Here is a 56,056-nt window from a genome sequence, read left to right as displayed (position 1 = left end):
AGGAGTGGGTGTGCGCCGGGTTGTTGTCGTACTCGGCGGTGCCGGTCTTGCCGTACACCGGCTCGCCGGGGACGTCGGCGAGGGCCTTGGCCGTGCCGGCGGTGACCACCCCGCGCATCATCGTCTTCAGCGCCGCGACGGACTCCGCCTTGAGGGCCGCACCCCCCGGGGCCGGCTGCTGCGGCGCCGGGTCCAGCACCAGCTTCGGCTGCTCCCAGTGACCGCGGGCCACGGCGGCGGTGACACCGGCCATCGCGAGCGGGCTGACCACGGTGGTGCCCTGGCCGATCGCCGCGGCGGCCTGCTCGGTGGCGGAGCCACCGGTGGAGACCTTGCCGGTGAAGACGTCGGCGCCGAGGTCCCACTTCGCCTCGAGGCCGAGGGTACGGCCGGTGGTGGCGAGCCCGTCCGGGCCGAGGTTCGGGGCCAGCGAGGCGAAGGCGGTGTTGCAGGACTTCGCGAAGTCGGTGCTGAACGGCACCGCCCCCAGCTCGAAGTTGTCCGAGTTCTTGAACTGCCGGCCGTCCACCACGAACGTCTTCCGGCAGGCGACCGTCGCCTGCGGGGTCACCGCGCCCCGGTCCAGCAGGGCGAGCGCGCTGACCGTCTTGAACGTCGACCCGGGCGGCACCTGGGCGGTGAAGGCGAGGTTCTCCCCGGCCGGGCCGGGCCCGTTGGCGGCGGCGAGCACCGCGCCGTCGCTGATCCGGAGCGCCACCAGGGCGGACCGCCGTTTCTCCCCGCGCAGCGCCGCGTCGGCGGCGTTCTGGGTGGCCACGTCCAGGGTGGTCTTCAGCGGCTGGCCGGTCTTCGGCTCGCTGCGGAACACCTCGGCGCCGGTCGTCATCCCCGGCTCTCCGGGCTTGGGCCGCTCGATGACGACGGTGAGCCCGGGAACCCCGCGCAGGCGGTCGTCGTACCGGCCCTGGAGGCCGCCGTGGCCGACCAGGTCGCCGGCGACGTACCGGTCGGGGTGCGCCTGCAGGTCGTCGGCCTGCGCCGGGTCGACCGAGCCGAGCAGGGCCCGGGCGAACTCCCGCGTCGGTGCCAGATCGAGCGTGTCGGTCGGGAACTTGGTGCCCGGCAGGTCGTAGATCCGGGGCTTGATCTGCCGGTACGCCTCCTCGCGCAGGGTCACCACCTCGACCAGGGCGGTCGGCTCCGCCTCGGCGAGGCGTTTCGGCAGATCGGACAGGTCGACCGGCGGCACGAGCGCGGGCCGGATCGCCTTGAACGCGGCGTCGAGCTGCCGGACCAGCCCCCGCACGTCGGTGACCTCACTGGGCTGCACGCCGACCCGGACCACCCGGCGGGGCGCCACGATCGGGGCGCCCGCGCCGTCCAGCACCCCGGCCCGGCGCGAGGGGTCCCGGCGCAGCGCCAGCCGGTCGCCCTCCTCCAGTTGCTCCTGCACCAGCGTCGGCTCCCAGATCACCTGCCACTGGTCGTCGCTGCCGCGCTTGAGGCGGACCGGCCGGTCGTAGACCCAGCGGGTCTGCCCCGGCAGCGTCCAGGCGACCTCCACCTGGGCGGTCGCGGTGTCCGCGGTGACCTTGGCGTCGCCCTTGCGCCGCAGCGCGGGCGGGGTCTCCACCAGCTCCCCGGAGAGCCCCCGGATCTCCTTCGTCACGTCGGCCGCCGGCACCCGGGCGCCGGTCGCGTCGATGAAGCCGACCGTGTGCAGGTCGCCGGAGCGCCAGCCGGCCAGGAACGCGTCCACGCTCTGCTCGGGGCCGTCCTCGGTCGAGCATCCGACCAGCGCGCCGGCGGCGAGCACGGCGGCGGTCACCGCCGCGAAGATCGGCCGGAATGGGGATCGGCGGGGGCGAACGGGGTACGACACGAGCATGCAGCTGTCCCTCCGGTGCGAAACTGCCCTGCACGCTAGTACGGAGCGCGCTTTCCCACCGCCCCGTCACCGCTCCGACGTGCGGAAAGACGGCACTGTGGCAGTGTGATGAACATCGCGAGCCGGGGTACTCCGCGACCGGCCGACCACGTACCCGCAACGGGTGAAAGGACAGAGTCCCGATCCGGACGTCCGGCCGGTGGTCCGCCGACGAAGGGGCAGAGCGGCAGGGCCTAGGCTGGGCGGCAGAGTGACCCACAACGCGGTGGGTCGAGGGGAGTGGCACCGATGGACCGGCGTCCGGCGATCAAACCGGGACCCGACCTCCGGCAGGCTGACACCGGCCGGGACGACAGCTTCGATTCGGCGACCGACGGGGATGGTTTCGACCGCCTCGACACAGGAGTGACCGGGATGACCGGTTCGAGCATCGACACCCTCTACGACCTGGGCCTGCCAACGCAGGCGCTGGCCGACGACGTGGAGGACGCCGAGCTCGACGAGCCGGTACCGAACGCGGAGCGCCTGGTGGCCCAGGCGGTGGCGCTGGCCGGTGACGACCACGACGCGGCGACCCTGGTCGGCCGCTTCTGGCGGTTCGCGCCCGACGAGGAGCTGATCGGCTTCACCGCCGAGGAGATGCTCGACGCGGCCCGGGCGCACCGGGACCTGGCCCAGCAGCGGGTTCCCGGCGAGTTGAAGCTGCGCATCCACGAGCCGGACGCCGAGCAGCACCACACCGTCATCGAGATCGTCACCGACGACATGCCGTTCCTGGTCGACTCGGTGACCGCCCTGCTCAACTCACACCACCTCGACGTGCACCTGCTGGTCCACCCCCTGGTGGTGGTCCGCCGGGAGCCGCTGGGCCGGCTGACCGAGGTCTCGGCCGACGTCGAGCCGGACGACGCGATCGCCGGCGACCTGGTCGAGAGCTGGATGCGGATCGAGATCGACCCGGTGCGCGACGCGGCCGAGCGGGAGAAGCTCCGCCGGGAGCTGCAGCGGGTGCTCACCGACGTCCGGGAGGCCGTGGAGGACTGGCCCAAGATGCGGCAGCGGGCCCTCGCGCTCGCCGACGAGCTGGCCTCCGCACGGACCTCGGACAACCGGCCGCCGGTGCCGGAGAAGGACATCACCGACTCGGTCGAGCTGCTGCGCTGGCTGGCGCACGACCACTTCACCTTCCTCGGATACCGCGAGTACCGGCTGGTCGACACCGACGGCGGGCAGGGCACGCAGGCACTGGAGGCGGTGCTCGGGACCGGGCTGGGAATCCTCCGCTCCGACTCGCCGGAGGCCCGGGCGCTGTCGTCGATGACCCCCGAGGCGCACGAGAAGGTGCTGGAGAAGCGCCTGCTGATCATCACCAAGGCCAACTCGCGGGCCACCGTGCACCGCTCGGCCTACCTCGACTACATCGGCTTCAAGATCTTCAACGACGCCGGCGAGGTGGTCGGGGAGCGGCGCTTCCTGGGTCTCTTCTCCACGGCGGCGTACCGGACCAGCGTGCGCGAGCTGCCGGTGGTCCGCCGCAAGGTCGCCGAGGTGCTCGACCGCTCCGGGCTGAGCCAGCGCAGCCACTCCGGCAAGGACCTGCTGCAGATCCTGGAGACCTACCCGCGCGACGAGCTCTTCCAGATCAAGACCGACGACCTGTACCACGCGGTGATCGGCGTGCTGCGGATGGCGGGCCGCCGGCAGCTGCGGGTCTTCCTGCGCCGGGACGCGTACGGGCGGTTCATCTCCTGCCTGATCTACCTGCCCCGGGACCGGTTCACCACCCAGAACCGCCTCCGTATGCAGGACATCCTGCTCCGCGAGCTGAACGGCGTCGGGGTGGACTACACCACCCGGGTCACCGAGTCGATGCTGGCCCGGTTGCACTTCATCGTCCGGACCGACCCGACCAACCCGCCCGGCGAATTCGACGCCGACCTGCTCGCCGAGGAGCTGGCCGACGCGACCCGGCTCTGGGACGACGACTACCGGCTGGTGCTGGAGCGCAAGCTCGGCGACGAGCAGGCCAAGCACCTGTTCAGCCGGTACGCCGACGCGTTCCCGGAGGGCTACAAGGACGGGCACACGCCGTACGAGGCGATGAAGGACCTGGCCAAGCTGGAGCTGCTGGAGGAGCCCGGCCAGCTCGAGATGCACCTGTTCCGCAAGCAGCTGGCGCCGCGGCCGGGTCGGCCGGGCGCGGACGTCGACGAGACGATGGACGTCCGGTTCAAGGTCTACCGGTACGGCGAGCCGATGATGCTCTCCGCCGTGCTGCCGGTGCTGCACTCGCTCGGCGTCCGGGTGGTCGACGAGCACCCGTACGAGGTGGACCGGGTCGACGGCCGGGTCTTCCTCTACGACTTCGGGCTCCGCCTGCCCGAGGCGCACCAGGAGCTGGCCGAGGTCCGCCCGCACGTGGAGAACGCCTTCGCGGCGGCGTGGCGCGGCGAGGCCGAGGTGGACGGCTTCAACGAGCTGGTGCTCCGGGCCGGGCTCACCTGGCGGCAGGTGGTCGTGCTGCGGGCGTACGCGAAGTACCTGCGCCAGGCCGGCACCGTCTTCTCCCAGGAGTACATGGAGCAGACCTTCATCGCGTATCCGCGGATCACCGGGCTGCTGGTGGAGCTCTTCGAGGCCCGGTTCGCCCCGGGCGCGACCACCATGGACGAGCGGCGGCAGCGCAGCGACGAGCTGGTTACCGCGATCGGCGCGGCGCTGGACGACGTGGCCAGCCTGGACCAGGACCGGATCCTGCGGTCGTACCTGACGCTGATCCAGGCGACCCTGCGCACCAGCTTCTACCAGAGGCCGGTCGGCGGGCGGCCCAAGTCGTACGTGGCGTTCAAGCTGGACCCGCAGGCCATCCCGGACCTGCCGGCGCCGCGACCGAAGTTCGAGATCTTCGTCTACTCGCCGCGCTTCGAGGGCGTGCACCTGCGGTTCGGGCCGGTGGCCCGGGGCGGGCTGCGCTGGTCCGACCGGCGGGAGGACTTCCGCACCGAGGTGCTGGGCCTGGTCAAGGCGCAGATGGTGAAGAACACGGTGATCGTGCCGGTGGGCGCCAAGGGCGGCTTCGTGCTCAAGCAGAAGCCGGGCGACCGGGACGAGGCGGTGATCTGCTACAAGGAGTTCGTCGGCGCGATGCTGGACGTCACCGACAACATCGTCGGCGGCGAGATCGTCCCGCCCGGCGATGTGGTCCGGCACGACGCGGACGATCCGTACCTGGTGGTGGCGGCGGACAAGGGCACCGCGACCTTCTCCGACATCGCCAACGAGATCTCCACCGCGCACAACTTCTGGCTGGGCGACGCGTTCGCCTCCGGCGGCTCCGCCGGGTACGACCACAAGAAGATGGGCATCACCGCCCGGGGCGCCTGGGAGTCGGTGAAGCGCCACTTCCGCGAGCTGGGCCACGACACCCAGACCGAGGACTTCACCGTGGTCGGCGTCGGCGACATGTCCGGCGACGTGTTCGGCAACGGAATGCTGCTGTCGGAGCACATCCGGCTGGTGGCCGCCTTCGACCACCGGCACGTCTTCCTCGACCCGGATCCGGACGCCGCCACCTCGTACGCGGAGCGGAGGCGGCTGTTCGACCTGCCCCGGTCGTCCTGGGAGGACTACAACCCGGAGCTGATCTCGGCCGGCGGCGGGGTGTATTCCCGGACCGCGAAGTCGATCCCGGTCAGCCCGCAGGTGCGCGCGGTGCTCGGCCTCGACGACGACGTCACCCAGTTGTCGCCGCAGGAGCTGATGAAGGCCATCCTCGCCGCGCCGGTCGACCTGTTCTGGAACGGCGGCATCGGCACCTACGTGAAGGCGGCCAGCCAGACCAACGCGGAGGTGGGCGACAAGTCCAACGACGCGATCCGGGTGAACGGCAAGGACCTGCGCTGCCGGGTGGTCGGCGAGGGCGGCAACCTGGGCTTCACCCAGCACGGCCGGATCGAGTACGCGCAGAACGGCGGTCGGATCTACACCGACTTCATCGACAACGCGGCCGGGGTGGACACCTCGGACCACGAGGTGAACATCAAGATCCTGCTCAACACGGCGGTCGCCGACGGCGAGCTGACCATGGACGAGCGGGACGGGCTGCTCGCCGAGATGACCGACGAGGTCGCCGAGCTGGTGCTGCGGGACAACTACGACCAGGCCCGGGCAATCAACAACGCCCAGGCCCAGTCCGCCTCGCTGCTCCCGGTGCACCGGCGGATGCTCAACGAGCTGGAGCGCTCCGGCCAGCTCGACCGCGCGCTGGAGGCGCTCCCGCCGGACGAGGAGCTGGCGGTCCGGACCGAGAACGGGTTGACCGCGCCGGAGTTCGCGGTGCTGCTGGCGTACGTCAAGATCGTGCTGGAACGCGAGATCGTGGCCGACGGGCTGGCCGACGAGGAGTGGACCACCGACGTCCTGGTCAACTACTTCCCGACGCCGCTGCGGGAGCGGTTCGCCGACCGGATGGGCCGGCACCGGCTGCGCCGGGACATCGTCACCACCGTGCTGGTCAACGAGGCGATCAACCGGGGCGGCATCTCGTTCGTCTTCCGGGTCGTCGAGGAGACGGCCGCCTCGGCGGCGGACGTGCTCCGGGCGTACGTGGTGGTCCGCGAGGTGTTCGGGCTGCGTGAGCTCTGGGACGCGGTGGAGGCGCTGGACAACAAGGTCTCGCCCGAGTTGCAGACCAGCGTCTACCTGGACACCCGGCGGCTGCTCGACCGGGCGGTGCGCTGGCTGGTCACCAACCGGCGCTCGCCGATCGACGTGCCGACGGAGATCGCCCGGCTGCGGGACGGGGTCGCCCGGCTCCTGCCCGGCCTGGAGGACCTCTTCTACGGCAGCGAGCGCGAGGCCATCGCGTCGCACATCGACTCGCTGACCTCCAGCGGGCTGCCGCGTGAGCTGGCCGAGCAGGCCACCCGGCTGATGTACAGCTTCGGCCTGCTCGACGTGGTGGAGACCGCCCGGTCCGCCGGCCGGGACGTGGGCGAGGTGGCCTCGGTCTACTTCGTCCTCTCCGACCGGTTCCGCGTCGACGCCCTGCTGTCGAAGATCTCCCTGCTGCCGCGGGAGGACCGCTGGCAGACGCTGGCCCGGATGGCGCTGCGCTACGACCTGTACGCCGCGCTGGCCGCGCTCACCGCGGAGGTCCTCGGGTCCACCCCGGACAGCCTCCCGCCGCACGAGCGGGTGCAGGAGTGGGAGCAGGCGAACGCCACCTCGATCCACCGGGCGCACCGGGCGATGGGGGAGTTCGACGAGTCCCGCGCCGACCTGTCCGCCCTGTCGGTGCTGCTGCGGCAGATCCGTACCCTGGTCCGGACCTCGGCCGCGGCCTGATCCGGTTGTGCCCCGGCGCGGTCCGGTCGGTCGGTCACCCGACCACCGGGCCGCGCCGGGGCGTCCGCGTCACTGCGTCATGGTGGCGAGGACGATGATGTTGTTCAGGTAGCTGCCGGCGCTCTGGTCGAAGACCCCGCCGCAGGTCACCACCCGCAGGGCCGGCTTGTCGCCGGGCCCGTAGACCAGCTCCGTCGGGAACGCCGTCTTCGGGTACGACTTCACCTCGTCGACGGTGAAGGTGACGCTCCCGCCGTCCTCGCGGGCGACCGTGATGGTGTCCCCCGGCTTGAGCGAGCCGAGGTTGAAGAAGACGGCCGGCCCGAGCTTGGCCGAGTCGACGTGGCCGACGATGACCGCGTTGCCGACCTCACCCGGGCTGGGGCCGGGGGAGTACCAGCCGGCCCGCTGGGCCTGGTCCAGCGGGGGCACCTGGACCGTGCCGTCGGGGTTGGTGCCGAGCGACATGATCTCGGCGTTCACCCCGATCCGGGGGATCGAGATGGTCGTCGGGTTCGACCGGTCCAGACCGGCGGGGGCGATGTTCGGGTCCGGCGCGTCCGTCGCCTCCTCTGCGACGGAGACCTGATCGGCGGCCTGGCTGCCGTCGACGGTGGCGGGGGCGGTGGTGCTGGGGTCGGCGGGCCCGGCCTGGGCCAGCGGCTGGGGTGGGCGGGGCGGCGGCACGGTCCGCACGGACGCGCCGATCATGCCGGCGCCCACCATGGCGAGGAGGACGACGACGGCCGCGCCGGCGGCGCGCCACGGTCTCCCGTGACGGCCGCCGGCCGGTGTCGCCGTCGTGTCAGCCGAGGTCATTGGCCCGACGCCGACGCAGCAGGACCATGCCACCCAGGGCGGCGGCGCCGATCGCGCCCACCCCGCTGGCGGCCATGCCGCGGTCGAGGCTGGTGGTGGTCATCCCACCGTCACCCCCGTCGACGTGGCCACGCGGCATGCAGTGGTCCCGGTCGTCGTGGTCCCGACGGTCCTCGTCCTTGCGGTCGCGGTCCTTGCCGTCGTGGTCCTTGTTGTCGCGGTTGTTGCGGTCCTCGTCCGACTTGTCGTCGGCCATGCCCCCGCCCTGGCCGGACTCCGATTGCCAGGTCTCGTCGGAGTTGCCGTTCCAGTCCTTGCGGTCCTCGTCCTTGCGGTCCCGGTCCTTGCCGTCGTGGTCCTTGTTGTCGCGGTCCTCGTCCTTGCGGTCGTGGTCCTTGCCGTCGTGGTCCTTGCGGTCCCAGTCCTTGTGGTCCCAGTCCCCGTGGTCCTCAGGGCAGAACTCAAGAAGACTGACCTGCGGCTTGGCGACGACGTTGCCCGTGTACGCGTGTCCGGCCGCGTACGCCGCCCCGGGCGAGAACAGCAGCAGGGACGCGCCGCCGAGAGCGGCACCCGCAACGACCTTCCCGAGCATCTTCTTTCCCATGACCTGCGTCACTCCATCCCTGTTCGTCCTGAGCCCGACGAGAGTCGAGCTACGACCGACGTTAGAACGTTTCGCGAGCTATCCGGGGAAAGATTCGTGTTTCAAAGTCTACGAGCGAAACGCGGCATAGGAGTGGTACGAGGCTTATGGCCGTGTTCCTGGACCTCCGGTGGCGTTCCGTGCCACCCGGGCGGCTGCGCCCTCACTGAGCGCCGAGCGTGTGGACTGGCAGACCCTGCCGCATGCCGCCGACCTGCCCCGATCGCGCCGGCCTGGGCGAGCTCGACCCTGTCGGGCCGTTCACCCCCATGTGCCCTGCGCGAACGGCATCGAGTCATTCCTATGGAAGCGCTCCCAACGAACGGCTCGTGGAACGGCTCGCTCGCCAGCGGCGCAGCACCACGTCGACGACGCCTCCGCCCACCACGCCGCCGCCGACCACCCCGCCGCCCACCACGACCCCGCCTGGGCAGAAGGTGGACAACCCGTCCGCCGGGGTGCAGGGGTACGTGAACCCGGATCCACGCCGCCAACTGGCGCAACCAGGCCGGGCCGGCCTCGGCGAGCGTCCGCAGGCCAGCCCGGAGCCGGGCATCGACGCGTACGTCTGGGTGAAGCCGCCGGGCGAGTCGGACGGCTCCAGCACCCTCATCCCGAACGACGAGGGCAAGGGCGTCGACCGGATGCGCGACCCGACCTACGCCGGCAACGCCCGCAACGGCAACAGCATGAGCGGGGCCATGCCGAACGCGCCGATCTCCGGCGCCTGATTCTCGGCCCAGTTCCAGGAGCTCATGCAGAACGCCTACCCGCCGCTCTCCTGAGCAGCCGGCAGGCCTACCCGCCGCGGCGGGAGTGAGGCACCGGCGCGGCAGGTTCCCTCGGCCCCTGGTCCGACCGTTCACCGGTCGGGCCAGGGCCCCCGCCGGGTGCCTCGTCCGGGCCGATCCGCCCCGCTCCCGGGGGACGGGCTCAGGGAACGGTCCGCTCGATCGCCGCCCGGCCCAGCTCGGCCAGGTCCCGGCGGGCGCGCTCCAGGTTCTCCGGGGTGAGGTCCTGGCCCCGGGCCATCACCAGGTCCTCCGGCTCCCACGGCTGCTCCGCGCCGGTGCGGATGTTGTCCCCGCCCGCGCCGGTGCCGGTCCCGGTGGCCCCGGTCCCCGCCGCATACGGGTCGCCGAGCAGGTCCTCGGTGGCGCCGGACGGTACGCTGCCCGGCTCGCCGAAGACCGGGGTGTCCCGGTCCGGGCCGCCCCCGGTGGCCAGCTGCGGCACGGTGCTCTCGTCGTCCACCGCGGCGGCCACCTCCGGGCTCTCCTCCAGCGGTCGGTCCCGATCGGTCATGGTGCTGCCCTCCTGTCCCAGACGCGTTCCCTCGTCTCGCGTACCCCGTCCGGACCGGGCCATGCCGGGAAGGTCAGCCCTCCCGGGCCTCCTCCGTGGTCGGCGGCCGGACCGGGCTGAGCCACTGCCAGAGGAGCATCAGCAGGCCGAAGACGAGCATCGCCCCGCCCCAGAGGTTTGATCCGCACCCCCGGGCCTTGTCGATCCCGGCCGGCGAGTCGAAGAGCCCGACCAGGCCGACGATCACCCCGTACGCGACGAAGTGCCCAGATGTCGTAGGTGAACACCGTGTTGAAGCCGCTGACGTTGGCCGCCATGCCGGCCATGAAGGACGCGACCAGGCCGGTCACCGCGATCCCCAGCACCCCGGTTGGGCAGCAGGTCGCGCATGAGCAGCGGGATCGCGTTGTTGTAGACCAGGTCGCCGGAGTCCGCGCCGAGCCCCTTCACCGTCACCAGGGCGATCAGGCCGGGGATCACGTGACCGCCGGGACGAGCAGCTTCGGGTACGTGGAATTTCATGCCTTGGAGTCCGAAGCGGGAACGGCGACGCCCCGGCCGTTGACCGGCCGGGGCGCCAGGTGTGCCGGTCAGCGACCGAGGACGCGGTCCAGGAAGTCCCGGTAGCCGCGGACGGCGATCCGGAGCTGCTCGGTGTCGGCCGAGCCGGAGTCCTGCCAGCCGCCCAACCTGGTCTTCTGCGCGCGCAGCGCGGTGGAGAGGGCCTCGATCGCCTCCTCGACCAGCGACTGCGCCTCGCCGACCGCGGCCTGCGGGTCGTCCACGAAGCGGAGCTGGACGTCCCGCCAGCGGTCCCGGAAGCCCTGGGCGGTCTCCGGCTCGAAGAGCGTGGCGGCTTCCGCCGGCACCGCGTCCGTCATCGGCCGGGCCGCCCCGGCCAGGCCCGCGTCGGCGGCGGCGCCGGCCACCCCGGCCCCGGCCGCCGCGGCGGTGGCGTCCGGGTCGACCATCGTCGGCTCGGTGCGGCCGTAGCCAGCCGCGCCGGCGGCCACCGCGTCGTCCCGGTCGCCCGGATGCGCGGCCGCCCACCGGTCGGGGTCGTGCAGCCGGTCGCCGGCCGTCGGGTCGGCCCGCTCGTCGTCGAACGCGTCGGTCCGCCCCGGGGCGCCGTCGCCCGGCCGGGCCGTGTCCTCGCCGCGCGGGTCCCGCTCGTCCTCCGGCCGGCCGCTGGCCATCGCCGAGGCGGCCACCGCGTCGCCGACCGTGGTCGCGCCGAAGGCGGTGGGCAGCGGCGCCGGGTCGTGGAACTCGGGCCGGCCGTCCCGGTCGGTGTCGGCCGCCTCGGCGTCCGCGTCCCGGGCGTCCCGCAGGTCGTACGGACGGGTCTCGTCCGGGTCCGCGGCGTCCCGGCCGTCGTCGGTCGCGTCCGGGGCGCGTCGGTCGAGGTCGGGCCGGTCGTCGTCGGGATCGTCGACCACGGCCTGGTCGTCGAAGGTGCCCCGGTCGTCCAGCGCGTCCTCGGGTACGTCGGCCCGGCCCACCTGGTCCGGCCCGGACCGGTCGTCGTCGGGGAGGTCGCCCGGCGGTGGCACCGGGACCGGCGCGGACCGGACGCCCTCGGGGTGGTCGTGCGTGACCTGCTGCTCTTCCTGGCGCATCGCGGCAGCCTCCTCAGCGGCTCGTGGCGTCGTGCGGGTGGTCGGGATGGCGCTGGGCGGGCGGCTGGTGCCCGACCGGGTCCTCGCCGAGCAGATCGGCGAAGAGGGCCCGGTAGTGCACGACCGCCTGGCGGAGCTCCTCGGTGGTGGCCTCGCCGCGCTCGTTGCGCAGCCGGATCTCGTGGGCGTCCCGGTAGTGGGTCAGGGTGCGGGCGTGCTCGACGGAGAGATGGGCGATCTGGTCGGAGAAGTCCCCGGTGGGGTACCCACGCTCGGCGATCAGCCGGCTGACCAGTTCGTCGGCGTCGCCGACGGTCTCGGCGGGGGAATCGATGAAGCGGACCTGGAGGTCTTCCCAGGCGGTGGTGTACCGGGTCCGGGACTCCGGGTCCAGCGGGGTGAGTTCGAGTTCGGCGTGCCGGCGCTCCCGGTCCCGCAGCTCCCGCTCGGCGGCGCTGCGGCTGTCCCGCTCGGCGACCACCCGGTCGTACTCGGGGCCGAAGCGCTGCCGGAGCGAGCGGCGGCGGCTGGCCACCACGGCGACCGCGGCCAGCGCCGCGAGCACCAACACCACGATGACAATGACGATTACCTGCGTGGGCGACATGGCTCCTCCTTCGCCCGCTGGTATTCCCTCCGCCCACTGATCGCCAATCCCGATTCGGCGCACTTTCCTGGTCGATCACCGGCCGGAAACCCTCGCCGGGGCATGGCGGGGCCCACATGGCGACCCGCCACCAAAACTTGACTCGTTCCAGAAAACGCGCTTGGGTGTGGTGATGCCGGTCGAATCCGACGCCGAACGCCTCCGGGCGGCCGGGCTGCGCGTGACGCAGCCCCGCCTCGCGGTGCTGGCGGCGGTACGCGACCGGCCCCACCTGGACGCCGACACGATCACCCGCCTCAGCCGGACCCGCCTCGGGCGGGTCTCCGGCCAGACGGTCTACGACGTCCTGCACGCCCTGACCGGCGCGGGACTGCTGCGCCGGATCGCCCCGGCCGGCGGCCCCGCCCGGTACGAGCTGAGCGGCGACGACCACGACCACCTCGTCTGCCGGGCCTGCGGGTCGGTCACCGACACCGACCGTCCCCGCGCCCCCGGGCCCTGTCTCGACCCCCCGGCGGCCACCTTCGCGGTGGAGTTCGCCGAGGTCACGTACTGGGGCCGCTGCCCCGACTGCAAGCACCTATCAGGAGGAGAGCGATGAGCGACCAGGCCGGCAAGCCGATCCTCACCACCCGTCAGGGCCACCCGGTCCACAACAACCAGCAGCAGCGGACGGTCGGCTCACGCGGCCCGGCGACGCTGGAGAACTACCACTTCCTCGAGAAGATCAGCCACTTCGACCGCGAGCGCATCCCCGAGCGGGTGGTGCACGCCCGCGGCTTCGTCGCGCACGGCGAGTTCGAGGCGTACGGGACGATCGGCGACGAGCCGGCCGCCACTCATACGAGGGCCAAGCTCTTCCAGACCAAGGGCAAGAAGACCCCGGTGACCGTCCGCTTCTCCACCGTCATCGGCGGCCGGGACTCCTCCGAGGCGACCCGCGACCCGCGCGGCTTCGCGGTCAAGTTCCGCACCGAGGACGGCAACTGGGACCTCGTCGGCAACAACCTGCCGGTCTTCTTCATCCGCGACGCGATCAAGTTCCCGGACGTGATCCACTCGCTGAAGCCGGACCCGGTGACCTTCCGCCAGGAGCCGAACCGGATCTTCGACTTCATGTCGAACACCCCCGAGTCGATGCACATGCTCACCTGGCTGTTCAGCCCGCGCGGCATCCCGGCCAACTACCGGACCCAGGACGGCTTCGGGGTGAACACCTACCGGATGGTGAACGCCGCCGGCGAGGGCGTCCTGGTCAAGTACCACTGGAAGTCGCGTCAGGGCATCGAGTCGCTGACCGAGGAGCAGGCCGCCGCCATCCAGGCCACCGAGCTGGGCCACGCCTCCAAGGACCTGTACGAGGCGATCGAGCGCGGCGAGTACCCGCAGTGGGAGCTCAACGTCCAGGTCATGAGCGACGACGAGCACCCGGAGCTGGACTTCGACCCGCTGGACGACACCAAGACCTGGCCGGAGGACGTCTTCCCGCTCCGCCCGGCCGGCGTGATGACGCTCAACCGCAACGTCACCAACTTCCACAACGAGAACGAGCAGATCGCCTTCGGCACCGGCGTGCTGGTGGACGGGCTGGACTTCTCCGACGACAAGATGCTGGTCGGCCGGACGTTCTCCTACTCGGACACCCAGCGCTACCGGGTCGGCCCGAACTACCTCCAGCTGCCGATCAACGCAGTGCGGGAGGACGTCCAGGTGAACACCAACCAGGACGGCGGCCAGATGTCGTACGGAGTGGACAACCGGGGCGGCAACCCGCACATCAACTTCGAGCCGTCCTCGGTGGCCGGGCTGCGGGAGGCCGACGAGTCCTACCGGGAGTACCGCCCGCACGTCTCCGGCCAGATCATGCGCGCCCCGATCGAGCGGCAGAACAACTACACCCAGGCCGGCGAGCGGTTCCGCACCATGCCCGAGTGGGAGCGCGACGACCTGGTGAAGAACCTGACCACGCTGCTGGGCCAGTGCGACAAGCACATCCAGGAGAAGATGGTCTGGCACTTCAGCCAGTGCGACGAGGAGTACGGCCGCCGGGTCGCCGAGGGTCTCGGCATCTCGGTCAACGCCTGATCCCCGCCCCGGCAACGAGCGCCCCGCCGGTCCGTCCGGCGGGGCGCTCGGCCGTAACGGCGTCCACAGCGGAACATCCCGGACGGTAGTGACCGGCGAGACGGCCGGTAGTGCATCCGCCGGGGATTACGTATTCTGCCCAAGGTGCCCGAGCCGGGGCCCGGCGCCGCCGTCGGGACCACATCCGGCCGGTGCTGGCGCCACTCCTGCGACACCTTCCGGGCGAGGTCTCATTGAACACCCGCGACTGGCCGATCCGCGCCAAGCTGACCGCGCTGGTCATCGGCCCGGTGACCGCGCTGCTGGCGCTCTGGGTCTTCGCCACCACGCTCACCTTCGGCCCCGCCCTCGACCTGCTCGCCGCCCGGACCCTCCTCTACGACCTCGGCCGCCCCGGCGAGGCCGTCGTCGCCGAGCTGCAACGGGAACGCCGGCTCTCGGTGGTCCAGCTCGCCGATGACACCACCCTGCCGGCCCTGGCCGAGCAGCGGCTGCGTACCGACCGGGCCGTCGCCGAGCTGCGCCGCCGGGTGGCCGGGGACGACCTGCGCGACGCCGCCGACGACCACCTCGACACCCGGCTCGACCAGCTGGTCGCCGCGCTGGACGCGCTGCCCGCCGGTCGGGGCTTCATCGACGCCCGGCAGGTGGACCGCGCCGGCGCGGTGGGCCTCTACAGCGGGATGATCTCCTCGGCCTTCCAGGCGTTCTCCGCGATGGCCACGCTCCCGGACGCCGAGCTCAACCGGCAGGCGCTGGCGCTCACCGCGCTCGGCCGCTCCCGGGAACTGCTCAACCAGACCGACGCGCTGCTGGCCGGCGCGCTGGCCGCCGGCCGGTTCGCCGCGGGCGAGCACGACCAGCTCGTCCGGGCCATCGACAACCAGCGGTTCCTGGCGGAGACCGCGGTGGCCGACCTGCCCGCGGCGGAGCGGACCGCGTACCGGCGGTTGACCGAGGGGGAGCCCTTCGTCCGGCTGAGCGCCCTGCAGGACGCGCTGATCGGCGCCGACGGCCTGCCGCCCCAACTCGACGTCCGCACCTGGGAGTCCAGTCAGGCCGCGGTCCAGCAGGGCCTGCGGGAGTTCGAGCTGAGCGGGGCCGACAAGCTGGCCGAACGCTCGGTGCCGATGGCCGTGGGCATCCTGGTCCGGCTCGCCGCCGCCGGAGTGCTCGGCCTGCTCGCCATCGTGGTCTGCGTCCTGGTGGCGCTCCGGGTCGGCCGGTCGCTGGCCGGCCGGCTGACCGGCGTCCGCACCGCCGCCTTGGAGATGGCCGAGCACCGGCTGCCCGACGTGGTCGCCCGGCTGCGCCGCGGCGAGGAGGTCGACGTCGCCCGGGAGGCGCCCGAGCTGGACCACGGCGGCGACGAGATCGGGCAGGTGGGACACGCCTTCAACGAGGTACGCCGGACCGCCGTCCAGGCCGCGGTCGACGAGGTCACCCTGCGCCGGGGGCTCAACGAGGTCTTCCTCAACATCGCCCGACGCAGCCAGGGGCTGGTGCACCGGCAACTGGCGCTGCTGGACCGGCTGGAGCGGCGCACCGAGGACCCGGACGAGCTGGCCGGGCTCTTCCAGGTCGACCACCTCGCCACCCGGCTCCGGCGGCACGCCGAGGACCTGGTCATTCTCGCCGGCGCGGCGCCCGGCCGGGGCTGGCGGAACCCGGTCGCCGCGGTCGACGTGATCCGCGGCGCGATCTCCGAGGTCGAGTCGTACGACCGGGTGGACGTCGGCGTGGTGCAGCCGGCCGGTGTGCTGGGCCGGGCCGTCGGCGACGTGATCCACCTGCTCGCCGAGCTGATCGAGAACGCCACCGTCTTCTCCCCGCCCGGCACCCGGGTCGACGTCTCCGGACAGGCCGTGCCGAACGGGTACGCCGTCGAGATCACCGACCGGGGGCTGGGCATGTCACCGCGGGTCCTCGAGGACGCCAACCGCAAGCTGGCCCGGTCACCGGAGTTCGACCCGGCCGGCAGCGCCCGGCTCGGCCACTTCGTGGTGGGCCGGCTCGCCGCCCGGCACGGCGTACGGGTCCAGCTCCGGCCGGCCGTGCCCGGCGGGACCACCGCCGTGGTGCTCATCCCGGCCGACCTGGTCACGGACGAGCCGGCCGTGGGACCGACCGGCCCGGGGGACGGGGCGACGAGGGGGGACGACCTCCGGATGGCCAAGGTGACCCGGCTCAACGCCCTGCCCCGGCCCAGGGCCACCCGGCCCGGCCGGGAACGACCCGAGTCGGCCACCCCGGTGCTGCCGTTCGCCGCCGGCCGCGGCTCCTCCGTGGAGGCCGCCGAGGACGGCGACGGCCTGCCCCGCCGGGTCCGTCGCCGCGGACCGGTGGCACGGCCCCGGCCGGCGGTCACCGACACCCCGGCCCACCGGCCGCCGGAGGAGGTCCGCCGGAAGATGTCCGCGCTCCAGGCCGGCACCGCCCGCGGTCGCCGGGACGGCGCCCGGGCGATCGCGAACCCGACCGCGCCGACCGCCGACGCCGCTCCCGATCGGGCGGCCGAGTCCGCCCCGCCGGCGCCGGCCCCGGAACCCCTGACCGCAACTGAGAGGGACGCCTAGTGGTGCACACGACGAGGCAGAACGTTGATCTCGACTGGTTGCTCGATGAGCTGGTGGGGCGGCTGCCCGCCGCCCGCCAGGCGGTGGTGCTGTCGGCGGACGGGCTGCTGCTCGGCGCCTCGGCCGAGCTGAGCCGCACCGACGCGGAGCATCTCTGCGCCCTGGCCTCCGGCTTCTCCAGCCTGGCGAAGGGAGCTACCCGGCACCTGGCGGGCGGCGCGGTCCGCCAGACCGTGGTGGAGATGGAGACCGCGTACCTCTTCGTCACGGCCGCCGGGCAGGGCGCCTGCCTGGCGGTGGTCAGCGCCGCCGACGCCGACATCGGCCTGGTGGCGTACGAGATGGCGATGCTGGTCATCCGGGTCGGGGAGAACCTCACCGCCCCGGCCCGCACGGCGTCGGGTGCCGCCGATGCGGGCTGAATCGCCGGGGCCGCAGCACGAGTGGCTGGACGGCGCCGCCGGTCCGGTCGTCCGCCCGTACACCCTCACCGGCGGCCGGGTCCGGCCGGCGGTCGACGGCTTCGACCTGGTCGCGTTCGTGCTGGCCGCGCCGACGGCCGACGCCGTCGGGCACCCCGGGTTGCAGCCGGAGCACCGACGCCTCGTCGAGCTGGCCCGCCGGCCGGTCGCGGTGGCCGACCTCGCCGCGGACCTGGACCTCGCCGTCGGCGTGGTCCGCGTGCTGCTCGGCGACCTCCTCGCCCGCGGGTTGGTCGCGGTGCACCAGCCGCCGACCGCCACACACCTGCCCGACGACAACATCCTCAAGGCGGTGGTCAGTGGACTCCGTGCGCTATGACCGGGAGGGGTCCGGTCAGCGGATCCCGCTGGCCCTGAAGATCCTCATCGCGGGTGGCTTCGGGGCCGGCAAGACGACGCTGGTGAGCGCGTTGAGCGAGGTCCGGCCGCTGCAGACCGAGGAGGTCCTGACCGGGGCCGGGGTCGGCACCGACGACCTCTCCGGCGTGGAGCAGAAGTCGACCACCACCGTGGCGATGGACTTCGGCCGGATCACCATCAACGAGGACCTGCAGGTCTACCTCTTCGGCACCCCGGGCCAGGACCGCTTCTGGTTCCTCTGGGACGAGCTGGCCTTCGGGGCGCTCGGCGCGGTGGTGCTCGCGGACACCCGCCGGTTGGCCGACTGCTTCCCCTCGATCGACTACTTCGAGCAGCGCGGCATCCCCTTCGTGGTGGGGGTGAACTGTTTCGACGGGGCCCGCCGGTTCAGCCTGGAGTCGGTGCGCGACGCGCTCGACCTCGACCCGGACGTGCCGTTGGTGCTCTGCGACGCCCGGGACCGGCAGTCCGGGAAGCTGGTGCTGATCTCGCTGGTCGAGCACGTCGCCAGGCAGCGCGGCGAGCCGGTGCCGGTGGCCTGAGCCCGGCGGGCCGGCGGCCGGACGCCGAATTGGTCCCGGAAGAGACGGATGAACGGCCGGCTTCCCGGGAAGCCTCTGGTTGGATCGACGGAGGAATCGGCGGAAGGTGGGTCGGGTGACCGCGCAGGCAGCGATCGTCCACATCGGTGGCTACACGGCGGAGAGCGGCGGACGGGCCGCCGGGATCCTCGCGGCCCGCCGCGACCCGGCGTCGGGGGAGCTGACCCCGCTGGGCACCGCGGTGGTCACCGCGTCGCCGTCGTTCCTGGTCCGGCACCCGGCGCTGCCCGTGCTCTACGCCGTCAACGAGCTGGCGGAGGGGCAGGTCAGCGCGTTCCGGGCGGCCCCGGACGGTGACCTGAGCCCGCTGGGTGTCCAGCCGACCGGGGGCGCCGAACCCTGCCACCTGGCGGTCGCCCCGGACGGGCGGCACCTCTTCGTGGCCAACTACGGCGGCGGGAGCGTGGCCGTCTTCCCGCTCGACTCCGCCGGCGTGCCGGGGGAGCGCAGCGACCTGGTCCACCACGAGGGGCACGGGCCGGACCCGGAGCGGCAGGAGAAGGCGCACTGCCACATGGCTTCGCCCGACCCGGGCGCCGGACCGCTGCTCGCCGTCGACCTGGGCACCGACTCGGTCTACCGGTACGACCTCGACGCCGCCTCCGGCCGGCTGGTGCCCCGCGCCCCGCGGCTGCGCACGCCGGCCGGGACCGGGCCCCGGCACCTGGCCCGGCACCCCGACGGGCGGCGCTGCTGGCTGGTCGGCGAGCTGGACGGGACGGTCACCGCGTACGACCTCACCGCCGACGGTGCGCTGCACCAGCGGGAGCGGGTGGACGCCAGCGGGCGCGCGGGGCACGTGCAGCCCTCCGAGGTCGCCGTCGGACCGGACGGCCGCTTCCTCTACGTCGGCAACCGCGGGGTCGGCACGATCGCGGTCTTCTCGGTCGCCGACGGGTCGCCGCGGCTGGTGGTCGAGGTCGACACCGGCGGGGAGTGGCCCCGGCACTTCGCGCTGACCGGGGAGCACCTCTACGTCGCCGACGAACGGGCCGACATGATCAGGATCTTCCGGGTGGACCCGGACACCGGGGTGCCGGCGGCGGTGGGGGAGCCGGTGCCGGTGGCGAGCCCGACCTGCGTCCGCCCGTAGTCGGATGGTCACCGAAGCGACTCACGTGACCGTCCGCAGTGGACTTTTGGCACGCCGGATGACTGACCGCTCACTCATGGTCACGGTTTGGCGATCGACTGTTTCTCCTGCGTAACTTTCAACCGAACGGTTGTGGCAGTAACCCCACGAGATACGCAAGATGGTCACCGTGTCTGGCCGCCATCGCATGCGTTCAAGCCTTCGTGGGGCAGTTGCCGCCGCCGCGGCGACCGTGCTCGTCGTCGTCGCCGGTTCCTGGTTCGGTTACCAGCAGCTGGCGGGGCCGTCCTGCTCCGGACGGATCCAGTTGTCCGTCGCGGCCGCCCCGGAGATCGCCCCCGCCGTCAAGGCGGCGGCCGACCAGTGGGTCGCCGACGGGGCGGCGGTCGGGGGCACCTGCATCGGCGTGAACGTCACCTCCTCGGAGTCGGTCGACGTGGCCGCCGCCGTGGCCAGCAAGCACGGCGCGACGCTGGCCGGCGTCGGACAGGCCAGCGGCACGGCCGTGACCCCGGACGTCTGGGTGCCGGACTCCTCCACCTGGCTGGTGCGACTCAAGAACGGCGGCGCCACCGCCTTCGCCCCGGCCAACGGCGCCTCGATCGCCCGCAGCCCGGTGGTGGTCGCCATGCCCGAGCCGGTGGCCACCCGGGTCGGCTGGCCGGAGAAGAAGCTCAGCTGGACCGATCTGCTGAAGGCGGTCACCACCGGCAAGTCGCCGCTGAAAGCCGGCATCGTGGAGCCGACCCAGGACGCGGCCGGCCTCTCCGGCCTGCTCTCGCTGGCCACCGCCGCCAGCTCCGTCGGCGGCGAGGACCCGGTGGCGAAACAGGAGGCGATGACCGGGGCGCTGCGGGCCCTGGCCACCAACCGTTCCTCGGTGCGCCAGGACCTGCTGGCGCGCTTCCCGCGCTCGTCCGACCCGACAGCCATCGCGAACGGGCTGGCCGCCGCCGCGCTCTCGGAAGAGGACGTGATGGCGTACAACGCGACCGAGCCGCCGATCCGGCTGGCGGCGCTCTACCTCGACGACACCACGCCACTGGACTACCCGTTCGCGGTGCTGCCGGGCATCGAGCCGGCGAAGGCGTCGGCCGCGAAGGTGCTCTTCGAGGTGCTCACCACCCCGGGCTTCCGCAACCGGCTGGCCGCGCAGTCGCTGCGCTCGCCGGACGGCAACTGGGGTGCGGGGTTCAAGGCGCCCCAGGGCGCCCCGAGCCCGGCGGGCGGCAGGGCCACCGTCGCGCCGACCGGTCAGGGCGCGGCGGCTGGCCTGGACCCTCGCGCCATCGCGAAGGCCACCACCACCTGGTCGGCCGCCACCCAGTCCGGCCGCATGCTCTGCGTCATCGACGTCTCCGGCTCGATGAAGGAGAAGGTGCCGACCGCCAACGGCGCCACCCGTGAGCAGGTCACCGTGGAGGCAGCCAGCCAGGGCCTGAACCTCTTCGACGACTCCTGGGCGATCGGGCTGTGGACCTTCTCCACCGAGCTGGTGGGTTCGCAGGACTGGCGGCCGGTCATCCCGATCAAGCCACTGTCGAGCAACCGGGGCGCCTTGGCGCGAGGGCTGGCCGGGATCAAGCCGTCGGACGGCGACACCGGCCTCTACGACACCATGCTGGCCGCCTACCAGGAGGTCCAGAAGGAGTGGGAGCCGGGCAAGGTCAACTCCGTGGTGCTCTTCACTGACGGCAAGAACGACGACAAGAGTGGCATCTCCCGGGCCGCACTGCTCGAGAAGCTGAAGAAGATCAAGGACCCGGAGCAGCCGGTGCGGGTGATCATCATCGGTATCGGTAACGAAGTCAGCAGGTCGGAGCTCGAGACGATCGCGAAGGAGGCCGATGGCGTCGCCTTCGTCGCCACGGACCCGACCAAGATCGGTGAGATCTTCCTGCAGGCGATCGCGGCGCGCCCGACCGCGCCGCGCTGACCCGTCACTCAGCGAACGGGTTCCGCCGTACCGGGAGAACCGGTACGGCGGAACGCTTCCCGGCCCGCGGGGGTCGGGAAAGTGACGGCAATGCGTCCGAAGCAATTGGCGTACATAATTTTCCAGGCAAGATGTCGGAGTGCTCCGCCGCCGGTCCTCGATCGAGGTCCGTCCGGCCGGGGCCGTCCTGAGCGAGATGGGGAGGGCCGGTGACCTCGGCGACACTGTTGACCCCCGCCAGGACCCCGTCGCGACCGAGGGGCGACCGCCCCGGGCCGGCGGCGCGTGCCGACGAGCGGGCCTACATCCGGCTCCTGGCGGTGCTGGACACCGCCGTTCTGGCGGTGGCCATCCTCGTCGGGTACGTCGCCCGCTTCGGCGACGAGGAGCCCAGCGGCTCGGAGATCCCGTACGTCGTGGTCGCCCCCGGCCTGTTGCTGGCCTGGCTGATCTCGCTGCGGGCGCTGCGCTGTTACGACGACCGGGTGCTCGGCTACGGAGCCGACGAGTACCGGCGGGTCAGCTCGGCGAGCCTGCGGCTGGCCGGCGGCATCGCCATCGCCGGCTACATCGCCGACGTCGGCGTCTCCCGCGGCTTCCTGGCGATCTCCTTCGCGGTCGGCACGGTCGGGCTCGAGGTGGCCCGCTTCGCCGCCCGCAAGCGGCTGCACCGCGCCCGGGACCGGGGCGCCGGCTGGTCCCGCAAGGTGCTGGTGGTCGGCGACACCGCGCACGTGCTGGAGCTGGTGCACACCCTGCGCCGGGAGCCGTACGCCGGATACCACGTGGTCGGGGCGTGCATCCCGGACGCGCTGCTCGCCCCGGTGCCGCAGCGGCTGGGCGACGTACCGGTGGTCGGCTCGTTCCGGGGCATCCCCGAGGCGGCCACCGCCATCGGGGCGGACACGGTGGCGGTCACCGCCTCCGGCGAGCTGACCGCGACCCGGCTGCGCCGGCTCGGCTGGCAGCTCGAGGGGACCGGGGTGGACCTCGTCGTCGCCCCGGCGCTGACCGACGTCGCCGGCCCCCGCATCCACACCCGGCCGGTCGCCGGCCTGCCGCTGATCCACGTCGAGGCCCCCGAGTTCCGGGGCGCCCGCAAGCTGGTCAAGGGCCTGGTCGACCGGTCCCTCTCGTTCGTGGCGCTGACCCTGCTGCTGCCGGTGCTGGTGGTGATCGCGCTCGCCATCAAGCTGGACAGCCGGGGGCCGGTGCTGTTCCGCCAGGTCCGGGTCGGTCAGGGTGGCGAGGAGTTCGGCGTCTTCAAGTTCCGCACCATGGTGGTCAACGCCGACGCCCTGCTCGCCGAGCTGGCCGCCCGCAACGAGACCGACGGCCTGATGTTCAAGATGCGCGACGACCCCCGGGTCACCCGGATCGGCCGGCTGCTGCGCAAGTGGTCCCTGGACGAGCTGCCCCAGCTGGTGAACGTGCTGTTCGGCCAGATGAGCCTGGTCGGCCCGCGCCCGCCGCTCCCCTCCGAGGTGGCCCGGTACGACGGCGACGTGGCCCGGCGACTGCTGGTGAAGCCCGGCATGACCGGTCTCTGGCAGGTCAGCGGCCGGTCCGACCTGAGCTGGGAGGACGGCATCCGGCTCGACCTCTACTACGTGGAGAACTGGTCGCTCGCCGCCGACCTGACCATCCTCTGGAAGACCTTCGGCGCGGTGCTCAACAGCCGCGGCGCGTACTGAGCCACCGGCCCCGGCGAGTCGTCGCCGGAGCCGGTTGCCCGGTCAGGGCTGCGGCCCGAGCCAGTCGAGGCAGACCACCACGGCGTCGTCGACCAGGTCGCCGGCGACGAACGCCCGCAGGTCACCGAGCAACGACCGGACGGCGTCCAGCGGCTCCATCGGCCCGGTACGCCGCAGGAAGCGGTCCAGCGCCGTCTCGCCGTACCGGACGTGCTGGCCGGTCGCGTCGATGACGCCGTCGCTGACCACGAAGAGCCGGTCCCCGCGGCGCAGCTGGAAGCGCTGCTCCCGGTAGTCCGTGCCCTCGAACATGCCCAGCGGGAACTGCTTCTCCAGGACCTGCTCGCTGACCTCGCCGTCGCGCAGCAGCACCAGGCGCGGCGACCCGGCGTCGACCACGGTGAGCAGTCCGGAGGCCAGGTCCAGCTCCAGCAGCAGCGCGGAGAGGTGCTGGTCGCCCCGGTGCAGGGCATAGACCGCCTGGTCGGCCAGGGCGGCCTGGTCGGCCAGGCCCAGCTCGGCCCGGCGGGCGTTGCGCAGCGCGTGGGTGGCGAGCGAGGTGAGCATGGAGGCGGCCACCCCCTCGCCCGAGCCGTTTATCACCGAGAGCCACAGCCGGTGGCCGTCGTCGGACCAGTCGAAGCTGTCACCCCGCACCGCGTACGCCGGCTCCAGCTGCCCGGCGAGGCTGAACGACGGGCGGATCCGGCTGCGGCCGGGCAGCAGCTCCCACTGCATCTCGGCGGCGAGCGTGAGCCGCCGGGTGCGCCGGGCGCTCAGGTAGATGTCCGTGCTGGCGGCGACGGCGGCCAGCTCATGGCCGAGCGCGGTGGCGATCGCGTCGAGCTCGTGGACGGCGGCCGGGTCGTCCGGCAGCGGGGAGACGCGCAGCACACCCCGCCGCTCGCCGCGCATGCCCACCGGGAACCAGCCGCTCCCGTCGGCGAGGATCGGCTCCTGGTGGTCGAAGCACCGCCAGGCCGGGTGGCCCGGGCCGGTGATCGGCTCGCCGCCGCCCAGCGGCAGCAGCTCCGCCAGCCGGTAGTCGACCTGGTACAGCTCGACCCGGGTGATCTGGTACACCTCTTCGAGCTCGCCGGCCAGCCGGTCGAGCAGGAGGTCGGCCGGAGCCTTGGCCAGGGTCCGGCGGGCCAGATCCTCCGGTCCACTCATCTTTGCTCCTTCGCACAGGTCGATGCCCTGGTGGGGCGGGTAGTCTCGGGCCCACCATGGCCGAAGAACACGGTCCCTACGGACCAGATGCGAGTATGGCCGCCGCCCTGGACGAGGCGGCGGGCACCCTGCTGGCCGTCTGGGAGGCGGCCCGGGAGGGAACCACCAGCCGGCTCTCCAGCGCCCAGTTGCGTGCGGTCATGGTCGTCGAACAGCACGACGGGATCAACCTTCGCCGGCTCGCCACGCTGACGGACATGCTGCTCTCCTCGGCCAGCCGGCTCTGCGACCGGCTGGTCGCGGCCGGGATGTTGGAGCGGGAGCCCGGCCGCTTCGACCGGCGGGAGATCTCCCTGCACCTGACCCCGGAGGCGGTCCGGCTCCTCGCCGAGCTGCGGTCCGACCGCCGGCAGCGGCTGGACCAGGTCCTCGCCGGGATGACTCCGGAGGGGCGGGAGGCGCTGCTGCGCGGCATGCGCGAGTTCGACGAGAGCGCCCGGCGCCGGGAGGCCACGGCCGTCTCGGAGGCCGGCTGGCCGGTGGCGCAGGGGTCGCGGCGCGGGGAGTCGGCGGCGGAGTGGGTGGACGACTCGGCCGGTGACCCGCCGGTGGCCCGCACGGCCTGATCCGCCGATCGGGCGACGGCCGCCCCGAGCGGCGGCGTCGGGGCCGGTCTGGTGCAGGTACGACACCATCACGGTCCAGGTACGCCTCGACGGTCTCCGGCCCGATCCCGCCGGGCCCGGTCACGTCGGCTGTGACGCGGGCGCCGGCGCCACGGCGAGCAGGGCGAGGTCGTCGTGGACCTGCCCGTCGAGCCACTCGTCGACCAGTTGGATCAGCCGGCCCACCAGGACGCCCGGCGGGAGACCGGCGGCCGACGCCAGCGCCTGCCGCAGCCGGGCGTCACCGAACATCTGCAGCTCGGTGGGGCCGCCGCGGGCCTCGGTCACCCCGTCGCTGTGGGCGAGCAGCAGGTCGCCCGGGGCGAGCCGCACCTCGGCCTCGGCGAAGCGGGCGTCGGCCAGCGCGCCGATCGGCATGCCGCCGACCGGGACCGGCTCCACCGTGCCGTCGGCGCGGACGACCAGCGGGTCCGGATGCCCGCCTCCGGCCACCCGGACCAGCAGCCCACCGTCCGGTTCGCGGGTCAGGGTGCCGAGCAGCAGGGTGGTGAACTGGGCCCGCCGGGCCGCGTCCGGCGCGTCGAAGAGCGCCCGGTTGAGCAGCCCCATCAGCTCCAGCGGCCGCTGTTCGACCAGGCGGAGGGTCTGCAACGACTGGCGTACCCGGCCGGTCAGCACGGCCGCGCCGACCCCCTTGCCGCAGACGTCCCCGAGCGCGAACAGGGCGCCCCGCTGGGTGGCGAAGACGTCGTAGAAGTCGCCGCCGATGCGCAGGCTGTCCCCGGCGGCGCGGTAGCCGCCGGCGAGGGTGATCCCGCCGATCCGCGGCAGCTCCGGCGGGAGGAGGCTCTGCTGCAGGACGCGGGCCAGGTGGGCCTGCTCGCCGTAGAGCTCGGCCGCGGCCAGCGCGGCCCCCGCCCGGTTCGCGAACTCCCGGGCCAGCTCGATCTCCCGCTGGTCGAACCCGGGACGCTCGGTCCGGCGGATCAGGACCAGCGCGCCGGCCGGGCCGCCGGCGCTGAGCATCGGGCTGATCAGCACGGTCCCGGGCCGGCCGAAGTCGTCGGGAAGCACCTCGGCCAGGTCGGCCAGTTCAGCGTTCAGCCAGGGGCTGGGCTCGGTGGCGTCCCCGTCGAGCGCCTCGGCGAGCCCGGGTACGGAGGTGGCCAGCCCCCAGCTGCCCACCCCGGTGACGGGACCGGCGTCGCCCGTGGCGTACCGGATCCAGCGCGGCTGGTCGTCGGCCGGCGCCGGCGGGCGGTGCACGACCACCGCGGCGTCGGCCAGGTAGGGGACCGGCAGTGTGGTGGTGGCCCGCATCGTCTGGTCGCGGTGCAGCGACAGGCCGAGCCGGCTGCCGGCCCGGGCCAGGAAGGCGGTCCGGGAGCGCTCGGCGAGCAGCGCGTCGGTCCGCGCCTGCTCTTCGGTGACGTCCCGCACGTACCAGGCGCAGCGGCCGCCGGCCAGGGCGCGCCGGGTGCCGCGCAGCCGCCGGCCACGGTGTTCCGCGTCGAAGGTTCCGGCTCCCTGCCGGACGGCCTCGGCGAGCGCGGGCACCGGACAGCGGGCCAGCTCGGCGCCGGGGGTCAGCTCGGGGAGGAGTTCGGCCGCCATCGCGTTGACCAGCGTCACCACGCCGGCGTGGTCGGTGGTCACGATCGCCTCGGCGAGCCCGTCCAGCAGCTCGCGGGCGAGTCGGGAGTCGGCCGGCAGTCCGGTGTCGGGGGACCGGCGGACCCGGGGTCGGGAGGCCTGCCCGCCGCCGCTGACCGGCCCGGCGAGCCCACCCCGGCGGGTCGTCGTCACCGCCGGTCGCCGGGCGCCCCGGTCTGTCGACCTGTGCGCATGGTGTCGGTGCACTCCTGAGTTTGCGGGTCGGTTGCCTGCCGGCAAGCGTACCGAGGGAGGCTGGTGATCGCCTATCGAGGAAGGCTGGCCTCAGCCGCCGCGGCCAGCCAGCCGACCGGCCGGTCCACGATCCGGCGGACCACCGACGCGGCGCCGCCGACGGCCGCGGACCGCGCGCCGAGGGCCGCCGGCCGCACGGTCACCGGGGACCAGGCCGCGGTGAGCACGCGGCAGGAGAGCTCCCCGACCACCGGCGGCCGGAGCCAGGGGGCGAGCGGGGCGTATCCGCCGCCGAGCACCACGGTGTCCAGATCCAGCAGGTTCACCACACCGGCGACAGCGACCCCGAGCGCGGTCCCGGCGTCCGCCAGCGCCGCGAGGGTGGCCGGGTCGCCGGCCCGGGCGAGGTCCGCCAGCCGGGTCGCGGCGGTGTCCGCGGGCAGCTCCGCGCCGGCCAGTCCGGCCGCGGCGAGGACGACCTCCTGACCCGCGTACCGCTCCAGGCAGCCGCGGCCGCCGCAGCGGCAGGGCCGCCCCTCGGGATGCACCGGGATGTGACCGATCTCGCCGCTCCAGCCGCGGGTGCCCCGGTACAGCCGCCCGTCGAGGACGATCCCGGCGCCGATCCCGATCTCGCCGGAGATGTACAGGAAGCTCGCGGACCCGGACGGGCCGGCGTGCAGCTCGCCGACGGCGGCCAGGTTCGCCTCGTTCTCCACCACCAGCGGCGGCACCCCGTCGACCGGCTCGGTCAGGCGGTCCCCGGCGAGCAGCGCGGGCACGTCCACGTCCCGCCAGCCCAGGTTGGGGGCGAGCCGGACCATGCCGCCGGCGTCGACCAGACCCGGCACGGCGAGGGCCGCGCCGGCCAGGGTCAGCCCCTGGCGCGCCGCAGCGGCGCGGGCATCGGCGGCGAGCGCGGCGAGCCGGGCCAGCGCGTCGGCGGGGGAGACCGGGCGCAGGTCGGCGCGGCGCACGACGTGGTGCCGGACCGTGCCGGTCAGGTCCACCACGCAGGCGGCGAGGTAGTCGACGTTGACCTCCAGGCCGAGCCCGGCCGGCCCGTCGCCGGCCAGCACCAGGCCGCGGGCGGGCCGGCCGGCGCCGGTACGCGGGGCGGGGTCGGCCTCGGCCACCAGCCGGCCGACGATCAGGTCGTCCACCACGGCGGAGACGGTGGCCCGGGTGAGGCCGGTGCCGGCGGCGATCTCGGCCCGGGAGGGCGGCCGGTCGGCGGCGGCGATCCGCCGGAGCACGACCGCGAGGTTGAGCTCGCGGAGGCTGCCCTGCCGGACGGCGCCGGCGGTGCTGGGGCTGGTCACCTCTTGACACTGCCACACGGCGGCCATTTAATTCAACCGTTGAACAAATTGCGGCGACACCACCGGAGGTCTGCCATGGCACCCCGTCCCACCCCCGCCGACAAGTTCTCCTTCGGTCTCTGGACGGTGGGCTGGCAGGCCCGCGACCCGTTCGGCGACGCCACCCGGCCCGAGCTGGACGCGGTCGAGGCGGTCCACCGGCTCGCCGGGCTCGGGGCGTACGGGATCACCTTTCACGACGACGACCTGGTCCCCTTCGGCGCGGACGCGGCCACCCGCGACGCCCGGCTGACCCGGTTCCGCAAGGCCCTCGACGAGACCGGCCTGGTGGTTCCGATGGTCACCACCAACCTCTTCACCCACCCGGTCTTCAAGGACGGCGGCTTCACCAGCAACGACCGCGACGTCCGCCGCTACGCGCTGCGCAAGGTGCTGCGCAACGTCGACCTCGCCGCCGAGCTGGGCGCCCGCACCTTCGTGATGTGGGGCGGCCGGGAGGGCGCCGAGTACGACCTGGCCAAGGACGTCCGCTCGGCGCTGGACCGCTACCGCGAGGCGGTCGACCTGCTCTGCCAGTACGTCGTCGACAACGGCTACCAGCTGCGCTTCGCCCTCGAACCCAAGCCGAACGAGCCGCGCGGCGACATCCTGCTCCCCACCGTCGGCCACGCGCTGGCGTTCATCTCCACCCTGGCCCGCCCCGAACTCGTCGGGCTCAACCCGGAGGTCGGCCACGAGCAGATGGCCGGGCTGAACTTCGCCCACGGCATCGCCCAGGCGCTCTGGCAGGGCAAGCTCTTCCACATCGACCTCAACGGCCAGCGCGGCATCAAGTACGACCAGGACCTGGTCTTCGGCCACGGCGACCTGCTCAACGCGTTCGCGCTGGTGGACCTGCTGGAGCACGGCGGCCCCGACGGCGGCCCCGCCTACGACGGGCCGCGGCACTTCGACTACAAGCCCTCCCGCACCGAGGACATGACCGGGGTGTGGGCCTCGGCGGAGGCGAACATGCGGACGTACCTCCTGCTCAAGGAGCGGGCCGCCGCGTTCCGGGCCGACCCCGAGGTGGCCGAGGCGCTCGCGGCCAGCAAGGTCGGCGACCTGGCCACACCGACCCTCAACCCGGGGGAGGGCTACGCCGACCTGCTCGCCGACCGTGCCGCGTTCGAGGAGTTCGACCCGGATGCGGCCGGGGCGAAGGGCTTCGGCTTCGTCCGGCTCAACCAGCTCGCCGTCGAGCACCTGCTCGGCGCGCGCTGAGTCGGCCGCCATGCCGCTCGTCGCCGGGGTCGACTCGTCCACCCAGTCCTGCAAGGTCGTCGTCCGCGACGCGGAGACCGGCGCGCTGGTCCGGCAGGGCCGCGCGCCGCACCCCGACGGCACCGAGGTCGACCCGCGGTCCTGGTGGGACGCCCTGCTCGCGGCCGTCGACGCGGCCGGCGGGCTGGCGGACGTCGCCGCCGTCTCGGTCGCCGGTCAGCAGCACGGCATGGTCTGCCTGGACGAGGCGGGGGAGGTGGTCCGCCCGGCCCTGCTCTGGAACGACACCCGGTCCGCCGACGCCGCCCGGGACCTGGTCGAGGAGGCCGGCGGCGACGGGACCGGCCGCCGGTTCTGGGCCGAGGCGACGGGCAGCGTGCCGGTGGCCAGCTTCACCGCGACCAAGCTGCGGTGGCTGGCCCGGCACGAGCCGGCGAACGCGGGCCGGGTGGCGGCGGTCTGCCTGCCGCACGACTGGCTCACCTGGCGGCTGGCCGGCGCCCCCGGCCTGGCCGCGCTGCGCACCGACCGGGGTGACGCCAGCGGCACGGGCTACTGGTCCCCGGCCACCGGGGAGTACCGCCTCGACCTGCTGGAGCGGGCGTTCGGCCGCCGGCTGGGGGTGCCGGTGGTGCTCGGTCCGGCCGAGCCGGCGGGCGTGCTCGATCCGGCGGTGCTCGGCGGCGCCGGCTCGACCGGCGTGCAGCTCGGCCCGGGGACCGGGGACAACGCCGCCGCGGCGCTCGGCGTCGGCGCCGGCCCCGGCGACGTGGTCGTCTCGATCGGCACCTCGGGGACCGTCTTCGCGGTGGCCGACACCCCGGCCGCCGACGGGACCGGCGCCGTGGCCGGCTTCGCCGACGCCACCGGCCGGTACCTGCCGCTGGTCTGCACCCTCAACGCGGCCCGGGTGCTCGACGCGGCGGCGTCGCTGCTCCGGGTCGGGCTGGACGAGCTGGCCGAGCTGGCGCTGGCCGCCCCGGCCGGCGCGGACGGGCTGGTCATGGTGCCGTACCTGGAGGGGGAGCGGACCCCGAACCGGCCACTGGCAACCGGCTCGGTGCACGGGCTGACCCTGCACAACGCCACCGCCGGCCACCTGGCCCGGGCCGCCGTCGAGGGGATGCTCTGCGCGCTCGCCGACGGGCTCGACGCGCTGATCGCCCAGGGCGCGCGCGCCGACCGGGTCGTCCTGGTCGGCGGCGGCGCCCGGTCGGCGGCGGTCCGGCGGATCGCGCCGCAGGTCTTCGGCTGCCCGGTGGTCGTGCCACCGCCCGGGGAGTACGTCGCCGACGGCGCCGCCCGGCAGGCCGCCTGGATCGCCCTGGGCCGGGCGGCGCCGCCCGAGTGGCCGCTCGCCGAGACCCGGGAGTACGCCGCCGACCCGGTCCCCGCCGTCCGGGCCCGCTACGCCGAGGCCGCGGACCGGACCCTCGACCGCGCCGGCGGCTAAACGGCTGTACGGGTGCCGCCGCACTCGCGATGATCGACGGATGCGTACCACCCCCGCTCCCGGCAGCCTGCCCTCCGCCCTCCAGTACGACGACGCGGACACCCCCTGCGACGTCGTCGACGCGCTGGTGCTGGCGGACTTCGTGACCGGGCGGCACCCCTGGTCGCGCACCGTCCGGCTGTCCCGGGTACGTCCCGAGGCCACTTTGACCCCGGCCGACGGGCGGCTGGTGCGGACGGCCATCGAGCACCGGCAGCGCTCCCGGCTGCTCGCCGGCGACGGCTGGACGGCGCGGGTGGTGACCTGGAAGGGGCGAGGCGCCGAGGTCACCGTGACGGCGGTGACGGACGAGGTGGGTCAGGCCGCGTTGGACCGGATCGTCGACGGCGCCGCCGAGCCGGAGGACCCGGACGCGGGGCGGATCGGCTTCTGGCACCAGAACCCGCGCCGGGGCGCGCAGCGCGACCTACGGTCGATCGCCGCGCCGCCGTGGTCCGCCATCCGGCACAACTACGCCGCGGCGGCGCGGACCGCCCTGGACGGGCTGATGGCCGCCACGCCGGAGACCGTTTCGGGGCGGCTGGTGTTGCTGCACGGCGCTCCGGGCACCGGGAAGACCACCGCCCTCCGTGCGCTGTCCCGGCAGTGGCGTGACTGGTGTCAGGTGGACACCGTCCTCGACCCCGACGTCCTCTTCGCCGACGCGGCCTACCTCTCCGAGGTCGCGGTCGGCGAGGAGGACGACGGGGAGAGCGGCCGGGGCCGGCGGTGGCGGCTGCTCATCCTGGAGGACTGCGACGAGCTGATCCGGGGCGAGGCGAAGCAGGCGGCCGGGCAGGCGCTGTCCCGCCTGCTCAACCTCACCGACGGGCTGCTCGGCCAGGGTAGGGACGTGCTGGTCGCGATCACCACCAACGAGGACCTCTCCCGGCTGCACCCCGCCGTGGTCCGTCCCGGGCGGTGTCTCGCCCGGATCGAGGTGGGGCCGCTGTCGCACCAGGAGGCGACCGGGTGGCTCGGCGGCCTGGCGGGGGTGCCGTCGCAGGGCGCCACGTTGGCCGAGCTGTACGCGCTGCGCGCCGGCGCGACCCCGGTCGCCGCCGCCCCGGTCGAGATCGGCGGTTACCTTTGAGGCCGGGTTCCGGGTGGGGGCCGTCACCGGGCCGTGATCTGCTCCTGGTTTGCTGCCGGACATGATCGGCACCAGGATCTCCCGACGCGGGAACGCGGCGCACCGGTTCTACAGCGTCGTGGTCTTCGTGGTCCTCGCCTCGCTGGACAACGTGGCGATCGGCCTGGTCCCGCCGCTGTACGGGCCGATCTCCGGCGCGCTGGGCGTGTCCCAGCGGCTGCTCGGCCTGGTCACCGCGGTGAGCTTCCTGGTCAGCGCGGTGGCCGCGGTCGCCTGGGCGTACGTCGGCGACCGGACCAACCGCAAGCCGCTGCTCATGGTCGGCACGCTGATCTGGGCGGCCGGCACCGGCGGCAGCGCGTTCGCGGAGCACTACCCGACGTTCCTGGCCGCCCAGCTCGTCGCCGCGGTCGGGCTCGGGGCGGTCGGTTCGGTCGGCTTCTCCGTGGTGACCGACCTGATCTCGCCCCGCCGCCGAGGGCTGGTGATGAGCTTCTGGGGCCTGTCCCAGGGCGTCGGCACCCTCGCCGGCACGCTGACCGGCGGCATCCTCGGCGCCACCGACTGGCGACAGCCGTTCCTGGTGCTCACCGTGGTGGGGCTGGCCGCGACGGCCGCCTACCTGTTCACGTACGACATCCGGCGCGGGCAGAGCGAGCCGGAGCTGGCCGAGGCGATCGACGCCGGCGCCGACTACGACTACCGGATCACCCGGTCCGACCTGCCCCGGATCCTCGCCCGGCGGACCAACCGCTGGCTCATCCTGCAGGGGCTCACCGCGCAGGCCGCGTTCGGCTCGCTGGTCTGGCTGCCGGTGCTCTTCTCCCAGCGGGCCGAGGCGCAGGGCTATTCGGCGGCCACCGCCGTCGTGGTGGGCAGTGTCTTCGCCACCCTGTTCCAGCTCGGCGGGGTGCTCTCCATCGTGGGCGGCCTGGTCGGCGACGCGCTGCAACGGCGTACGCCGAGCGGGCGGGCCCTGGTCGCGGCGGTGGGCATCCTCGCGGCCGTGCCGTTCTACCTGGTCCTGTTCTTCGTGCCGATCCGGATCGACGTGCCGGACGGCGCGGGCTCCGGGGCGGTGGTCACCGCCGTCCTGGCCAGCGTGGTCACCGAGCCCACCGTCGGGCTGAGCCTGCTCACCGCCGTGCTGGCGCTGGCGCTCACCTCGGCCAACTCGCCGAACTGGTTCGCACTGATCGCCGACGTCAACCCGCCCGAGCACCGGGGCACCGTCTACAGCCTCGGCAACCTGGTCAACGGGGTCGGTCGGGCGGCCGGCAACGGGCTGGTCGGGGTGGCCTTCGCCGGGCTGCGGGCGGCCTTCCCGCCACCGCTGAACTACGCCGTCGGGCTGGCCGCCTTCCAGCTCTTCTTCATCCCCACCGGCGTCATGTACTGGCTCGCCGCGCGCACCTCACCCGGCGACATCGACTCCGTGCACGACCTCCTGCACGCCCGCGCCGACCGCCTCTGAGCCGCGTCGTCGGCCCTGCGCGTCGGCCCGGGCCCCGCCATCCACGTCGGTTCCCGCCAACGGCGGCGGGCGCCGCGGCCGGGAACGGACCGGCCCGCCGGCGCCGCCCCGGAGCGGCGGCCGGCGGGCCGGGCGGTGGTCAGGCGCGGACCCAGACCGTCACGTCCGTCGGGACCCGGCCGTCGTCGTCGAGCGGGGCGCTGCTCTGCAGCACCTCGCCGGTCGGGGCCGGGACGGCGGCCGGGCCGAAGTTGGTCAGCACGGTCAGGCCGCCGTTGCGGAAGGCGAGCACCTCGTCACCGGTGGAGAGCCACTCCAGCGGCCCCCGGGCCAGCCCGTGCTCGCGGCGCAGCCGCAGCGCGGTGCGGTACAGCTCGTACGTCGAGCCGGGCACCCCGCGCTGCCGGTCCAGGGCGTACTCGGCCCAGCTCGGGGGCTGCGGCAGCCAGCTCGCGTCGGTCGGCCCGAAGCCGTACGACGGAGCGTCGGCCTCCCACGGGATCGGCACCCGGCAGCCGTCCCGGCCGCGCTCGGTGTGCCCGCTGCGCTCCCAGGTCGGGTCCTGCCGGGCCTCGTCGGGGAGCGTGGTGTGCTCCGGCAGCCCCAGCTCCTCGCCCTGGTAGAGGTAGGCGGAGCCGGGCAGGGCGAGCATCAGCAGGGTGGCCGCCCGGGCCCGGCGCAGCCCGAGCGCGGCGTCCGGCTGCGGGTCGCCGATGCCGATGCCGTTCGGCCGGGGCGTGCCCACCGGCAGCCCGAGCCGGGAGGCGTGCCGGACCACGTCGTGGTTGGAGAGCACCCAGGTGGTGGGGGCGCCGACCGCGTCGGTGGCCTCCAGCGAGCGGGTGACCACCGCGTACTGGGCGGGGGCGGTCCAGGCGGCGAGCAGGTACTCGAAGTTGAACGCCTGGTGCATCTCGTCGGGGCGGACGTACCGGGCCAGCCGCTCGGCCGGCTCCACCCAGGCCTCGGCGACCAGGATCCGCTCGCCGTCGTACGAGTCGAGCAGCCGCCGCCATTCCCGGTAGATCTCGTGCACGCCGTCCTGGTCCCACATCGGCGGGCGCGGCTTGTCCGCCTCCTTGCCGGAGAGGATCTCCTGCGGCTCCTGCCAGTTCGCCAGGTCGGCCTGCTTGATCAGGCCGTGGGCCACGTCCACCCGGAAGCCGTCGACGCCCCGGTCCAGCCAGAACCGCAGCACGTCCAGGAACTCGGTGCGGACCTCCGGGCTGTCCCAGTTGAGGTCGGGCTGGCCGGTGTCGAAGAGGTGCAGGTACCACTGCCCGTCGGGGACCCGGGTCCACGCCGGCCCGCCGAAGACGCTTTGCCAGTCGTTCGGCGGCTCGGCGCCGTCGGCTCCCCGGCCGTCGCGGAAGACGTACCGCTGCCGCTCGGGGCTGCCCGGCGCGGCGGCCAGCGCGGCCTGGAACCAGCGGTGCGCGGACGAGGTGTGGTTCGGCACCAGGTCGACGATGACCCGCAGGCCGCGCGCCTTCGCCTCGGCGATCATCTTGTCGGCGTCGGCGAGCCGGCCGAAGAGCGGGTCGACGTCCCGGTAGTCGGCCACGTCGTACCCGGCGTCGGCCTGCGGGGACGGGTAGAACGGCGACAGCCAGACCGCATCGACACCCAGCTCGGCGAGGTGACCGAGGCGGGCGGTGATGCCGGGGAGGTCGCCGATGCCGTCGCCGTCGGAGTCGGCGAAGGAACGCGGGTAGATCTGGTAGATGACGGCCTCGGTCCACCAGCCGGTGGCCGGGACGCCGGCCGTCTCCTGCTGCGTCACGTCGGTGTTCAGAGCCTTCTCCCCTTGTGTCGTGCCGTGCCGTCCGGCGGTCGGACGGTTGCTGCCCGACCGTCCGCAGGACGGCCGAATTCTTCAGTCTGCCCGGGGCGGGGCGGTCGACTCCCGCACGACCAGCCGAGTGGGCAGGATCACCGGCGGTGTCGGCTGGTCGCCGGGGGCGTCCCCGCCGCGCGGCGCCGGCAGGTGCCTGGCGTACGACTCGACGGTGCGGGCGCCCAACGGGTCGAGCAGGATTCGCGCGGCGAGCAGGCCCTGCTCCGCCGCCGGCTGCGCGATCGTGCTCAGCCCGAGCACCTTGGCCAGGTCGTGGTCGTCGATGCCGATCACGCTGACGTCCTGCGGCACCCGGAGCCCGGCGTCCCGCAGCGCGGTCATCGCGCCCATCGCCATCTCGTCGCAGGCCGCGAAGATCGCGGTGGGCGGTTCGCCCCGGGCCAGCAGCTCGGCGGTGGCCCGGTTGCCGCCGTCGATGGTGAACTGCGACTCCACGTCCAGGCTGGGGTCGGGGCGGATCCCGGCCGTCCGCAGTGCCGCCTGGTAGCCCCGCCGCCGGTCCAGGTGGGTGGTGAAGGCCAGCTCGTCGTCCGGGTCGCCGGAGATGTGCGCGATCCGGGTGTGGCCGAGATCGAGCAGGTGCCGGGTGGCGGTCCGCGCGGCGGCCACGTCGTCGATCCGGACGCAGGGCCAGCCGGGCATCACCGTGCCGGAGCTGATGGTGACGCCGGGCAGGTCCAGCGCGGTCAGCGCGGTAACCTCCGGCGGGCGCAATGGCGTGGCGACCAGGATGACCGCGTCCACCCGCTTGTGCAGGCTGGCCGTGCGCAGCACCCGCTGACGGGTCTGCTCCCGGCCGCCGAGGTTGTAGAGCAGCAGGTCGTAGCCGGACTCGTGGACGAACTCCTCGACCGCCTCGACGACCGTGCCGAAGAACCACCGGGTGATCCGGGGGACCACCACCGCCACCGTGCCGGTCTTGCCGCCGGCCAGCCGCGACGCGCTCGGAGAGACCGCGTACTGGAGCTGCTCGGCGGCGGCGAGCACCCGGCGCCGGGTCGCGGCCGACACGGTCGGGAGGCCGCGCAGCGCCCGCGAGACGGTGGCCGTGGAGACCCCGGCCAGGCGGGCGACATCGTCAATCTTGGTCATCGTTGCCCCGCTCCACCCGCGCCCGCCGCCGCCGGGGGACCGGCGGCGGCGGACCTGCGGGTCAGCCCTTGACGCTGCCGGCGAGCAGGCCGCGCACGAAGAAGCGCTGGAGGGACAGGAACACGATCAGCGGTACGACGATCGACACGAAAGCGCCGGCCGTCAGCCGCTGCCACTCGTTGCCCCGGGTGCCGGCCATCTCGGCCAGCTTGACGGTCAGCGGGGCGGTCTCGCTGCGGCCACCCGCGAAGATCAGCGCGACCAGCAGGTCGTTCCAGACCCAGAGGAACTGGAAGATGCCGAAGGCCGCCAGGGCCGGGGTGATCAGCGGCAGGACGATGGTGCGGAAGATCTTCGGGTGGGTGGCCCCGTCGACCCGGGCCGCCTCCATCAGGTCCCTGGGCAGCTGCGCGATGAAGTTGTGCAGCAGGAAGACGGCGAACGGGAGCGCGAAGCAGGTGTGCGCGAACCACACCTGGGCGAACTTCTGCTCGTCAACCAGGTCCCAGGCGGGGAGCACCGTGACGCCGGCGATGGTGACGCCGGTGGAGAAGAACCTCAGCAGCGGCACCAGGGCCATCTGCAGCGGCACGATCTGCAACGCGAAGATCGCGATGTAGAGCCAGTCCCGGCCCTTGAAGTTGATCCAGGCCAGCGCGTACGCGGCCAGCGACGCGAAGGCGAGCGGGAAGAGCACCGACGGGATCGTGATCGCCAGCGAGTTGATGAAGTAGGTGGCGAGCTGCCCCGACGAGGAGGAGCTGCCGAAGAGCACCTGCTGGTAGTTGTCCAGGGTGAACTGCGGGTTGGTGAAGAAGGTCCACCAGCCGGTGGTCTTGATCTGGTCCTCCGGCCGGACCGAGGAGATCAGCAGGCCGAAGGTCGGGATGGTCCAGACCAGTGCGATGACGATCGAGACGAGCGTGGCCATACGGCTGTTCAGCCGCTTGCGGACCCGGCCCGCGACGGTGGTCTTCTCGGTGGCCTGGGTGCCGGCCGGAACGGTGGGCGTGGCGGTGGTCATCTCAGCCCTCCCGCTGCTGACGCAGGTTGCGGATCTGGTAGATCACGATCGGGATGACCAGGACGAAGAGGAAGACCGCCAGGGCCGAGCCTTGCCCGTTCTCCTGGTACCGGAACGCCTGGTTGTACATCTCGTTCGCGATAACGCTGGTGTCGAAGTTGCCGTTGGTGGCGGTCCGGACGATGTCGAAGACCTTGAGCGTGGCGATCGAGAGCGTCACCACCACGACGATCAGCGCTGGCCGGATGCTCGGCATGGTGATCCGCCAGAACATCTGCCAGGGAGTGACCCCGTCGAGACGGGCGGCCTCCACGATGTCGGCCGGGATGGCCTTGATCGCGGCGGAGAGCACCACCATGGCGAAGCCGGCCTGGATCCAGACCATGATCACGATCAACAGGAGCGTGTTGAGCGGCGCCTCCTGCAACCATGACTTCGGCTCGCCGCCGAGGCTAGTCACGAGTTGGTTGAGCAGGCCGATCTGCTGTTCACCGTCGCCACGGTAGGCGTAGACGAACTTCCAGATGATGCTCGCGCCGACGAACGAGATGGCCATCGGCATGAAGATCAGCGACTTGGCCACCGCCTCCAGCCGGGCCCGGTCCACCAGCACGGCGTAGATCAGGCCGAACGACGTGGCCGCCAGCGGCACCAGGATCACCCAGACCAGGGTGTTGATCAGTACCCGGATGATCGAGCCCTCGGAGAACATCCAGCTGTAGTTGTCGAGGCCGACCCAGTTGACGCTGTCGCGGTCCATGAAGGAAAGCAGCGTGGTGCGGATCGCCGGCACCACCAGCCCGACCATGAGCAGCAGCAGTGTCGGCAGCAGGAAGAAGAGCGCGAAGAGCCCCTCCCGCTGCTTGCGCCGACGGGGCGGTGGGGCGCCGCTCGCGGAGGCGGCGATCAGCTGCGCCTCGCGACGGCGGGCGAACCAGGCCGGCACCACGTCGAGGAGCAGGAGCAGGCCGCCCACCACCGCGACGAAAGCGATCAGCCCGTACATCAGCATGAGGAACTTCGGCTGTTCCTCCGCGAAGTCGAACTCCATCGACCCTCCTTCAAGGGTTCGGTCGGGAACGGTGGTCCGGCCCGCCTGCGCGGGCCGGACCACCGTCTCAGATCACTTCGGCCAGCTGCTCTCGATGCCGTTGAGCACCGTCGCGGTGTCCTTGCCGTTCAGCCAGTCGACCATGCCCTTCCAGAACGTCCCCGCGCCGACCGCAGCCGGCATCAGGTCGGAGCCGTCGAAGCGGAAGACCGAGTTCTTGTCCTGCAGGATCTGGACGGAGAGCTTGTCGATCGGGCTGGCCACGTTGGCGATGTCCAGCTTGTTGTTCGCCGTGACCCAGTTGCCGAGCTTCGCGCGGCTGTTGACGTACTCGCCGGAGGCGAGGTAGGTCTGCACCGCCTGCACCTCCGGGCGGTCGGCGAAGCCGACGACGACTTCGCCGCCGCCCAGCACCGGCTTGCCCTTGGCCGGGTCGACGGCCGGGAAGTAGAAGGCGAAGGCGTCACCGTCCTCGGCGACCTTGGTGCCCTGCGGGAACTGGTTGGCGTAGAAGGACGCCTGCCGGTGCATGGCGCACTTGCCGGTCGTGATCGGCACGCCCGCCTCCTGGAAGGAGGTGGTGGTGATGCTCTTGACGCCGCCGAACCCGCCGTTGACGTACTTCTCGTTCTTGAGAATGGTGCCGGCCTTGTCGACCGCCTGGGCGACCTTCGGGTCGTTGAACGGGATGCCGTGGGTCGTCCACTGGTCGTAGACGTCGGGGGTCTGCGTCCGCAGCATCAGGTCTTCGATCCAGTCGGTGGCCGGCCAGCCGGTGGCGTCACCGGACTCGACGCCGACGCACCACGGCTTGGTGCCGCTCGCCGCGATCTTGTCGCTCAGCGCGATGAGCTCGTCCCAGGTGGTCGGGACGGTCCAGCCCTTGTCCTTGAACATCTTCGGCGAGTACCAGACGAAGGACTTGACGTTCGCGCCAAGCGGAACCCCGTAGAGAGTCCCGTTGACGGTCCCGTACTTCAACCAGTCGGCCGGCATGTTCTGCTCGGCCAGGGCCTTGGTGTCGGCCCCGAGGGCCTTCAGCTTGCCGGCATCGGCGAACCGCTTCACCAGGCCCGGCTGGGGCACGAAGGCGATGTCGGGCGCGTTGCCGCCGTCGACCCGGACGCCGAGCTGCGCCTCGAACTCGCCGCTGCCCTCGTAGTCGATCTTGATGCCGGTGCAGTCCTCGAACTGCTTCCACGACCGCTCGAGCAGGTCGGCCTCCGCGTCCCGGATCGAGGCGTAGATCGAGACCTTCTTGCCGTCGTGGCCCTGGTACTTCTCGTATGCGGCGCACTCGGGGGAGCTCGCCTTGCCGCTCTTCTTGTCGTTGCCGGTGCCGCAGGCGGTGGCGCCGAGCGCCAGCCCCAGTACGCCGGCGATCGCGAGAGCCTGGCGCGATCTGGCAAACGCCATGCCGATCTCCTTCCTTGCCGGCGCGTGGGGAACCGAACCCGCGCCGGTCCGATGGTCGTCCCCACATGTAAGCGCTTGCATCATCCCGAGTCCACCCCCAGCCGGACACGGCCCGGTAACAATCCCGAAACCCCCTCACCGGCAGTGGGCGCGCTCCCACGCACCGCGCTTCCCGCGGCGCCGGGCCCCTTCCCATCGATGGAACTTTCTGTCACGCTGAACGGACGAGATCGAAGGATTTCAACATTGGAGGTGCTGGATGCGTAGACGGTGGTTCAGCCTCGCCGCGGCCGCCCTGCTGGCCGCGATCACCCTGGTGCCCGCGGCCCCGGCGCTGGCCGCGCCGACCTTCAAGGTGCCCTTCCCGTGCGGCCAGTCCTGGTCCGGGCAGACCCGTTCCGACCACAGCCCGGCGTACGCGATCGACTTCAACCGCACCGACGACCTCGGCGACCCGGTGGTGGCCAGCGCGCCGGGCACGGTCGACCGGGTGACCGACCTCGGCGGCACCAGCTACGGCAAGTACGTGCGGATCGACCACGGCGGCGGATACACCACGTACTACGCCCACCTCAACGGCTTCAACGTCTCCGTCGGCCAGAGCGTCGGCTACGGCAAGGTGATCGGCTGGGTGGGCAGCACCGGCGGCTCCACCGGCCCGCACCTGCACTACGAGCAGCGGCTCAACGGCAACGACATCCAGGCCCGGTTCAACGGCGCGCTCGCGCTCTACTGGGGCACCAAGACCTACACCAGCGACAACAACTGCTCCACCACCGGCTCCGGCACGGTGAACACGGCCGGCGGCGACCTGACCGTCCGCTCCGGCCCGGGCACCGGCTACACCGCGGTCGGCTCGATCGCCGACGGCACCAGGGTGACCATCTACTGCCAGACCAGCGGGACCAGCGTCACCGGCACGTACGGCACCAGCTCGATCTGGGACCGGATCGGCTCCGGCCGGTACATCGCCGACGCGTACGTCTACACCGGGTACGACGGCTACATCCCGAACGTCCCCCGCTGCTGACGGCGGGCGCGGCCAGGCCCTCCGCGCCCGACCGGCACACGTCGCCCCGCCGGAACGCGCGACGCCGGGGTCGTCGTGCCCGGATGCTCCTGTCTGGGAGGACGGAGATCCGGACCCGACGACCCCGGCGGGTCAGGGTTGGTGCGGAACCGGCGTCTAACTGAAGATGCTGACGCCACCCGGGCCGACCAGAAGACCGACCACGATGAGGACGATGCCCCACAGGATCTGCCGGCGGAACAGCGCGAGGATGCCGGCGACCACGAGTACGACTGCGATAATCCAGAGAATCAGCTCCATGGCCGCTGAATACCCGGCCATCCGAGCCCGGAAACCTGGGTCACCCGACCAGATGATCTCCCAGGTGGAAGATGCTGTACGCCTGTTTGATCACGGGGTGGGCGACGTTGCGGACCCGTACCCCGCCCGGGGTGGTGCCCCGCTCGGTGCCGTGGTGGGCGTGCCCGTGCAGGGCCAGCGCGGTCGGCGCCGAGTCGATCGCCTGCCCCAGTTGGTAGCAGCCGAGGAACGGGTAGATCTCCAGCGGCTCGCCGGCGAGGGTGTCCGGCACGGGGGAGTAGTGGGTGAGCGCGACCAGCAGGTCGCACTCCAGCCCGCGCAGCGCCTCGCCGAGCGCGTCCGCGCTCTCGTTGGTGGTCCGGACGAAGGACTTCATCTCCGGCTCGCCGAAGTCGCTGGCGCACCGCCCGGCGAAGCCCCCGCCGAAGCCCTTCACCCCGGCCACGCCGAGCCGCCCGCCGGCGCACTCCAGCACCATCCCGGTCCCCTCCAGCACGGTGATTCCGACATCCTCCAGCACCTTGACCACCTGCGGCACCTGGTCGCACTGGTGGTCGTGGTTGCCGAGCACGGTGATCACCGGCACCCCGAGATTGCCGAACTCCTGCGCCACGCAGCGCGCCTCGGACTCGGTCCCGTGCCGGGTCAGGTCACCGGCGAGCATCAGCACGTCGGCGCAGTCGGGCAACTCCTCCAGGGCCGGCCGGAACCGACCGACCACGTCCTGGTCCACGTGGACATCGCCGACGGCGGCGATCCGGATCACGATCCCACCTCCCTCACGGCAGCTCCTCGGCCTGGCTGGGCGCCTGCGCCCGGATCACCCCGATGTCGCTGGTGACCGGCACGTCGGGGAAGCGCTCGGTCACCCGGCGCAGGATCTCCTCCCGCCGGTGCGGGCTCTCCACCTCGCCGTAGAGCACCAGGCCCCGCTCGCGGCGGACCACGGTGATCCCCTGCTCGGCGACGGCCGGGTCCTCGGCCAGCATCCGGTGGATCTCCGCCTCGACGTACTCGTCGGGCGGTGCGGCGCCGCCGCCGTGCTGCTCGGTCACGGTGTCTCCCTTCCTTCGGGTGTGCCGCCCTGCGGCAGCACGTCCAGCCGGTCGAGCAGCACCAGGAACGCCTCTGCGTACGGCGAGTGCTGCGTGTCCTTCCGTACCCGTTCCCAGTCGATCTGTTCGCGCAGTGAGCGGGCCAGCGGCAGGGCGCGGGCGAAGTCGCAGTAGTGCTGGGAGAAGCTGAGCAGCTTGTGCACCATGAGCTGGGTCGCCGAGAGCACCGGCATGTGGATCGCGTCGACCGGGCGCACGATGGTGTCGGCGAACGTCTCCTCGGTCACCGGGGTCTCGATCGGCCGGTGGATCAGGTCCACCATCCGCCCCTCGTCGTAGACCTTGACCAGCCAGTCCTCGGGCGGGCGCTCGGCGGTGAAGCCGGCCGCGACCAGTGCCTCCAGCGCCCGGTCCACGTCCTGCTCGCGGAGCAGGAAGTCGACGTCGTGGTCGCTGGAGTGGCCGCCGTGGGCGTACACGGCGAAGCTGCCGCCCAGGGCGAACGGGATCTCGGACTGCTTGAGCACGGCGGCGACCTTCTTCAGCGTGTGGACCAGGGTCTCGTCCCCGCGCTCGGCCATCTGGGTCTCCCGTCGTCGTCACATGGCGGTGGGAATGAAGTTGCGTACCCGGCAATCGGGTCGGCCACACCTGGCGGTGGCACGTGTGGCGTCGACGGGCACAGAAAGGGGCAAATCGCCGGGTGGGCGAGCGCGGGTCGGATAGCGTGGGGAAGGTGGTGAGATCAGTGCGGGCGTGGCGCGGCGGGCCCCGACTGCGTACCGTCGCCCTGATCGGCATCGATGGCTCGGGCAAGACCACCCAGGCGCACCGGCTCGCCGAGGCGCTCAGCGCGGCCGGTCACCCGGCCACCTACCATCGCAACGCCGGCGGCCGGCGGTGGCTCGGCCGGCTCGCCCACCGGCTCGGGCGCCCGGACGCCCAGCGGCTCGTCGGGCGCGACGGCCTGCTCGCGGCCGAGTCCGCGCTCCGCTGGCTCGCCATCGCCCTCGCCCTGTTGAGCTGCCTGGTCACCGGCCGGACCGCGGTGATGGACCGCTACTCCGCCTGCCAGTACGCGAGCATCCGGGCGCACGGCGGTCAGCGGTGGGAACGGCTGGCCCGGGCCGGCTACCGGCTCTTCCCGGCCCCGCGGGTGACCTTCCTGCTCACCGTGGACCCGGCCGAGGCGTACCGGCGGATCGAGCGGCGCGGCACGGACCACGAGAGCATGCGCTGGCTCACCGCCGCCGCGACCGCGTACCGGACGCTGCCCGAGTATCCGAGCTTCGTGGTGGTGGACGCGGGCGGCTCACCGGACGAGGTCTCCCGCCGGATCCGGGCCCACCTCACCGAGTGGCTGCCGGCGGGCCCGTCGGCCGACACGGCGCCGACCGCCGGCCCACCCGCGGGCGGTGCGGAGCCGGCCGGTCCGGTGGCGGCTCAGGCCCGGCCGTAGGCCGGGATGCTGGCGCCGCTGGTCGGTGCCGACTCGTCGGAGGCCAGGAAGCGGATCACCGCGGCGATCTCCGCGGGGGAGACCCAGCGCCGGTGGTCGGCGTCCGGCTGGGCGGCGCGGTTCGCCGGGGTGTCGATCACGCTGGGCAGCACCGTGTTGCACCGGACCCCGCGCGGCCGGTACTCGACCGCCACCGCGTTGGCGAAGGCGAGCACGGCGGCCTTGGCGGTGGCGTAGCCCGCCGCGCCGGGGAAGGGCGCCACCGCGGCCCGGGCCGAGACGCAGACCACCGCGCCGCCGCCGGCCGCGACCAGGTACGGCAACGCCGCCTGGGTGACCAGGTACGTCGGGCGGAGGTTGATCCGGAGCATCCGGTCGAACTCCTCGACCGGGGTCTCGTGCACCAGCCCGCCGCTGGCGTACCCGCCGACGAGGTTGACCACCGCGCGCAGCGGCGCGCCGGGGTCGGCCGTGGCCAGCTCGACGGCCCGGGCGGCCCCGGCGGGTTCGAGCAGGTCCGCGGTGACCCGGACCGGTCCGGACCCGGCCGGCTCCGCCGCCGCGCCCTCCCGCTCGGGTACGACCACCCGCCAGCCGGCCCGGAGGAAGGCGGCGGTGACCGCCCCGCCCAGCCCGCCCGTGCCTCCGGTGACCAGCACACTGCGCTCCGCCATGGGCCCACGCTAGCTGCCGGCGGCGCCCGGCCGGGGCCCAGGGCGGGTGGCTTGGAACGGTCCGCGCCCACCGCCGGCGGATCGCCTCCTCGCCGACCTGCGCCGGGTCGCCGTGGCGCCCCGCCGACCGGCGGGCCGGGCTGGCCGTCCGGTCGGCCGGACGGGGACGACGGCCGATCGGCGGACCGGCCGGCACGGCCGAGTCGGCCTTACCGGATGAGGCGGCCGGGCTGGGGGAATGGCACCCTTGCCGCGGGGGCCCGGCGCGGAGGGCGGTACTTTTCCGGATACGGGCGGTGATGGTTGACGCTCACGCTTCATGAAAGTAAGTTTCATCCGTGGCGAAGAGTCCGAAGATTTCTGCGAGTCACGAACCAGGTGGACTGATCGTCCACATCAGTGGCCTGCTCCCGTCGCTGTCCCCGGCCGAACAGCGGGTCGCCCGGCTGGTCGTCGCCGACCCGGCGGACGCCGCCCGGCGCACCATCACCGACCTCGCCACCGCCGCCGCGACCTCCGAGGCGACCGTCATCCGGTTCTGCCGGTCGGTCGGCATGGACGGCTACCCCCAGCTGCGGATCCGGCTCGCCGCCGAGGCGGCCCGCCGGATCGAGCCGCCGGACGCCCGGGTGGTCGGCGGCGACATCCCGCCCGGCGCCGACCTCGCGCAGATCATCGCGACCATCGCGTTCAACGACGCGCGGGCCGTCGAGGAGACCGCCGAGCAGCTCGACCCGGCCATCTGCGAGCAGGTCGTCGAGGCGATCGGCGGGGCCGGCCGGATCGACGTGTACGGCGCCGGCGCCAGCGGCTTCGTCGCCTCCGACTTCCAGCAGAAGCTGCACCGCATCGGCCGGACCGCCTTCTACTTCCCGGACGTGCACACCGCGCTCACCTCGGCGGCCCTGCTCGGCCGGGGCGACGTCGCCGTCGGTATCTCGCACACCGGCACCACCTCCGACGTGATCGAGGTGCTGGAGCAGGCGCGGGCGCGCGGCGCCACCACGGTGGCCCTGACGAACTTCCCCCGGTCGCCGATCACCGAGGTGGCCGACTTCGTGCTCACCACCGCGGCCCGGGAGACCACCTACCGCTCCGGCGCGATGGCCAGCCGGCTGGCCCAGCTCACCGTCGTCGACTGCCTCTTCGTGGGGGTGGCGGCGCGCAACCGGGCCAGGGCCAAGAAGGCCCTGGAGGCGACCGCCGAGGCGGTCCAGTCGCACCGGGTGGGCTCGCCGCGGAGGCGCGGATGACCGCCGGGCGGGTGGATCGGGACGAGTTGGCCGCGGTCCGTCCGGTGGTGCGCGTCGGCGCGCCGACCGAGCGGCGCAACCCGCACAGCGTCGACCTGGACCTGATGTCGACCCGGGACGTGCTCACCGTCATCAACGACGCGGACCGGCGGGTCCCGGCCGCGGTGGCCGCCGTCCTCGACGAGATCGCGGAGACCGTCGACCTGGCGGTCGCGGCGCTGCGGGGCGGGCACCGGGTGCACTACTTCGGCGCCGGCACCTCCGGGCGGCTGGGCGTGCTGGACGCGGCCGAGCTGGCGCCCACCTTCAACTCGCCGCGGCACTGGTTCTGCTCCCACCTGGCCGGCGGCCCCGAGGCGATGTGGCGTGCCGTCGAGGACGCCGAGGACGACGAGCGGGCCGGCGCGGCCGAGGCCGCCGAGTGCGTGCGCCCCGGCGACCTGGTGGTCGGACTGGCCGCCAGCGGGCGCACCCCGTACGTCCTCGGGGCGCTCGCCACGTCCCGGGCCCAGGGGGCCGCGACCGTGCTGCTCTGCGCCAATCCGGAGGCCGAGGCCGCCTCGTCGGTGGACGTCTTCATCGGCGTGGACACCGGACCGGAGGTCGTCACCGGGTCGACCCGGATGAAGGCGGGCACCGCGCAGAAGTTGGTGCTCAACACGTTCTCCACCGCCGTGATGGTGCGACTCGGCCGGGTCTACTCCAACCTGATGATCGACATGGTGGCCACCAACGCCAAGCTGCGCGGCCGGATGATCTCGATCCTGATGGAGGCCACCGGCTGCGCCGAGGAGGTCTGCCGGCAGGCGCTGAACGAGGCCGACGGCGACCTGAAGACCGCCCTCGTCTCCCTCGTCTCCGGCGCCGAGGTCTCCGCCGCCCGGGCCGCCCTGGCCCGCTCCGCCGACCAGGTGCGCGACGCGCTGGACCTGCTCGCCTCCTGACCCGGCGCCGCGCCGTCCCCCGGCGCACCGCCCCGGCCCGCCCCGGTGCGACACGCGTCACGCCGCGCACGGGACGTCTTTCGCGCTGCGGATTGTTCATCGAGGGGTGGGGTAATCCTCACCCGTGGCTGAACCGACCGGTCCACCGACGCGTATCTGGCAGTGACCAGGATCGCATTGAGGCGGTGACGCGGGTCGCTGTGTTCATGGAATTTGCAATGGTGCGATTCCGTGGGGGCACGACGATTCCGCTGATCCGTCGCTTCGTTCCCGGGGCGGCGGGCGAGCCGACCTACCGGGGTCCTGACAGCAAACATGGACCGGGCTCTCAGCTACTACTCAGGCATTCGTGACAACTTCGACTCACGACATGGAATCCCCGACACGTCTCATCTGTTGTGTAGGTGTCAGCACCGGTGGGCACAGCGGAAGTTACGGGGAGGGGCTGATGGACGTGGGGATGGCAAGGAACCGGGCAACCGGCGCGAGCGAGGGGACCGTGGGCACCGTGGACAAGAACATCGGCATGCGAACCGACGAGGTTGCCGAGGAGCGCGACCTGGTCGGCGTCTACCTGCACGAGATCTCCCGTACGCCGCTGCTGGACGCCGCCAAGGAGGTCGACCTCTCCAAGGCGATCGAGGCCGGCCTCTACGCCGAGCACCTGCTCGGGGAGGACCGCGTACCGGACGGCGTCGACCGGGAGGACCTGGAGCGGCTGGTCGTCGAGGGCGAGCGGGCGAAGGACCTCTTCATCCGCGCGAACCTGCGACTGGTCGTGTCGATCGCCCGACGCTACGTGCGGTCCGGGATGCCCATGCTGGACCTGATCCAGGAGGGCAACACCGGTCTGGTCCGGGCGGTCGAGAAGTTCGACTACGAGCGGGGCTACAAGTTCTCCACCTACGCCACCTGGTGGATCCGCCAGGCGATCAGCCGGGCGATCGCCCAGCAGGAGCGCACGGTGCGGCTGCCCGTGCACCTGGTGGAGGACGTCAACCGGATGCGCAACGTGGCCCGTCAGCTCACCCGTGAGCTGGGCGGCGACCCGGAGCCGGAGCAGATCGCGGCGTCCCTCGGGGTCACCGTCGAGCGGGTCAACGAGCTGGTCCGCTGGTCGCAGGACACCGTCTCGCTGGACACCCCGGTGGGCGACGACGGCGACACCAACCTCGGCGACCTGGTCGCCGACAGCGACGCCCCGTCGCCGGAGGACATCGTCCTCACCGGCCTGGAGCGGCAGCGGATCGAGGGCCTGCTCAACCACCTCGACGACCGCTCGGCCGGCATCATGCGGGCCCGCTACGGCCTGGAGGACGGCCGGGAGCACTCGCTGACCGAGGTGGCGTCGCGCTTCTCGCTCTCCCGGGAGCGGATCCGCCAGCTGGAGATCCAGGCCCTCGGCCGGCTCCGTGAGCTGGCCCGGGCCGAGGGGCTGCAGGCGGCCTGAGCTGGTAGTAATTGAGCAGACGAACGGCCGGCGTCCGATAGGGGGACGCCGGCCGTTCGCCGTCTCCAGGGTCAACGCACCCGGCCGTACCCGGCGATGGTCATCATGTCCATGTCCCGCTTGAGGACGTTGCGGCCCGCGCTCGGCGCGTCGATCACCTGACCGCTGCCGACGTAGAGCGCCACGTGCCCCAGACCGGAGTAGAAGACCAGGTCGCCTGGTTGCAGCGAGCCGCGGCTGATCCGCGAGGTGGCGTCCCATTGCATCGCCGCGCTGTGCGGCAACGACTTGCCGGCCGCCCGCCACGAGGCCAGCGTCAGGCCGGAGCAGTCGTACCCGTCGGGGCCGTCGGCCCCCCAGACGTACGGCTTGCCGATCGCCCCGTACGCGTACCGCACGGCCACCCCGGCCGAGCCGGAGATCGCCGGCGCGCTCCCGGCGGAGGTCGACCTGGTAGGCGCCTCGGTGGCCCGCCCGTACGCCTGCCGGCGCAGCTCGTAGAGGCGGGTGAGGTCGGCCTGGATCTTCTTCTTGCCCGCGGTGAGCTGCTTTGCCTGGGCGGCCTCCCGGGCCAGGGTGGCGTCCAGCCGGGTCTTCTCGGCGATCAGCTTGCGCTGGTTGGCGGTGAAGCCGGCGATGGTCGCCTGACGCTGCCGGGTCAGCTGGTCCAGGGTGCCCAGCCGGTCCGGCAGCGAGCTGACCGTGCCCCGGTCCAGCAGGGCCTGCGCCGTCCGCAACCCACCGGTCTTGTACGCGACGACCGCGATCTGGCCGACGTCGGCGCGGCTCCGCTCGGCCTGTGCCTGCAACGGGCCGATCTTGGCCTGCAGAGCGGCCGCGGTGGCCTTGTTGGCCTTGATCTCCTCGTTGAGCTTGTTGTAGGACTCGACGATCCGCTCCAGCTCAGTCGAGGACTTCTCGATCTGCTTCGTCAGCTCGGCGGGGGTGGGCTCGGCCCGAGCCACCGACGCCGGGGCGATCAGCGCGGCCGAGAGGCCGGCGACCGCCAGCGAACGCAGCAGGATCCGTAAGGACGACAAGAGCGGAAAGCTCCTCTCCCGCGGTCGCCGGGGCGGCTTTCCCTCCCGGCGACACCGGCCCGGGGCCATCCGGGTGGATGGCGGTCGACCGGTCCGGCTCGGACAACCTAACCCGGGACGGGAGTCACCCGCAGTTGAAGCAGGGGCGAATGTTGGCAAAGTGACCGGAAGTGCCGCTGGGGCGGATTACGCTTCGTGACCGCTTTGCCGGCCGGCCGTCGCGGCCCCGTCCCGGTCCGCGCGCTCCGGGCGGTTCGCGTGATTCGTCGTTCTGGGCGAATGTCGCCAGACATCGTTCCGCAAAATCCCGATAAAGACCGAAATGGATTTGGTTTGTCGGCATAGCCGGCCGCCGCAGCCGTCCGCGGGCGCCGAAAACCGCCGGTCCGGCTGGCGCGACCGCAACACAATGAAGCGCGGAGCCGGGAATCCCGTCGGACGGCATCGGCGCCAGCTCACCGGCGGCGCAGACAGCCCGGCGCGCGAGCCCTGGGAGGACGCCGTGCAGACCGATGGCTCCGCCACCCACCCGCCCCGCTCGCCGAAGGCGACCGGCGCGGCCGCGACCCTGCTCTACGCGCGACCCGGCATCGTCGTCACCGGTGAGCGCTTCACCGTCGGCCGGAACAGCTGGCCGGTCGCCGAACTGACCCAGCTCCGGACCGGTCGCGGCCCGCACGACCGGCTCGCCGTCCGCGCCGTGGTCGTCACCGCCGCCATGATCGGCGGCGTCGGGGTGCTGCTCGGCTTCACCGGCGGACTGCAGCGGCTCACCGCCGGGGCGTACCTGACGTTGGGGACGGTCGGCCTGCTGCCCCTGGCGCTGGTGCTGCTCGGCGACCGCTGGCGGCCGCCCGCGCACGAGCTGTGGGGCCGGTACCGCGGCACCGAGGTGCTCCTCTTCAGCAGCGACGACGAGCGGCAGTTCGGTCAGGTCACCCGCGCGCTGCAGCGGGCCCGCGAGGGCGCCCGCCACGGCGGGTGGGGGGAGCCGCTCGCCGCCGCCGACCCGTGGCGGCCGAACCGCTGACCGCCACGCGCCAACCGCTGACCGCCGGGCCGGCCGCCGACCCCCGGCCCGGTGGTCAGCCGGCGACCGGCTCCGGCGTCCGGGGCCGCTCGGCGGTCAGCCAGTGGCTGACCCGGCGCTCCGCGTAGAACGACACGAACGGCACCGTGCCGGCGAGCATCACCAGCAGCATCCGCTTCAGCGGCCAGTCGACCCGGCGGGACAGGTCGAAGGTGGCGGCCAGGTAGAGCATGTACAGCCAGCCGTGCGCGGTGCCCACCACCGCCACCACGCTCGGGTTGTCGAAGCCGTACTTCAGCGGCATGCCGACCAGGACCAGCACCACCAGCGCCACGCCCACGATCCAGGCGATCACGCGGTACCGGGTAAGGGCTCCGCCCACCGTCGTCCGTCCTTCCGCACCGGCCTCAGCCGGGATAGTCACCGGGCTTCGCGCCCGGGTTGGCGTTCAACCATGACAGGTAGCGGTTGTACTCGGCGAGGTCGCCGTCCTGGACCCCGTCGCCGGGCACCGGCACCCGGCTCACCCGCACCGGCCGGCGTACCCCCGCGGTGGCGGCGGCGGGCTCGGAGCCGGCGGTCGCCGACGGCGCCGGGGTCGGCCGCTCGGTACGCGTGCCGCGCAGCGTGTGTCGCACCTCACGCCACCAGACGAAGACCACGAAGCCGGCGAAGACCGGCCACTCGATCGCGTACCCGAAGCTGAGCGTGTTGCCGGAGGCGGCCCGGGTGACCTGCCACCAGCCGAGGCCGAGAAAGCCCACGACCAGCACGACCATGGCCACGTGGCGGGCGATCCACGCCGGTGTCCAGAGCCGCTTCATGCCCTCGAGCGTACCGGGGCCACCCGCCATCTCCGACGCGGTGTCGTAGTCGGTGGGGTTTGGTGGCACCCGGGCTGGGCATCCGTCTAGACGCCAGCCCGAACGAGACGAGGGGGCGACGATGACCGAATCAGTACGCCGGACCGGTGACGCCAGCCCGGAGCAGCGGATGCCGGAGTGGGACGGCGACCACGTCAGGGACGCCGCCAGCGTCGACGTCGACGGCGAGCTGCTCGGGGTGGACCCCTCCGAGCTCGGCGACGAGGACCTGATCCGGGAGATGCAGAGCCTGCACCGCACCCGGCTGGACACCCTGCGACACGCGGCCGACTCCGCGCTCGCCAACCACCTGCGCCGCACCGCGGAGCTGGAGACCGAGTACCTCGCCCGGCACCCGGGCCGCGAGGTCGACCCGAGCCGGCTGCGGGACCTCTGATGGCGGCCCACGCCGAGCGCGGCATGTCCGCGCCGCCCGAGGTGGTCTTCAACACGGCAACCGACCCGGACCGCGCGGCGGCCTGGCTGCCCGAGCCGCTGCGCCAGGACGGCGAGCGCCGCCCGGAGGTGGTCAGCGCCGCGCAGCTGCGGGCCCGGTGGTGCAGCGACTCCGCGCCCGGATGGTCGGCCGAGATCCAGGTCGAAGCGGCCGACGCCGGCGGCGCCCGGGTCCGGCTGGACCTGGCCGGCGGGGACACCGACGGGCTGGCCGACGAGACCCTGGCCAACCTCGCCCGCGAGGTGGCCGACAACCTGACCGCCGGCTGAGCCGGGCGATTGACGAACCGAGGAGACCGGGTGACCACCAGTGGCCTGAAGCAGAAGGTGGCGCGGCTGCGCCGGGCGTACGCGCCGGACGAGCACCGGCCACTGGGCGGGTACCTGGTGGCGATGGGCACCTACGCCACCGTCACTGCGGCCCTGGCCGGCGTGGTCCGGGCGACCGGGCGGCCGGTGCCGGAGCAACCCGCCCCGGCCGACGTGGTGCTGCTCTCGATCGCCACCCACAAGCTCAGCCGGCTGCTCTCCAAGGACGCGGTCACCAGCCCGCTGCGCGCCCCGTTCACCCGCTACGACCACCCGATCGGCAGCGGCGAGGTGATGGAGCAGGTCCGCGACCGGGGCAGCCCCACCCGGCACGCCATCGGCGAGCTGCTGAGCTGCCCGTTCTGCCTGGCGGTGTGGGTGGCCACCGGGCTCACCGGCGGTCTGGTCCTGGCCCCCCGGCTCACCCGGCTGGTGGCCACCGCGCTCACCGCCGTGGCCGCCTCCGACTTCCTCCAGATGGGGTACGCGGTTGCCCAGCAGGCGGCCGACGGCGGGCACCACGACGAGAAGTGACCCGGGTACGACGAAGGGGCCGGCGTCCGCGCCGGCCCCTTCCGCTCGTCCGGGATCAGGTGGGGGTCGTCCCGTGGTCCTCGCCGGCCCAACCGCGTGACGCCTCCGGCTCGCGCTCGCCCTCGTCCTCGGCGGTGATGATCTCGTCATCCACCGCGGTCTCCTGGTGCTCACGGGAGAAGTCGGGATTCGCGTTCGGATCCGGGCCCTTCGGCGGTTGGCCGAGCGCCTCGATGTGCTCGTGCCCCTCGTCGCGGTCGGTCATCGCACTGTCCTCTCCGTCGTCCGGGCCCTCGGCGTGGCACGGTCCGCCGCCGTACCGATCCGTCGCCGGCCGGTTCTCACGCCACGGTCCCACCGAGCAGGTCGGCCGCCTCGTCCACCGCGTACTCGCCCTGGGGGAGGGCGGCGATCCGGGAGAGCAGCTCTGCCGGAAGCTCCGCGGCGACGGCCCGGCGGTAGATGACCGCCTGACTGATCCGCTCCTGACCGTGGAAGATGTCGTCGAGCAGGTCGTCGAGCTGCCGGGTGTCCGGCTCGTCCGTCACGGGTGCGTCGTCGGTCACGCCGATCAGCTACCCGGGCCCGAATCGGTCAAACCTCCCCGGTCGTGGCGCGGGCCGGGGTGACGGCGGACACACGCCGACCCGGAACACCGGGGCCGGTCGGGCCGTTGTGCAGAGCGTCGGTGTGTCCAGTGTCCCCGGGCCTCACCCAAATTGCCTTCGCGGAATACCGTTCGGCTGGAGCCGCGTCGTGCCACTCGCCGAGAGGCGACCTGCACACCGACACCCAGCGCCGCCCCGGCCCCCGGCCGGGGCGGCGCTGTCTCTACCTCCCCACGCCACCCCCGCGCGTCCCCTCGCGCTGATCATGAAGTTGTTGCCGCGACACGCCGTGCCGATCGGCAACAACTTCATGATCAACCTGGTCAGGCGGGGGTGGGGAGGGTGGCGCGGCGGGTGCGGGCGGCGGCGGCCAGGTCCGTCAGGACCTGGGCGGTGGTGTCCCAGCCGAGGCAGGCGTCGGTGACGGACTTGCCGTACTCCAGCTCGCGGGTGGGGTCGAGGTCCTGCCGGCCGGGCTGGAGGAAGCTCTCCAGCATGATGCCGACGATGCCGCGCTGCCCGGCGGCGAGCTGGGCCGCCACGTCCGCCGCCACCTTCGGCTGGTTGCGGTGGTCCTTGCCGCTGTTGGCGTGGCTGGCGTCGATCACCACCCGCTCCGGCAGCCCGGCCGCGCGCAGCAGGTCCAGCGCCCCGGCCACCGACTCGGCGTCGTAGTTCGGGCGCCCGCCGCCACCGCGCAGCACCAGGTGGCCGTCGGCGTTGCCCCGGGTGTGCATGATCGCCGGAGTGCCGGAGAAGTCGATGCCGGGGAAGACGTGCGGCACGCCGGCCGCCCGGATCGCGTCCACCGCCGTCGAGATGCTGCCGTCGGGGCGGTTCTTCATGCCGATCGGCATGGACAGGCCGGAGGCGAGCTGCCGGTGCACCTGGCTCTCCACCGTCCGCGCGCCGATCGCGCCCCAGGCGACGGTGTCGGCGATGTACTGCGGGGTGATCGGGTCGAGGAACTCGCAGCCCACCGGGAGGCCGAGGCGCAGCACGTCGAGCAGGAGCGCGCGGGCGGTTCGCAGGCCGGTGTTGACATCACCGGAGCCGTCCAGCCCCGGGTCGTTGATCAGGCCCTTCCAGCCCACCGTCGAGCGCGGCTTTTCGAAGTAGACCCGCATCACCACCAGCAGGTCGTCCGAGAGCCGGTCGGCCACCTCGCGCAGCCGGCCCGCGTACTCCAGGGCGGCGGCCGGGTCGTGCACCGAGCACGGGCCGACCACCACCAGCAGGCGGTCGTCGGCGCGGTCCAGCGCACTGCCCACCGCGCGCCGGCCGGCCAGCACGGCCTCGGCGAGCGTCGCGTCCAGCGGCAGGTGGTGGTGGAGCAGGGCCGGGGTGGTCAGCGGCACGACACGGTCGATCCGCTGGTCGATGACCCGATGGGCGTCCGGGGTCGTCACGGTGGGGTTCCTTCCGCCGACCGTGCCCCGGGGCCGGCGCCCGAGGTCGAGCCGGCTGCTCGTACACAAAAGGGCAGGGAAGCGATCCCTGCCCAGCCGGCTCGAAGAGGAGTGACGTCAGATCATGGTGAAGTCACCGGCTCCTCCAGCCGGCTGCCTAAACCATCGATACGACCGTGTCACGTCCGCCAGCGTACCCGACGGGACGGGCGGGGCTCACCAGCTCGTCCCCTGGCGGGATCACCTACGAGGTGCGCGGCCCGTTCCGCTGAGCCCGACGCGGGGTAAGTGGGTCGGCATGAGTCACGAGCAGAACGACCAGGACCGGGTCGAGTCCCGATCCCACCTGCTGCCCGAGGAGGCGGCGGTGGGCAGCGGCGACCCGGAGGCCCAGGCTGACGCCATCCTCACCGAATCGGACATCCGGGAGGACCGGAACGTCGCCCAGGACACCACCCTGGAGCACCGCACCTCCGATCAGACGGTGACGCCGAACGAACCGCCGGACTGAGCGGACGCGCCGCGGGCCCGGCGGGAACCCCGGTAGGTCCGGTCGCGCAGTCGCGCGATCGGGCCCACCGACCGCAGCCCCGGCGGCACGTTGCCGATCGGGTCGAAGGCCAGCGCGGCGTCCTCCCGGGCGCCCCGCTGGCCGGCCAGGCAGACCTGCCCGAACGGCCGCCACGGGCCGACCGCCGACGCCACCGCCAGGACCAGTCGCGGCGTGTCCGCCCGGGCCGCCGCCGCGGATACCGCGGCGAGGCCGCGGCCCAGGTCGGGTGAGTCCGGGTCGGCCAACGCGGCGAGGAAGAGCCGCCGCCGGCCCGCCCGGAAGGGCATTATCGAGCTGTACGTCCCGGTGAAGCGCCGCCGGGGCAGCGGCAGGTGCCGCAGCACCGGGGCCGCCCCGCTCGACGAGACCAGCAGATCCACCGGCGGCTCCGGATCCCGGTGCAGCCGCACCCCCAGCCCCAGCACGTCCGGCCAGCTCCCCGGCGTCGGCACCCCCTTCGACAGGCGCACCGTCGCCGGGTAACGGCCGGGCAGGTCCAGCAGCGGAACACCCGTCGGTGGCCCCGACGTACCCCAGATGATCGCCTCGGCGGAGAAGGTCCGCCCGGCGGGATGCAGCAGCCGGGCGTGCCGCCAGCGGGCCAGGGCGGCGGCTGCGCGTTCGGCGGCGGAGGGCGGGAGGGTGGGCATGTCCGGCGAGTACCCCGGCGCGGACCGTCGATGCGCTCCGCTCGTCACCTTTCCGCCCACGAGATCGGATAGCGTCGGGGCATGCCCGACAGCGGTTACCCCTGGCCCATCGAGACGACCCGACTGGACAACGGCCTGCGCGTGGTGGTGAGCGAGGACCGCACCGCTCCCGCCGTCGCCGTGAACCTCTGGTACGACGTGGGCTCGCGGCACGAGCCGGAGGGGCAGACGGGCTTCGCCCACCTCTTCGAGCACCTGATGTTCGAGGGCTCGGCGAACGTGGCGAAGACCGAGCACATGAAGTTCATCCAGGGCGCCGGCGGCTCGCTCAACGCCACCACCAACCCGGACCGGACCAACTACTTCGAGACCGTCCCGGCCGAGCACCTGGAGCTGGCGCTCTGGCTGGAGGCCGACCGGATGGGTGGCCTGGTGCCGGCGCTGACCCAGGAGACGCTGGACAACCAGCGCGAGGTGGTCAAGAACGAGCGGCGCCAGCGCTACGAGAACGTCCCGTACGGCGACTCCTGGCTGCGGCTGCTGCCGCTGCTCTACCCGCCCCGCCATCCGTACCACCACGCCACGATCGGCTCGATGGCCGACCTGAACGCCGCCGACCTGGACACCTTCCAGGCCTTCCACACCACGTACTACGCGCCGAACAACGCGGTGCTCACGGTGGTCGGGG

Annotated in this window: 52 protein-coding genes and 3 pseudogenes (2 of these 55 cut by a window edge); 27 read left to right on the top strand and 28 right to left on the bottom strand. The window is 73.1% G+C overall.

The window, feature by feature from the left end; all coding sequences use genetic code 11:
* Positions 1-1,849, bottom strand: the 5' portion of a protein-coding gene (locus ACTWO6_RS27380; protein ID WP_446216627.1) for a penicillin-binding transpeptidase domain-containing protein. Its footprint begins 119 nt before the window's first position; 1,849 of the gene's 1,968 nt are visible here — the first part of the coding sequence; the start codon lies at positions 1,847-1,849; its stop codon lies beyond the left edge, outside the window.
* 288 nt (positions 1,850-2,137) lie between these two features.
* Here ACTWO6_RS27380 and ACTWO6_RS27375 point away from each other — a divergent pair, with 288 nt between their 5' ends.
* Positions 2,138-7,195 carry an NAD-glutamate dehydrogenase gene (locus tag ACTWO6_RS27375; protein WP_446216626.1) on the top strand — a complete coding sequence of 1,686 codons (5,058 nt, stop codon included), beginning with the start codon at positions 2,138-2,140 and terminating at the stop codon, positions 7,193-7,195.
* Between the two features lie 69 nt (positions 7,196-7,264).
* On the opposite strand, the gene ACTWO6_RS27370 is transcribed toward ACTWO6_RS27375, so the two are convergent.
* Together ACTWO6_RS27370 and ACTWO6_RS27365 are read right to left on the bottom strand one after the other, a co-directional pair.
* Positions 7,265-8,014, bottom strand: coding sequence for a class F sortase (locus tag ACTWO6_RS27370; protein WP_446216625.1), 750 nt, complete (start codon positions 8,012-8,014; stop codon positions 7,265-7,267).
* Positions 8,001-8,621, bottom strand: coding sequence for a hypothetical protein (locus ACTWO6_RS27365; RefSeq protein ID WP_446216624.1), 621 nt, complete (start codon positions 8,619-8,621; stop codon positions 8,001-8,003). The genes ACTWO6_RS27370 and ACTWO6_RS27365 overlap by 14 nt, the downstream gene beginning before the upstream one ends.
* Positions 8,622-9,137: 516 nt before the next feature.
* Between ACTWO6_RS27365 and ACTWO6_RS27360 the strand changes: the two are divergent.
* Positions 9,138-9,391: pseudogene (locus ACTWO6_RS27360) on the top strand (glycoside hydrolase family 6 protein); the annotation flags it as partial.
* Between the two features lie 202 nt (positions 9,392-9,593).
* Here the strand turns inward: ACTWO6_RS27360 and ACTWO6_RS27355 are convergent.
* From ACTWO6_RS27355 to ACTWO6_RS27335, 5 genes and pseudogenes are all read right to left on the bottom strand, one after another.
* Positions 9,594-9,965: a hypothetical protein gene (locus ACTWO6_RS27355; RefSeq protein ID WP_446216623.1), complete on the bottom strand. Its 372-nt coding sequence runs from the start codon at positions 9,963-9,965 to the stop codon at positions 9,594-9,596.
* Positions 9,966-10,038: 73 nt separating this feature from the next.
* Positions 10,039-10,212: a hypothetical protein gene (locus ACTWO6_RS27350; RefSeq protein WP_446216622.1), complete on the bottom strand. Its 174-nt coding sequence runs from the start codon at positions 10,210-10,212 to the stop codon at positions 10,039-10,041.
* Positions 10,208-10,480: pseudogene (locus ACTWO6_RS27345) on the bottom strand (sodium:solute symporter family transporter); the annotation flags it as partial. The pseudogene ACTWO6_RS27345 and the gene ACTWO6_RS27350, both read right to left, overlap by 5 nt.
* A gap of 75 nt (positions 10,481-10,555) precedes the next feature.
* Positions 10,556-11,584, bottom strand: a complete 1,029-nt coding sequence (locus ACTWO6_RS27340) for a hypothetical protein (protein ID WP_446216621.1) — start codon at positions 11,582-11,584, stop codon at positions 10,556-10,558.
* 13 nt (positions 11,585-11,597) lie between these two features.
* The gene (locus ACTWO6_RS27335; protein WP_446216620.1) at positions 11,598-12,191 is read right to left on the bottom strand and encodes a hypothetical protein; all 594 of its coding nucleotides are present in this window, start codon (positions 12,189-12,191) and stop codon (positions 11,598-11,600) included.
* Between the two features lie 172 nt (positions 12,192-12,363).
* Here ACTWO6_RS27335 and ACTWO6_RS27330 point away from each other — a divergent pair, with 172 nt between their 5' ends.
* From ACTWO6_RS27330 to ACTWO6_RS27290, 9 genes are all read left to right on the top strand, one after another.
* A complete protein-coding gene (locus tag ACTWO6_RS27330; protein ID WP_446216619.1) occupies positions 12,364-12,792 on the top strand; it encodes a Fur family transcriptional regulator in 429 nt (142 codons plus the stop codon).
* On the top strand, positions 12,789-14,276 hold the full coding sequence (locus ACTWO6_RS27325) for a catalase (RefSeq protein WP_446216618.1): 1,488 nt from the start codon (positions 12,789-12,791) through the stop codon (positions 14,274-14,276). Before ACTWO6_RS27330 ends, ACTWO6_RS27325 begins: the two co-directional genes overlap by 4 nt.
* A 233-nt stretch (positions 14,277-14,509) precedes the next feature.
* Positions 14,510-16,852: a sensor histidine kinase gene (locus ACTWO6_RS27320; protein WP_446216617.1), complete on the top strand. Its 2,343-nt coding sequence runs from the start codon at positions 14,510-14,512 to the stop codon at positions 16,850-16,852.
* Complete coding sequence (locus tag ACTWO6_RS27315; RefSeq protein WP_446216616.1) at positions 16,852-17,274, top strand: roadblock/LC7 domain-containing protein; 423 nt, start codon at positions 16,852-16,854, stop codon at positions 17,272-17,274. Before ACTWO6_RS27320 ends, ACTWO6_RS27315 begins: the two co-directional genes overlap by 1 nt.
* The gene (locus tag ACTWO6_RS27310; protein ID WP_446216615.1) at positions 17,264-17,653 is read left to right on the top strand and encodes a DUF742 domain-containing protein; all 390 of its coding nucleotides are present in this window, start codon (positions 17,264-17,266) and stop codon (positions 17,651-17,653) included. Before ACTWO6_RS27315 ends, ACTWO6_RS27310 begins: the two co-directional genes overlap by 11 nt.
* Positions 17,634-18,236, top strand: coding sequence for a GTP-binding protein (locus ACTWO6_RS27305; protein ID WP_446216614.1), 603 nt, complete (start codon positions 17,634-17,636; stop codon positions 18,234-18,236). The genes ACTWO6_RS27310 and ACTWO6_RS27305 overlap by 20 nt, the downstream gene beginning before the upstream one ends.
* A gap of 106 nt (positions 18,237-18,342) precedes the next feature.
* Entirely contained in the window at positions 18,343-19,389 is a 1,047-nt protein-coding gene (locus tag ACTWO6_RS27300) for a lactonase family protein (protein WP_446216613.1), read from the top strand.
* A 187-nt stretch (positions 19,390-19,576) separates the two neighbouring features.
* A complete protein-coding gene (locus ACTWO6_RS27295) occupies positions 19,577-21,325 on the top strand; it encodes a VWA domain-containing protein (RefSeq protein WP_446216612.1) in 1,749 nt (582 codons plus the stop codon).
* 209 nt (positions 21,326-21,534) lie between these two features.
* The gene (locus ACTWO6_RS27290; RefSeq protein ID WP_446216611.1) at positions 21,535-23,019 is read left to right on the top strand and encodes a sugar transferase; all 1,485 of its coding nucleotides are present in this window, start codon (positions 21,535-21,537) and stop codon (positions 23,017-23,019) included.
* A gap of 42 nt (positions 23,020-23,061) precedes the next feature.
* Here ACTWO6_RS27290 and ACTWO6_RS27285 read toward each other — a convergent pair whose 3' ends face one another.
* Positions 23,062-24,192, bottom strand: a complete 1,131-nt coding sequence (locus ACTWO6_RS27285) for a PP2C family protein-serine/threonine phosphatase (protein WP_446216610.1) — start codon at positions 24,190-24,192, stop codon at positions 23,062-23,064.
* 95 nt (positions 24,193-24,287) lie between these two features.
* Here ACTWO6_RS27285 and ACTWO6_RS27280 point away from each other — a divergent pair, with 95 nt between their 5' ends.
* Positions 24,288-24,818 (top strand): MarR family winged helix-turn-helix transcriptional regulator, encoded by a 531-nt coding sequence (locus ACTWO6_RS27280; protein WP_446216609.1) that lies wholly within the window; start codon positions 24,288-24,290, stop codon positions 24,816-24,818.
* A 120-nt stretch (positions 24,819-24,938) separates the two neighbouring features.
* Here ACTWO6_RS27280 and ACTWO6_RS27275 read toward each other — a convergent pair whose 3' ends face one another.
* Positions 24,939-26,624, bottom strand: coding sequence for a SpoIIE family protein phosphatase (locus ACTWO6_RS27275; protein ID WP_446216608.1), 1,686 nt, complete (start codon positions 26,622-26,624; stop codon positions 24,939-24,941).
* A 113-nt stretch (positions 26,625-26,737) separates the two neighbouring features.
* Positions 26,738-28,015 (bottom strand): ROK family protein, encoded by a 1,278-nt coding sequence (locus ACTWO6_RS27270; protein ID WP_446216607.1) that lies wholly within the window; start codon positions 28,013-28,015, stop codon positions 26,738-26,740.
* 48 nt (positions 28,016-28,063) lie between these two features.
* Between ACTWO6_RS27270 and xylA the strand changes: the two genes are divergently transcribed.
* From xylA to ACTWO6_RS27250, 4 genes are all read left to right on the top strand, one after another.
* On the top strand, positions 28,064-29,251 hold the full coding sequence (xylA, locus tag ACTWO6_RS27265) for a xylose isomerase (RefSeq protein ID WP_446216606.1): 1,188 nt from the start codon (positions 28,064-28,066) through the stop codon (positions 29,249-29,251).
* Positions 29,252-29,261: 10 nt separating this feature from the next.
* Positions 29,262-30,704 carry a xylulokinase gene (gene xylB / locus ACTWO6_RS27260; RefSeq protein ID WP_446216605.1) on the top strand — a complete coding sequence of 481 codons (1,443 nt, stop codon included), beginning with the start codon at positions 29,262-29,264 and terminating at the stop codon, positions 30,702-30,704.
* Between the two features lie 40 nt (positions 30,705-30,744).
* The gene (locus ACTWO6_RS27255) at positions 30,745-31,836 is read left to right on the top strand and encodes a DUF5925 domain-containing protein (RefSeq protein ID WP_446216604.1); all 1,092 of its coding nucleotides are present in this window, start codon (positions 30,745-30,747) and stop codon (positions 31,834-31,836) included.
* A gap of 61 nt (positions 31,837-31,897) precedes the next feature.
* Complete coding sequence (locus tag ACTWO6_RS27250) at positions 31,898-33,310, top strand: MFS transporter (protein WP_446216603.1); 1,413 nt, start codon at positions 31,898-31,900, stop codon at positions 33,308-33,310.
* 139 nt (positions 33,311-33,449) lie between these two features.
* Here the strand turns inward: ACTWO6_RS27250 and ACTWO6_RS27245 are convergent, their stop codons facing one another.
* From ACTWO6_RS27245 to ACTWO6_RS27225, 5 genes are all read right to left on the bottom strand, one after another.
* Complete coding sequence (locus ACTWO6_RS27245; RefSeq protein ID WP_446220784.1) at positions 33,450-35,105, bottom strand: glycoside hydrolase family 13 protein; 1,656 nt, start codon at positions 35,103-35,105, stop codon at positions 33,450-33,452.
* An 81-nt stretch (positions 35,106-35,186) separates the two neighbouring features.
* Positions 35,187-36,260 (bottom strand): LacI family DNA-binding transcriptional regulator, encoded by a 1,074-nt coding sequence (locus ACTWO6_RS27240; RefSeq protein WP_446216602.1) that lies wholly within the window; start codon positions 36,258-36,260, stop codon positions 35,187-35,189.
* Between the two features lie 61 nt (positions 36,261-36,321).
* Positions 36,322-37,284 (bottom strand): carbohydrate ABC transporter permease, encoded by a 963-nt coding sequence (locus ACTWO6_RS27235; protein ID WP_446216601.1) that lies wholly within the window; start codon positions 37,282-37,284, stop codon positions 36,322-36,324.
* Position 37,285: 1 nt separating this feature from the next.
* A complete protein-coding gene (locus tag ACTWO6_RS27230) occupies positions 37,286-38,335 on the bottom strand; it encodes a carbohydrate ABC transporter permease (protein ID WP_446216600.1) in 1,050 nt (349 codons plus the stop codon).
* A 72-nt stretch (positions 38,336-38,407) separates the two neighbouring features.
* The gene (locus ACTWO6_RS27225; protein ID WP_446216599.1) at positions 38,408-39,751 is read right to left on the bottom strand and encodes an ABC transporter substrate-binding protein; all 1,344 of its coding nucleotides are present in this window, start codon (positions 39,749-39,751) and stop codon (positions 38,408-38,410) included.
* 259 nt (positions 39,752-40,010) lie between these two features.
* Here ACTWO6_RS27225 and ACTWO6_RS27220 point away from each other — a divergent pair, with 259 nt between their 5' ends.
* Positions 40,011-40,781 carry a peptidoglycan DD-metalloendopeptidase family protein gene (locus ACTWO6_RS27220; RefSeq protein ID WP_446216598.1) on the top strand — a complete coding sequence of 257 codons (771 nt, stop codon included), beginning with the start codon at positions 40,011-40,013 and terminating at the stop codon, positions 40,779-40,781.
* Between the two features lie 156 nt (positions 40,782-40,937).
* Here the strand turns inward: ACTWO6_RS27220 and ACTWO6_RS27215 are convergent, their stop codons facing one another.
* The 4 genes and pseudogenes from ACTWO6_RS27215 to ACTWO6_RS27200 form a co-directional block, all read right to left on the bottom strand.
* Positions 40,938-41,081, bottom strand: a complete 144-nt coding sequence (locus ACTWO6_RS27215; protein ID WP_165440126.1) for a GPGG-motif small membrane protein — start codon at positions 41,079-41,081, stop codon at positions 40,938-40,940.
* Positions 41,072-41,850 (bottom strand): annotated as a pseudogene (locus ACTWO6_RS27210) (metallophosphoesterase family protein). Before ACTWO6_RS27210 ends, ACTWO6_RS27215 begins: the two are co-directional and overlap by 10 nt.
* A 10-nt stretch (positions 41,851-41,860) precedes the next feature.
* Positions 41,861-42,070: a hypothetical protein gene (locus tag ACTWO6_RS27205; RefSeq protein ID WP_446220783.1), complete on the bottom strand. Its 210-nt coding sequence runs from the start codon at positions 42,068-42,070 to the stop codon at positions 41,861-41,863.
* A 62-nt stretch (positions 42,071-42,132) separates the two neighbouring features.
* Complete coding sequence (locus ACTWO6_RS27200; protein ID WP_130339398.1) at positions 42,133-42,717, bottom strand: nucleotidyltransferase; 585 nt, start codon at positions 42,715-42,717, stop codon at positions 42,133-42,135.
* A 155-nt stretch (positions 42,718-42,872) separates the two neighbouring features.
* On the opposite strand from ACTWO6_RS27200, the gene ACTWO6_RS27195 reads away from it, so the two are divergent.
* On the top strand, positions 42,873-43,595 hold the full coding sequence (locus tag ACTWO6_RS27195; protein WP_446216597.1) for a dTMP kinase: 723 nt from the start codon (positions 42,873-42,875) through the stop codon (positions 43,593-43,595).
* Here the strand turns inward: ACTWO6_RS27195 and ACTWO6_RS27190 are convergent.
* On the bottom strand, positions 43,580-44,269 hold the full coding sequence (locus tag ACTWO6_RS27190; protein ID WP_446216596.1) for an SDR family NAD(P)-dependent oxidoreductase: 690 nt from the start codon (positions 44,267-44,269) through the stop codon (positions 43,580-43,582). The genes ACTWO6_RS27195 and ACTWO6_RS27190 overlap by 16 nt on opposite strands.
* 338 nt (positions 44,270-44,607) lie before the next feature.
* Between ACTWO6_RS27190 and ACTWO6_RS27185 the strand changes: the two genes are divergently transcribed.
* The 3 genes from ACTWO6_RS27185 (at position 44,608) to ACTWO6_RS27175 (ending at position 47,916) form a co-directional block, all read left to right on the top strand.
* Positions 44,608-45,522, top strand: a complete 915-nt coding sequence (locus tag ACTWO6_RS27185) for a MurR/RpiR family transcriptional regulator (RefSeq protein ID WP_446216595.1) — start codon at positions 44,608-44,610, stop codon at positions 45,520-45,522.
* A complete protein-coding gene (gene murQ, locus ACTWO6_RS27180) occupies positions 45,519-46,466 on the top strand; it encodes an N-acetylmuramic acid 6-phosphate etherase (protein WP_446216593.1) in 948 nt (315 codons plus the stop codon). Before ACTWO6_RS27185 ends, murQ begins: the two co-directional genes overlap by 4 nt.
* Positions 46,467-46,926: 460 nt before the next feature.
* Positions 46,927-47,916 (top strand): sigma-70 family RNA polymerase sigma factor, encoded by a 990-nt coding sequence (locus tag ACTWO6_RS27175; protein WP_446216592.1) that lies wholly within the window; start codon positions 46,927-46,929, stop codon positions 47,914-47,916.
* A 71-nt stretch (positions 47,917-47,987) separates the two neighbouring features.
* Here the strand turns inward: ACTWO6_RS27175 and ACTWO6_RS27170 are convergent, their stop codons facing one another.
* Positions 47,988-48,956, bottom strand: a complete 969-nt coding sequence (locus ACTWO6_RS27170) for an NlpC/P60 family protein (RefSeq protein ID WP_446216591.1) — start codon at positions 48,954-48,956, stop codon at positions 47,988-47,990.
* 502 nt (positions 48,957-49,458) lie between these two features.
* On the opposite strand from ACTWO6_RS27170, the gene ACTWO6_RS27165 reads away from it, so the two are divergent.
* Entirely contained in the window at positions 49,459-49,986 is a 528-nt protein-coding gene (locus ACTWO6_RS27165) for a DUF6232 family protein (protein ID WP_446216590.1), read from the top strand.
* Positions 49,987-50,041: 55 nt separating this feature from the next.
* On the opposite strand, the gene ACTWO6_RS27160 is transcribed toward ACTWO6_RS27165, so the two are convergent.
* The gene (locus ACTWO6_RS27160; protein ID WP_446216589.1) at positions 50,042-50,368 is read right to left on the bottom strand and encodes a DUF3817 domain-containing protein; all 327 of its coding nucleotides are present in this window, start codon (positions 50,366-50,368) and stop codon (positions 50,042-50,044) included.
* Between the two features lie 25 nt (positions 50,369-50,393).
* Complete coding sequence (locus ACTWO6_RS27155; protein ID WP_446220782.1) at positions 50,394-50,810, bottom strand: hypothetical protein; 417 nt, start codon at positions 50,808-50,810, stop codon at positions 50,394-50,396.
* 121 nt (positions 50,811-50,931) lie between these two features.
* On the opposite strand from ACTWO6_RS27155, the gene ACTWO6_RS27150 reads away from it, so the two are divergent.
* Genes ACTWO6_RS27150 through ACTWO6_RS27140 form a run of 3 tightly spaced genes read left to right on the top strand, consistent with a single transcriptional unit; the run spans position 50,932 to position 52,148 of the window.
* The gene (locus ACTWO6_RS27150) at positions 50,932-51,246 is read left to right on the top strand and encodes a DUF6158 family protein (RefSeq protein ID WP_446216588.1); all 315 of its coding nucleotides are present in this window, start codon (positions 50,932-50,934) and stop codon (positions 51,244-51,246) included.
* Positions 51,246-51,575, top strand: coding sequence for a hypothetical protein (locus ACTWO6_RS27145; protein WP_446216587.1), 330 nt, complete (start codon positions 51,246-51,248; stop codon positions 51,573-51,575). Before ACTWO6_RS27150 ends, ACTWO6_RS27145 begins: the two co-directional genes overlap by 1 nt.
* Positions 51,576-51,605: 30 nt before the next feature.
* Entirely contained in the window at positions 51,606-52,148 is a 543-nt protein-coding gene (locus ACTWO6_RS27140; protein ID WP_446216586.1) for a DUF1360 domain-containing protein, read from the top strand.
* A 55-nt stretch (positions 52,149-52,203) separates the two neighbouring features.
* On the opposite strand, the gene ACTWO6_RS27135 is transcribed toward ACTWO6_RS27140, so the two are convergent.
* The 3 genes from ACTWO6_RS27135 to ACTWO6_RS27125 form a co-directional block, all read right to left on the bottom strand.
* Positions 52,204-52,413 carry a hypothetical protein gene (locus ACTWO6_RS27135; protein ID WP_446216585.1) on the bottom strand — a complete coding sequence of 70 codons (210 nt, stop codon included), beginning with the start codon at positions 52,411-52,413 and terminating at the stop codon, positions 52,204-52,206.
* Positions 52,414-52,489: 76 nt separating this feature from the next.
* Entirely contained in the window at positions 52,490-52,723 is a 234-nt protein-coding gene (locus tag ACTWO6_RS27130; protein ID WP_446220781.1) for a hypothetical protein, read from the bottom strand.
* Between the two features lie 356 nt (positions 52,724-53,079).
* A complete protein-coding gene (locus ACTWO6_RS27125) occupies positions 53,080-54,165 on the bottom strand; it encodes a 3-deoxy-7-phosphoheptulonate synthase (RefSeq protein ID WP_446216584.1) in 1,086 nt (361 codons plus the stop codon).
* A 298-nt stretch (positions 54,166-54,463) separates the two neighbouring features.
* On the opposite strand from ACTWO6_RS27125, the gene ACTWO6_RS27120 reads away from it, so the two are divergent.
* Positions 54,464-54,676, top strand: coding sequence for a hypothetical protein (locus ACTWO6_RS27120; RefSeq protein WP_446216583.1), 213 nt, complete (start codon positions 54,464-54,466; stop codon positions 54,674-54,676).
* Here ACTWO6_RS27120 and ACTWO6_RS27115 read toward each other — a convergent pair.
* The gene (locus ACTWO6_RS27115; RefSeq protein WP_446216582.1) at positions 54,643-55,368 is read right to left on the bottom strand and encodes a phosphodiesterase; all 726 of its coding nucleotides are present in this window, start codon (positions 55,366-55,368) and stop codon (positions 54,643-54,645) included. The genes ACTWO6_RS27120 and ACTWO6_RS27115 overlap by 34 nt on opposite strands.
* An 81-nt stretch (positions 55,369-55,449) precedes the next feature.
* On the opposite strand from ACTWO6_RS27115, the gene ACTWO6_RS27110 reads away from it, so the two are divergent.
* Positions 55,450-56,056, top strand: partial view of a M16 family metallopeptidase gene (locus ACTWO6_RS27110; RefSeq protein ID WP_446216581.1) — the beginning only. It continues 686 nt past the right edge of the window; the window shows 607 of its 1,293 coding nt (coding positions 1-607); the start codon lies at positions 55,450-55,452; the stop codon falls past the right edge of the window.

It is taken from the genome of Micromonospora sp. IBHARD004 (genome assembly GCF_052814115.1).
Note: the sequence above shows the minus strand (reverse complement) of the source record. Positions and strands in the feature narration are given on the sequence as shown.

Bases quoted from the DNA above. Each gene is read 5' to 3' on its own strand.
- ACTWO6_RS27375 (WP_446216626.1), top strand. From the start codon at position 2,138: ATGGACCGGCGTCCGGCGATCAAACCGGGACCCGACCTCCGGCAGGCT.
- ACTWO6_RS27370 (WP_446216625.1), bottom strand. From the start codon at position 8,014: ATGACCTCGGCTGACACGACGGCGACACCGGCCGGCGGCCGTCACGGG.
- ACTWO6_RS27365 (WP_446216624.1), bottom strand. From the start codon at position 8,621: ATGGGAAAGAAGATGCTCGGGAAGGTCGTTGCGGGTGCCGCTCTCGGC.
- ACTWO6_RS27355 (WP_446216623.1), bottom strand. From the start codon at position 9,965: ATGACCGATCGGGACCGACCGCTGGAGGAGAGCCCGGAGGTGGCCGCC.
- ACTWO6_RS27340 (WP_446216621.1), bottom strand. From the start codon at position 11,584: ATGCGCCAGGAAGAGCAGCAGGTCACGCACGACCACCCCGAGGGCGTC.
- ACTWO6_RS27335 (WP_446216620.1), bottom strand. From the start codon at position 12,191: ATGTCGCCCACGCAGGTAATCGTCATTGTCATCGTGGTGTTGGTGCTC.
- ACTWO6_RS27330 (WP_446216619.1), top strand. From the start codon at position 12,364: ATGCCGGTCGAATCCGACGCCGAACGCCTCCGGGCGGCCGGGCTGCGC.
- ACTWO6_RS27325 (WP_446216618.1), top strand. From the start codon at position 12,789: ATGAGCGACCAGGCCGGCAAGCCGATCCTCACCACCCGTCAGGGCCAC.
- ACTWO6_RS27310 (WP_446216615.1), top strand. From the start codon at position 17,264: ATGCGGGCTGAATCGCCGGGGCCGCAGCACGAGTGGCTGGACGGCGCC.
- ACTWO6_RS27295 (WP_446216612.1), top strand. From the start codon at position 19,577: ATGCGTTCAAGCCTTCGTGGGGCAGTTGCCGCCGCCGCGGCGACCGTG.
- ACTWO6_RS27285 (WP_446216610.1), bottom strand. From the start codon at position 24,192: ATGAGTGGACCGGAGGATCTGGCCCGCCGGACCCTGGCCAAGGCTCCG.
- ACTWO6_RS27280 (WP_446216609.1), top strand. From the start codon at position 24,288: ATGGCCGCCGCCCTGGACGAGGCGGCGGGCACCCTGCTGGCCGTCTGG.
- ACTWO6_RS27270 (WP_446216607.1), bottom strand. From the start codon at position 28,015: ATGGCCGCCGTGTGGCAGTGTCAAGAGGTGACCAGCCCCAGCACCGCC.
- xylA (WP_446216606.1), top strand. From the start codon at position 28,064: ATGGCACCCCGTCCCACCCCCGCCGACAAGTTCTCCTTCGGTCTCTGG.
- xylB (WP_446216605.1), top strand. From the start codon at position 29,262: ATGCCGCTCGTCGCCGGGGTCGACTCGTCCACCCAGTCCTGCAAGGTC.
- ACTWO6_RS27255 (WP_446216604.1), top strand. From the start codon at position 30,745: ATGCGTACCACCCCCGCTCCCGGCAGCCTGCCCTCCGCCCTCCAGTAC.
- ACTWO6_RS27250 (WP_446216603.1), top strand. From the start codon at position 31,898: ATGATCGGCACCAGGATCTCCCGACGCGGGAACGCGGCGCACCGGTTC.
- ACTWO6_RS27240 (WP_446216602.1), bottom strand. From the start codon at position 36,260: ATGACCAAGATTGACGATGTCGCCCGCCTGGCCGGGGTCTCCACGGCC.
- ACTWO6_RS27235 (WP_446216601.1), bottom strand. From the start codon at position 37,284: ATGACCACCGCCACGCCCACCGTTCCGGCCGGCACCCAGGCCACCGAG.
- ACTWO6_RS27230 (WP_446216600.1), bottom strand. From the start codon at position 38,335: ATGGAGTTCGACTTCGCGGAGGAACAGCCGAAGTTCCTCATGCTGATG.
- ACTWO6_RS27225 (WP_446216599.1), bottom strand. From the start codon at position 39,751: ATGGCGTTTGCCAGATCGCGCCAGGCTCTCGCGATCGCCGGCGTACTG.
- ACTWO6_RS27220 (WP_446216598.1), top strand. From the start codon at position 40,011: ATGCGTAGACGGTGGTTCAGCCTCGCCGCGGCCGCCCTGCTGGCCGCG.
- ACTWO6_RS27215 (WP_165440126.1), bottom strand. From the start codon at position 41,081: ATGGAGCTGATTCTCTGGATTATCGCAGTCGTACTCGTGGTCGCCGGC.
- ACTWO6_RS27205 (WP_446220783.1), bottom strand. From the start codon at position 42,070: ATGCTGGCCGAGGACCCGGCCGTCGCCGAGCAGGGGATCACCGTGGTC.
- ACTWO6_RS27200 (WP_130339398.1), bottom strand. From the start codon at position 42,717: ATGGCCGAGCGCGGGGACGAGACCCTGGTCCACACGCTGAAGAAGGTC.
- ACTWO6_RS27190 (WP_446216596.1), bottom strand. From the start codon at position 44,269: ATGGCGGAGCGCAGTGTGCTGGTCACCGGAGGCACGGGCGGGCTGGGC.
- murQ (WP_446216593.1), top strand. From the start codon at position 45,519: ATGACCGCCGGGCGGGTGGATCGGGACGAGTTGGCCGCGGTCCGTCCG.
- ACTWO6_RS27175 (WP_446216592.1), top strand. From the start codon at position 46,927: ATGGCAAGGAACCGGGCAACCGGCGCGAGCGAGGGGACCGTGGGCACC.
- ACTWO6_RS27155 (WP_446220782.1), bottom strand. From the start codon at position 50,810: ATGAAGCGGCTCTGGACACCGGCGTGGATCGCCCGCCACGTGGCCATG.
- ACTWO6_RS27150 (WP_446216588.1), top strand. From the start codon at position 50,932: ATGACCGAATCAGTACGCCGGACCGGTGACGCCAGCCCGGAGCAGCGG.
- ACTWO6_RS27145 (WP_446216587.1), top strand. From the start codon at position 51,246: ATGGCGGCCCACGCCGAGCGCGGCATGTCCGCGCCGCCCGAGGTGGTC.
- ACTWO6_RS27135 (WP_446216585.1), bottom strand. From the start codon at position 52,413: ATGACCGACCGCGACGAGGGGCACGAGCACATCGAGGCGCTCGGCCAA.
- ACTWO6_RS27120 (WP_446216583.1), top strand. From the start codon at position 54,464: ATGAGTCACGAGCAGAACGACCAGGACCGGGTCGAGTCCCGATCCCAC.
- ACTWO6_RS27115 (WP_446216582.1), bottom strand. From the start codon at position 55,368: ATGCCCACCCTCCCGCCCTCCGCCGCCGAACGCGCAGCCGCCGCCCTG.